The 57,671-nt window shown below is 41.2% G+C and carries 57 protein-coding genes, 1 pseudogene and 1 riboswitch (1 of these 59 running past the window's edge); of the genes and pseudogenes, 41 read left to right on the top strand and 17 right to left on the bottom strand.

The features are described 5' to 3' along the window. Window positions 1-144 precede the first annotated feature (144 nt). Entirely contained in the window at window positions 145-1,611 is a 1,467-nt protein-coding gene (gene mltF, locus L1264_RS13890; RefSeq protein WP_199526337.1) for a membrane-bound lytic murein transglycosylase MltF, read from the bottom strand. 311 nt (window positions 1,612-1,922) lie between these two features. Here mltF and purL point away from each other — a divergent pair, with 311 nt between their 5' ends. From purL to L1264_RS13910, 4 genes are all read left to right on the top strand, one after another. Beyond that, a complete protein-coding gene (gene purL / locus L1264_RS13895; protein ID WP_199526336.1) occupies window positions 1,923-5,807 on the top strand; it encodes a phosphoribosylformylglycinamidine synthase in 3,885 nt (1,294 codons plus the stop codon). 134 nt (window positions 5,808-5,941) lie between these two features. Further along, the gene (locus tag L1264_RS13900; RefSeq protein ID WP_199526335.1) at window positions 5,942-8,413 is read left to right on the top strand and encodes an intermembrane phospholipid transport protein YdbH family protein; all 2,472 of its coding nucleotides are present in this window, start codon (window positions 5,942-5,944) and stop codon (window positions 8,411-8,413) included. After that, the gene (locus L1264_RS13905) at window positions 8,406-8,588 is read left to right on the top strand and encodes a YnbE family lipoprotein (protein ID WP_054551055.1); all 183 of its coding nucleotides are present in this window, start codon (window positions 8,406-8,408) and stop codon (window positions 8,586-8,588) included. The genes L1264_RS13900 and L1264_RS13905 overlap by 8 nt, the downstream gene beginning before the upstream one ends. A gap of 9 nt (window positions 8,589-8,597) precedes the next feature. Further along, window positions 8,598-8,933, top strand: coding sequence for a YdbL family protein (locus L1264_RS13910; protein WP_135926091.1), 336 nt, complete (start codon window positions 8,598-8,600; stop codon window positions 8,931-8,933). Between the two features lie 64 nt (window positions 8,934-8,997). Here the strand turns inward: L1264_RS13910 and L1264_RS13915 are convergent, their stop codons facing one another. Both L1264_RS13915 and waaA read right to left on the bottom strand, forming a co-directional pair. Further along, entirely contained in the window at window positions 8,998-9,540 is a 543-nt protein-coding gene (locus L1264_RS13915) for a DUF1415 domain-containing protein (protein ID WP_135926315.1), read from the bottom strand. A 45-nt stretch (window positions 9,541-9,585) separates the two neighbouring features. Further along, entirely contained in the window at window positions 9,586-10,845 is a 1,260-nt protein-coding gene (waaA, locus tag L1264_RS13920; protein WP_199526334.1) for a lipid IV(A) 3-deoxy-D-manno-octulosonic acid transferase, read from the bottom strand. A gap of 153 nt (window positions 10,846-10,998) precedes the next feature. Between waaA and L1264_RS13925 the strand changes: the two genes are divergently transcribed. From L1264_RS13925 to hldE, 3 genes are read left to right on the top strand one after another with little or no spacing between them, the layout of a single operon-like run. Further along, window positions 10,999-12,486, top strand: a complete 1,488-nt coding sequence (locus L1264_RS13925; RefSeq protein WP_138557232.1) for a capsule assembly Wzi family protein — start codon at window positions 10,999-11,001, stop codon at window positions 12,484-12,486. 31 nt (window positions 12,487-12,517) lie between these two features. After that, entirely contained in the window at window positions 12,518-13,108 is a 591-nt protein-coding gene (locus L1264_RS13930; RefSeq protein WP_135926088.1) for a D-sedoheptulose-7-phosphate isomerase, read from the top strand. Beyond that, a complete protein-coding gene (gene hldE / locus L1264_RS13935) occupies window positions 13,108-14,547 on the top strand; it encodes a bifunctional D-glycero-beta-D-manno-heptose-7-phosphate kinase/D-glycero-beta-D-manno-heptose 1-phosphate adenylyltransferase HldE (RefSeq protein WP_199526333.1) in 1,440 nt (479 codons plus the stop codon). Before L1264_RS13930 ends, hldE begins: the two co-directional genes overlap by 1 nt. On the opposite strand, the gene L1264_RS13940 is transcribed toward hldE, so the two are convergent. Further along, the gene (locus L1264_RS13940) at window positions 14,537-15,259 is read right to left on the bottom strand and encodes a 3-deoxy-D-manno-octulosonic acid kinase (RefSeq protein WP_199526332.1); all 723 of its coding nucleotides are present in this window, start codon (window positions 15,257-15,259) and stop codon (window positions 14,537-14,539) included. The two genes, hldE and L1264_RS13940, sit on opposite strands and share 11 nt — an antisense overlap. 124 nt (window positions 15,260-15,383) lie before the next feature. On the opposite strand from L1264_RS13940, the gene L1264_RS13945 reads away from it, so the two are divergent. The 6 genes from L1264_RS13945 to glpG all read left to right on the top strand — a co-directional run bounded on the left by L1264_RS13945 (window position 15,384) and on the right by glpG (window position 20,614). Continuing rightward, the gene (locus tag L1264_RS13945; RefSeq protein WP_199526331.1) at window positions 15,384-16,445 is read left to right on the top strand and encodes a glycosyltransferase family 9 protein; all 1,062 of its coding nucleotides are present in this window, start codon (window positions 15,384-15,386) and stop codon (window positions 16,443-16,445) included. Continuing rightward, a complete protein-coding gene (gene gmhB / locus L1264_RS13950) occupies window positions 16,442-16,993 on the top strand; it encodes a D-glycero-beta-D-manno-heptose 1,7-bisphosphate 7-phosphatase (RefSeq protein ID WP_138557234.1) in 552 nt (183 codons plus the stop codon). The genes L1264_RS13945 and gmhB overlap by 4 nt, the downstream gene beginning before the upstream one ends. 149 nt (window positions 16,994-17,142) lie before the next feature. Beyond that, window positions 17,143-18,339, top strand: a complete 1,197-nt coding sequence (locus L1264_RS13955) for a glycine C-acetyltransferase (protein ID WP_135926083.1) — start codon at window positions 17,143-17,145, stop codon at window positions 18,337-18,339. 55 nt (window positions 18,340-18,394) lie between these two features. Next, on the top strand, window positions 18,395-19,420 hold the full coding sequence (gene tdh, locus L1264_RS13960) for an L-threonine 3-dehydrogenase (RefSeq protein ID WP_135926082.1): 1,026 nt from the start codon (window positions 18,395-18,397) through the stop codon (window positions 19,418-19,420). Between the two features lie 64 nt (window positions 19,421-19,484). Next, entirely contained in the window at window positions 19,485-19,802 is a 318-nt protein-coding gene (gene glpE, locus L1264_RS13965) for a thiosulfate sulfurtransferase GlpE (RefSeq protein WP_199526330.1), read from the top strand. Beyond that, the gene (glpG, locus tag L1264_RS13970; RefSeq protein ID WP_199526329.1) at window positions 19,799-20,614 is read left to right on the top strand and encodes a rhomboid family intramembrane serine protease GlpG; all 816 of its coding nucleotides are present in this window, start codon (window positions 19,799-19,801) and stop codon (window positions 20,612-20,614) included. Before glpE ends, glpG begins: the two co-directional genes overlap by 4 nt. A gap of 38 nt (window positions 20,615-20,652) precedes the next feature. Here glpG and L1264_RS13975 read toward each other — a convergent pair whose 3' ends face one another. After that, window positions 20,653-21,024, bottom strand: coding sequence for a flagellar basal body-associated protein FliL (locus tag L1264_RS13975; protein ID WP_235383316.1), 372 nt, complete (start codon window positions 21,022-21,024; stop codon window positions 20,653-20,655). Between the two features lie 200 nt (window positions 21,025-21,224). Here L1264_RS13975 and L1264_RS13980 point away from each other — a divergent pair, with 200 nt between their 5' ends. Next, window positions 21,225-21,770: a chorismate--pyruvate lyase family protein gene (locus L1264_RS13980; RefSeq protein WP_135926078.1), complete on the top strand. Its 546-nt coding sequence runs from the start codon at window positions 21,225-21,227 to the stop codon at window positions 21,768-21,770. Next, window positions 21,767-22,645, top strand: a complete 879-nt coding sequence (gene ubiA, locus L1264_RS13985; protein WP_135926077.1) for a 4-hydroxybenzoate octaprenyltransferase — start codon at window positions 21,767-21,769, stop codon at window positions 22,643-22,645. The genes L1264_RS13980 and ubiA overlap by 4 nt, the downstream gene beginning before the upstream one ends. Here the strand turns inward: ubiA and L1264_RS13990 are convergent, their stop codons facing one another. The 4 genes from L1264_RS13990 to L1264_RS14005 form a co-directional block, all read right to left on the bottom strand. Continuing rightward, on the bottom strand, window positions 22,646-23,266 hold the full coding sequence (locus L1264_RS13990) for a 2OG-Fe(II) oxygenase (RefSeq protein ID WP_135926076.1): 621 nt from the start codon (window positions 23,264-23,266) through the stop codon (window positions 22,646-22,648). A gap of 140 nt (window positions 23,267-23,406) precedes the next feature. Then, the gene (locus L1264_RS13995; RefSeq protein ID WP_199526328.1) at window positions 23,407-24,294 is read right to left on the bottom strand and encodes a LysR family transcriptional regulator; all 888 of its coding nucleotides are present in this window, start codon (window positions 24,292-24,294) and stop codon (window positions 23,407-23,409) included. Window positions 24,295-24,412: 118 nt separating this feature from the next. Continuing rightward, window positions 24,413-25,939 carry a DUF3369 domain-containing protein gene (locus L1264_RS14000; protein WP_135926074.1) on the bottom strand — a complete coding sequence of 509 codons (1,527 nt, stop codon included), beginning with the start codon at window positions 25,937-25,939 and terminating at the stop codon, window positions 24,413-24,415. 52 nt (window positions 25,940-25,991) lie between these two features. Then, on the bottom strand, window positions 25,992-26,399 hold the full coding sequence (locus L1264_RS14005; protein ID WP_135926073.1) for a DUF2721 domain-containing protein: 408 nt from the start codon (window positions 26,397-26,399) through the stop codon (window positions 25,992-25,994). Window positions 26,400-26,478: 79 nt separating this feature from the next. Between L1264_RS14005 and L1264_RS14010 the strand changes: the two genes are divergently transcribed. The 3 genes from L1264_RS14010 to tsaD all read left to right on the top strand — a co-directional run bounded on the left by L1264_RS14010 (window position 26,479) and on the right by tsaD (window position 28,493). Next, on the top strand, window positions 26,479-26,844 hold the full coding sequence (locus L1264_RS14010) for a putative signal transducing protein (protein WP_135926072.1): 366 nt from the start codon (window positions 26,479-26,481) through the stop codon (window positions 26,842-26,844). Continuing rightward, the gene (locus L1264_RS14015) at window positions 26,828-27,418 is read left to right on the top strand and encodes a YjaG family protein (RefSeq protein WP_135926071.1); all 591 of its coding nucleotides are present in this window, start codon (window positions 26,828-26,830) and stop codon (window positions 27,416-27,418) included. Before L1264_RS14010 ends, L1264_RS14015 begins: the two co-directional genes overlap by 17 nt. 61 nt (window positions 27,419-27,479) lie before the next feature. Further along, window positions 27,480-28,493, top strand: coding sequence for a tRNA (adenosine(37)-N6)-threonylcarbamoyltransferase complex transferase subunit TsaD (tsaD, locus tag L1264_RS14020; protein ID WP_135926070.1), 1,014 nt, complete (start codon window positions 27,480-27,482; stop codon window positions 28,491-28,493). Window positions 28,494-28,495: 2 nt separating this feature from the next. Here tsaD and plsY read toward each other — a convergent pair whose 3' ends face one another. Then, a complete protein-coding gene (gene plsY, locus L1264_RS14025) occupies window positions 28,496-29,104 on the bottom strand; it encodes a glycerol-3-phosphate 1-O-acyltransferase PlsY (protein WP_199526327.1) in 609 nt (202 codons plus the stop codon). 227 nt (window positions 29,105-29,331) lie between these two features. Between plsY and folB the strand changes: the two genes are divergently transcribed. From folB to trmB, 8 genes are all read left to right on the top strand, one after another. Further along, window positions 29,332-29,688, top strand: a complete 357-nt coding sequence (gene folB, locus L1264_RS14030; protein ID WP_199526326.1) for a dihydroneopterin aldolase — start codon at window positions 29,332-29,334, stop codon at window positions 29,686-29,688. 1 nt (window position 29,689) lies between these two features. Continuing rightward, window positions 29,690-30,178: a 2-amino-4-hydroxy-6-hydroxymethyldihydropteridine diphosphokinase gene (gene folK, locus L1264_RS14035; RefSeq protein ID WP_135926067.1), complete on the top strand. Its 489-nt coding sequence runs from the start codon at window positions 29,690-29,692 to the stop codon at window positions 30,176-30,178. Next, the gene (locus tag L1264_RS14040; protein WP_063703109.1) at window positions 30,175-30,978 is read left to right on the top strand and encodes an undecaprenyl-diphosphate phosphatase; all 804 of its coding nucleotides are present in this window, start codon (window positions 30,175-30,177) and stop codon (window positions 30,976-30,978) included. Before folK ends, L1264_RS14040 begins: the two co-directional genes overlap by 4 nt. 161 nt (window positions 30,979-31,139) lie before the next feature. Beyond that, a complete protein-coding gene (mpl, locus tag L1264_RS14045; protein WP_138557238.1) occupies window positions 31,140-32,483 on the top strand; it encodes a UDP-N-acetylmuramate:L-alanyl-gamma-D-glutamyl-meso-diaminopimelate ligase in 1,344 nt (447 codons plus the stop codon). 22 nt (window positions 32,484-32,505) lie between these two features. Continuing rightward, window positions 32,506-33,129, top strand: a complete 624-nt coding sequence (locus L1264_RS14050; protein WP_199526325.1) for a flavin prenyltransferase UbiX — start codon at window positions 32,506-32,508, stop codon at window positions 33,127-33,129. Further along, the gene (locus L1264_RS14055) at window positions 33,126-34,055 is read left to right on the top strand and encodes an ABC transporter ATP-binding protein (protein WP_055021568.1); all 930 of its coding nucleotides are present in this window, start codon (window positions 33,126-33,128) and stop codon (window positions 34,053-34,055) included. Before L1264_RS14050 ends, L1264_RS14055 begins: the two co-directional genes overlap by 4 nt. Continuing rightward, complete coding sequence (locus tag L1264_RS14060) at window positions 34,055-34,822, top strand: ABC transporter permease (RefSeq protein ID WP_199526324.1); 768 nt, start codon at window positions 34,055-34,057, stop codon at window positions 34,820-34,822. The genes L1264_RS14055 and L1264_RS14060 overlap by 1 nt, the downstream gene beginning before the upstream one ends. Continuing rightward, complete coding sequence (gene trmB / locus L1264_RS14065) at window positions 34,822-35,487, top strand: tRNA (guanine(46)-N(7))-methyltransferase TrmB (RefSeq protein ID WP_138557239.1); 666 nt, start codon at window positions 34,822-34,824, stop codon at window positions 35,485-35,487. The genes L1264_RS14060 and trmB overlap by 1 nt, the downstream gene beginning before the upstream one ends. On the opposite strand, the gene L1264_RS14070 is transcribed toward trmB, so the two are convergent. Next, a complete protein-coding gene (locus L1264_RS14070) occupies window positions 35,484-37,334 on the bottom strand; it encodes a bifunctional diguanylate cyclase/phosphodiesterase (RefSeq protein ID WP_199526323.1) in 1,851 nt (616 codons plus the stop codon). The two genes, trmB and L1264_RS14070, sit on opposite strands and share 4 nt — an antisense overlap. 248 nt (window positions 37,335-37,582) lie before the next feature. Between L1264_RS14070 and panP the strand changes: the two genes are divergently transcribed. Then, entirely contained in the window at window positions 37,583-39,211 is a 1,629-nt protein-coding gene (gene panP, locus L1264_RS14075) for a pyridoxal-dependent aspartate 1-decarboxylase PanP (protein WP_135926061.1), read from the top strand. 19 nt (window positions 39,212-39,230) lie between these two features. Here the strand turns inward: panP and argE are convergent, their stop codons facing one another. After that, on the bottom strand, window positions 39,231-40,382 hold the full coding sequence (argE, locus tag L1264_RS14080; RefSeq protein WP_199526322.1) for an acetylornithine deacetylase: 1,152 nt from the start codon (window positions 40,380-40,382) through the stop codon (window positions 39,231-39,233). A gap of 220 nt (window positions 40,383-40,602) precedes the next feature. Here argE and argC point away from each other — a divergent pair, with 220 nt between their 5' ends. The 9 genes and pseudogenes from argC (at window position 40,603) to L1264_RS14125 (ending at window position 48,535) form a co-directional block, all read left to right on the top strand. Next, window positions 40,603-41,613, top strand: coding sequence for an N-acetyl-gamma-glutamyl-phosphate reductase (gene argC / locus L1264_RS14085; protein ID WP_199526321.1), 1,011 nt, complete (start codon window positions 40,603-40,605; stop codon window positions 41,611-41,613). Beyond that, the gene (gene argB / locus L1264_RS14090) at window positions 41,613-42,374 is read left to right on the top strand and encodes an acetylglutamate kinase (protein WP_135926314.1); all 762 of its coding nucleotides are present in this window, start codon (window positions 41,613-41,615) and stop codon (window positions 42,372-42,374) included. The genes argC and argB overlap by 1 nt, the downstream gene beginning before the upstream one ends. A 7-nt stretch (window positions 42,375-42,381) precedes the next feature. Beyond that, complete coding sequence (locus tag L1264_RS14095) at window positions 42,382-43,302, top strand: ornithine carbamoyltransferase (RefSeq protein WP_135926058.1); 921 nt, start codon at window positions 42,382-42,384, stop codon at window positions 43,300-43,302. Between the two features lie 9 nt (window positions 43,303-43,311). Beyond that, window positions 43,312-44,514, top strand: coding sequence for an argininosuccinate synthase (locus L1264_RS14100; protein WP_135926057.1), 1,203 nt, complete (start codon window positions 43,312-43,314; stop codon window positions 44,512-44,514). 52 nt (window positions 44,515-44,566) lie between these two features. After that, a pseudogene (argH, locus tag L1264_RS14105) lies at window positions 44,567-46,431 on the top strand (argininosuccinate lyase). A gap of 241 nt (window positions 46,432-46,672) precedes the next feature. Continuing rightward, window positions 46,673-46,879: a hypothetical protein gene (locus tag L1264_RS14110; protein ID WP_135926055.1), complete on the top strand. Its 207-nt coding sequence runs from the start codon at window positions 46,673-46,675 to the stop codon at window positions 46,877-46,879. Between the two features lie 7 nt (window positions 46,880-46,886). Further along, window positions 46,887-47,414, top strand: a complete 528-nt coding sequence (locus L1264_RS14115; protein WP_135926054.1) for a hypothetical protein — start codon at window positions 46,887-46,889, stop codon at window positions 47,412-47,414. A 71-nt stretch (window positions 47,415-47,485) separates the two neighbouring features. After that, window positions 47,486-47,959, top strand: coding sequence for a hypothetical protein (locus L1264_RS14120; protein ID WP_235404141.1), 474 nt, complete (start codon window positions 47,486-47,488; stop codon window positions 47,957-47,959). A 108-nt stretch (window positions 47,960-48,067) separates the two neighbouring features. Continuing rightward, on the top strand, window positions 48,068-48,535 hold the full coding sequence (locus L1264_RS14125) for a hypothetical protein (protein WP_135926052.1): 468 nt from the start codon (window positions 48,068-48,070) through the stop codon (window positions 48,533-48,535). 10 nt (window positions 48,536-48,545) lie between these two features. On the opposite strand, the gene L1264_RS14130 is transcribed toward L1264_RS14125, so the two are convergent. Both L1264_RS14130 and coaD read right to left on the bottom strand, forming a co-directional pair. After that, window positions 48,546-49,868: a capsule assembly Wzi family protein gene (locus L1264_RS14130; protein ID WP_235404143.1), complete on the bottom strand. Its 1,323-nt coding sequence runs from the start codon at window positions 49,866-49,868 to the stop codon at window positions 48,546-48,548. A gap of 35 nt (window positions 49,869-49,903) precedes the next feature. Further along, window positions 49,904-50,386: a pantetheine-phosphate adenylyltransferase gene (gene coaD / locus L1264_RS14135; RefSeq protein WP_135926050.1), complete on the bottom strand. Its 483-nt coding sequence runs from the start codon at window positions 50,384-50,386 to the stop codon at window positions 49,904-49,906. A gap of 226 nt (window positions 50,387-50,612) precedes the next feature. Between coaD and L1264_RS14140 the strand changes: the two genes are divergently transcribed. Both L1264_RS14140 and thiI read left to right on the top strand, forming a co-directional pair. Further along, window positions 50,613-51,266, top strand: a complete 654-nt coding sequence (locus tag L1264_RS14140; protein WP_135926049.1) for a TetR/AcrR family transcriptional regulator — start codon at window positions 50,613-50,615, stop codon at window positions 51,264-51,266. A 109-nt stretch (window positions 51,267-51,375) separates the two neighbouring features. Continuing rightward, window positions 51,376-52,833 carry a tRNA uracil 4-sulfurtransferase ThiI gene (thiI, locus tag L1264_RS14145; RefSeq protein ID WP_135926048.1) on the top strand — a complete coding sequence of 486 codons (1,458 nt, stop codon included), beginning with the start codon at window positions 51,376-51,378 and terminating at the stop codon, window positions 52,831-52,833. A gap of 90 nt (window positions 52,834-52,923) precedes the next feature. Here the strand turns inward: thiI and L1264_RS14150 are convergent, their stop codons facing one another. Continuing rightward, on the bottom strand, window positions 52,924-53,817 hold the full coding sequence (locus L1264_RS14150) for a ketopantoate reductase family protein (RefSeq protein ID WP_199526318.1): 894 nt from the start codon (window positions 53,815-53,817) through the stop codon (window positions 52,924-52,926). After that, a complete protein-coding gene (locus L1264_RS14155) occupies window positions 53,810-54,160 on the bottom strand; it encodes a VanZ family protein (RefSeq protein WP_138557245.1) in 351 nt (116 codons plus the stop codon). The genes L1264_RS14150 and L1264_RS14155 overlap by 8 nt, the downstream gene beginning before the upstream one ends. 157 nt (window positions 54,161-54,317) lie before the next feature. Between L1264_RS14155 and L1264_RS14160 the strand changes: the two genes are divergently transcribed. The 3 genes from L1264_RS14160 to L1264_RS14170 all read left to right on the top strand — a co-directional run bounded on the left by L1264_RS14160 (window position 54,318) and on the right by L1264_RS14170 (window position 57,370). Beyond that, complete coding sequence (locus L1264_RS14160; RefSeq protein ID WP_063703177.1) at window positions 54,318-54,800, top strand: YajQ family cyclic di-GMP-binding protein; 483 nt, start codon at window positions 54,318-54,320, stop codon at window positions 54,798-54,800. A 122-nt stretch (window positions 54,801-54,922) separates the two neighbouring features. After that, window positions 54,923-55,162 carry a hypothetical protein gene (locus tag L1264_RS14165; protein ID WP_135926045.1) on the top strand — a complete coding sequence of 80 codons (240 nt, stop codon included), beginning with the start codon at window positions 54,923-54,925 and terminating at the stop codon, window positions 55,160-55,162. 164 nt (window positions 55,163-55,326) lie between these two features. After that, window positions 55,327-55,482, top strand: a riboswitch (cobalamin riboswitch). 34 nt (window positions 55,483-55,516) lie between these two features. Further along, window positions 55,517-57,370 (top strand): TonB-dependent receptor domain-containing protein, encoded by a 1,854-nt coding sequence (locus L1264_RS14170; protein WP_235404145.1) that lies wholly within the window; start codon window positions 55,517-55,519, stop codon window positions 57,368-57,370. Window positions 57,371-57,430: 60 nt separating this feature from the next. Here L1264_RS14170 and msrA read toward each other — a convergent pair whose 3' ends face one another. Next, window positions 57,431-57,671 carry the final stretch of a peptide-methionine (S)-S-oxide reductase MsrA gene (msrA, locus tag L1264_RS14175; RefSeq protein ID WP_135926043.1) on the bottom strand. Its footprint extends 293 nt past the window's final position, so only the last 241 of its 534 coding nucleotides appear in the window; its start codon lies off the right edge, out of view; the stop codon is at window positions 57,431-57,433.

The following is a 57,671-nucleotide window of genomic DNA, read 5'->3' on the forward strand; positions in this document are numbered from 1 at the left end:
TGGCCATTCTTGCAAAGTAACGCCTTGATATTAAGCACCTGTGAAGCGCTGAATTCTGCATCTTGAGGTGGCTTGGGTATATTGATCTCTACAGGAAGATAATGATCATTTGATGACAAGTAAACAGATTTCTGGTGCTTTAGGTCAGTTGTTTTCTAACGTCTGCTGCTCTTGGGAGTCTGGTTGTGTTGTGTCGTTTGGCTTTTCGCTCATTTCTGTGGAAGTGTTAACCTCTTCAATGGTTTGCTCTTCTTCACTTGGGTCAGCAATTGCATCATTTTCATCAAGCCAAACCAACGCATCGTAATAACGACGAATATTGTCAACATACTGCACGGCAACATCGCCACGTGCATAACCATATTTGGTTTTACGATAATAACGCTTTTTAATTAAAAGCGGTAAGCGTTTTTTTACATCCGCCCACTTATCGGGGCTTGCCCCTTCTTGCTCGGTAATAATTCGCGCGTCATTTACGTGGCCCCAGCCAACATTATAAGAGGCTAAGGCAAACCAAGTTCTGTCGGGTTGTGGAATACGTTCAGGGATCCACGAAATAACCTTCGCTAAATATTCGGCACCGCCTTTGATATTTTGCTCAGGCTCTAAACGGTTAGTAACGCCAACTTGTTTTGCTGTAGTTTGCGTAAGCATCATGATCCCGCGAACACCTGTCGGTGACTTGGCTTTAGGGTTCCACATTGACTCTTGATAGCTCAAGGCGGCCAGTAAGCGCCAATCAATATTCCCTGAATATTGCTCAAACCAAGGTTGATATTTGGGTAGTGTTTCTTTGATAGCTTCGATATAGGCTAGGGTATTAACATAATTAAACTGACGAACGTGGCCAAAATACTTTTCTTCTAATACATAAAGTTGGTTATTTTGTTTTACATCACCAAAAAAGGGCACCATCAAGGCATATAAAGAATCGTCACCATCCTTTCTTAGTAGCCAAGCGATAGGGTCGTTACGAGTCACTGAAAAGCCGATACTTAAATTAGGGTGGTAGCGGCGAAATAATGACAAGGTGTGAGAGTCAGCGAGAGTGTAATCAATTTCACCATCAATGACAGCTTGCAGAAGTTCTTCTTCATCCATATCTTCTGTTTCATGCCATGTTAAGTCTGGATGAAGCTGTTTAAGTTGCTGTAATGCAAGTGAGTGACTACTTTTCGCAAGAACCGTTAGGTTCCCCGTTAAATCGGCAAATTCTCGAGGGCGAGTGCGGCCTTGCTTGTATACAAGCTTTTGGCTAATGGTGCGGTAAGTCGGCCCAAAACGATAATGTTCAGCCCGAATGGTATTGTAAGTAAGTCCAGAGGCAATAATGTCTAAATCACCACTTTCGAGGCGAGAGAACATATCTGTAAGATTAAAAAAAGGCACCATCTCGAGCTCTACGCCAACATAATCGGCAAACTCTTGTGCTAATTCGTACTCAAAACCCTGCACGCCTTGCGGTGCTTGATAGTAATTACTCGCGCCGGCTAAGGTGCCGACTCTTATCTTATTCTGTGCTTTGATATGAGCAAGTTGTGATGGTTGTTGTTGCATATCGCATGCACACAACATGAGCACAAGCGTAAATATAGCGAGTATTTTTTGCATAAATTAGAAATGCCCCTTAAACCATTACGTAACCGTTATAGCAAAACTTCACTGCCACGTCACTTCGCATATAGTTTTATATCTCTATTTAAAAATTAGTAACTGTAACAGTGGCGGTAAAAGATAAGTCATACAGAACAACAGCCTGCGGGAAAATAAAGAGTACTAAGATAGTTAATTGTTGCAACCATAATCGCGGTTATGAAGATTATTTAAATAAAAGCGCAATTTTGAGTTAAATCTAGACGTTATTTGCACTATAATACGCGCCTAAAATATCGTTCAATCCCTAACCCCGGATGAAAATACCTATGTTGATCCTTCGTGGTGCACCAGCACTTTCCGATTTTAGAGTTCAGAAAATTTTAGCGCGTTGCCAACAGGCACAACTTCCAGTCACTAACGTTTATGCTGAGTTCATGCATTTTGCTGATCTTACTGCTGAGCTTTCAGCTGATGAGCAAACAAAGCTTGAAAAGCTGCTTACTTATGGTCCAACGATTGCAGAGCACAGCCCTGCAGGCACGTTAATTCTTGTAACGCCGCGTCCTGGCACTATCTCGCCTTGGGCATCAAAAGCAACCGACATCGCACACAACTGTGGCTTAAGCCAAGTTCACCGTGTTGAACGTGGTATTGCATACTACGTTGAAGGTAATCTATCAGCTGAGCAAACAGCTGAAGTAGCAGCGTTATTACACGACCGTATGACTGAAGCAACGCATACGGATATGGCTGATGCAGCTAAATTATTCCGCCACGATGAACCGCGTCCAATGTCATCAGTTGACATTTTAGGTGGTGGCCGTGAAGCACTTGCTAAAGCCAATGTTGAGCAAGGTTTTGCGCTTGCAGATGACGAAATCGATTACTTGGTAGAAAATTTCCAAAAGTTAGGGCGTAACCCGAACGACATCGAATTATTTATGTTTGCACAAGCAAACTCTGAGCATTGTCGTCATAAAATCTTTAATGCTGATTGGACAATTGATGGCATCGAACAGCCAAAATCATTGTTCAAAATGATCAAAAACACTTACGAGCAACACCCTGAAAATGTGTTATCTGCATACAAAGATAACGCAGCGGTAATGAAGGGCTCAGTAGCGGGTCGTTTCTTCCCGAACAGTGAAGGCGAGTACGCATACCATCAAGAAAACATCGAAATCTTGATGAAAGTTGAAACTCATAACCACCCAACAGCGATTGCACCATTTTCGGGTGCATCAACAGGTTCTGGTGGTGAAATTCGTGACGAAGGTGCTACAGGTCGTGGTTCTAAACCAAAAGCTGGTTTAGTGGGCTTCACAGTATCTAACCTTCGTATTCCAGGTTACGAGCAACCATGGGAAACCGACTTTGGTAAGCCAGGTCGTATCGTTAATGCACTAGATATCATGACTGAAGGTCCATTAGGTGGCGCGGCATTCAATAACGAATTTGGTCGTCCTAACTTACTTGGTTACTTCCGTACCTACGAAGAAAAAGTATCAAGCCACAACGGTGAAGAAGTACGTGGTTACCACAAGCCAATTATGCTTGCAGGTGGTTTAGGTAATATTCGTTCTGAACATGTTCAAAAAGGTGAAATCCCAGTTGGTGCAAAACTTATCGCACTAGGTGGTCCGGCAATGAACATTGGCCTTGGTGGTGGTGCTGCGTCTAGTATGACATCAGGTCAATCGAACGAAGACTTAGACTTTGCATCGGTACAACGTGAAAACCCAGAAATGGAACGTCGTTGTCAGGAAGTTATCGACAAATGTTGGCAGTTAGGTGATGCAAACCCAATCGCTTTCATTCACGATGTGGGTGCTGGTGGTCTTTCAAACGCATTCCCTGAGCTTGTAGACGACGGTGGTCGTGGTGGTAAATTCCAACTTCGTGATATTCCAAACGATGAGCCGGGTATGGCACCACACGAAATTTGGTGTAACGAATCTCAAGAGCGTTACGTATTAGCAGTTGCAGCTGAAGACTTCGCGCGCTTTGAAGCAATCTGTAAACGTGAACGTGCACAATACGCGGTTATCGGTGAAGCAACAGAAGAGCGCCACTTAACGGTTGAAGATAGCCACTTTGGTAACAACCCTGTTGACCTACCGCTTGATGTTTTACTTGGTAAAGCACCAAAAATGCACCGCGAAGTTGAGTCTAAAAAAGCACAATCGCAACCATTAGACGTTGCAAACATTGATGCTGCAGATGCTGCACAACGTTTATTACGCTTACCAACGATTGCTGAAAAAACATTCTTAATCACCATTGGTGACCGTACCGTAACGGGTTTAGTTGCGCGTGACCAAATGGTAGGTCCTTGGCAGGTGCCAGTAGCAAACTGTGCGGTAACAGCCGCTGCGTTTGATACTTATCACGGTGAAGCAATGTCACTAGGTGAGCGTACACCAGCTGCACTGTTAAACTATGGAGCTTCTGCTCGTTTAGCTGTGGCTGAGTCATTAACGAACATCGCGTGTGCTAACATCGGTGGCCTTGAAAATATCAAGCTATCTGCAAACTGGATGGCCGCAGCTGGTCACCCTGGCGAAGATGCAGGTCTTTACGAAGCTGTTAAAGCGGTAGGTGAAGAGCTTTGTCCAGCACTTGGTTTAACAATCCCTGTGGGTAAAGACTCAATGTCGATGAAAACTCAATGGGATGAAAACGGTGAGCAAAAATCGGTTACTGCGCCATTATCACTAATCATCACTGCCTTTGGTCGTGTTGAAGACGTGCGTAAAACAGTAACGCCACAGCTACGCACTGATAAAGGTGAGTCATCACTATTATTAGTTGATTTAGGTGCGGGTCAAAACCGTATGGGGGCATCAAGCCTTGCACAGGTTTATAAGCAATTAGGTGATGTAACACCTGATGTTGATAGCCCTGAGTTATTAAAAGGTTTCTATGAAGCAATGCAAGCGCTTGTTGCTGATAACAAGTTACTTGCCTACCATGACCGTTCAGACGGTGGTTTATTCACAACTATCGCTGAAATGGCATTTGCGGGCCACACAGGTGTAACTGTAGACCTTGCAGGCCTTACAGGTTCAGACATCGAAGCACTTTATAATGAAGAGCTAGGTGCGGTTATCCAAGTGGCTAATGCTGATTTAGATGCAGTGAAAGCCGTTCTTGCTGCTCACGGCTTAGCAGCTATCAGCCATGAAATTGGTACATTAAACGCTGATGACCGTGTGGTATTCACTCGTGGTGATGATGTGGTGCTTAACCACACGCGTACTGAGCTTCGCACTATTTGGGCAGAAACAACTTACCAAATGCAAGCACGTCGCGATAACCCTGAGTGTGCTAAGCAAGAATTTGACGCTAAGTTTGACGCAAAAGACCCAGGTCTTAACGTAAAACTAAGCTTTGACTTAAACGAAGACGTTGCTGCGCCTTACATTGCAACTGGTGCGAAGCCGAAAATGGCGATTCTACGTGAGCAAGGTGTTAACTCTCATTTAGAAATGGCTGCGGCATTTAACCGTGCTGGCTTTGCAGCGGTTGACGTACACATGAGCGACATCCTTGAAGGTCGTTTAACACTTGAGCAATTTAAAGGCTTAGTGGCATGTGGTGGTTTCTCTTACGGTGACGTATTAGGCGCAGGTGAAGGCTGGGCTAAGTCAATCTTATTTAATGAGATGGCGCGTGAGCAGTTCCAAAGCTTCTTCCACCGCGAAGATACATTCAGCCTAGGTGTGTGTAATGGCTGTCAAATGCTTTCAACATTGAAAGAATTGATCCCAGGCACTGAGCACTGGCCACGTTTTGTTACCAACAAGTCAGAGCGCTTTGAAGCTCGCTTTAGCCTTGTAGAAGTGCAAGAAAACCCATCAGTATTCTTTAACGGTATGGCTGGTTCTCGTATGCCTATCGCTGTTTCTCATGGTGAAGGTCATGCTGAATTCGCTAACAGCGATGCAGTTAAAGCTGCGCTTGAGTCAGGCACTGTGGCAGTGAAGTTTGTTGATAACTACGGTAACCCAACAACGCAATACCCAGCTAACCCGAACGGCTCGCCTGAAGGTATCACAGGTATTACCTCTACTGATGGTCGTGCCACGGTTATGATGCCGCACCCAGAGCGTGTTTTCCGTACTGTTGCTAACTCATGGCACCCAGATGAGTGGCGTGAAGATAGCCCATGGATGCGTATGTTCCGCAACGCACGTAAAAACGTTGGCTAAAACTTAGCTATATACCTAGCTATACAAGCTAGGTTCATACAAGCCGTTTAAACTAAAAAGGCTGCACTATTAAGTGCAGCCTTTTTGTTTATAATGGTGCTAGTAAGTGTAAGTTCAAAGGCAAGGAGAGTTTTTTGAGTTTTAAGCGGGTAAGCGTAGGGTTGCTAGGTATCGTGCTAAGCATGCTGCTGTTGGCGTATCTGTTCAGGCTACCACTGACATCGTGGTACTTAACGCCTATGCTTAGTAAAAATGGCGCTGAGCTTCACTGCATTGATTGGTCATTGACCAGCCAGCTTGATTTAAATATCGAGAAATTATGCTTAACTTATCAAGGGCAGCAAATAGAGTTAGCTGGCATCCTTGCTAACAAGCAACAGGTTAGGGTTTCTCGCGCTAATCTCATCGTTAGCGACCTTGCAAATAAACAACAACCAGAATCAGCACAGACTGAATTTAAAAAGCTCGCTTTAGTATTACCAGAGCAAAGGCCGCTAATAAGCATTGAGCAGCTTGATGTAGTCTCACCGTTTACCGATAGCCCTGTTAGGTTGGCAATACAAGAAAAACGCTTAAACCATTTTACGATTTCACGTGATCTTAATGCAGATGTTGAAATATCTAATTATGAAATAAAAGCCGATCTCACCCTTGATGAGCAAGTAGCTAGGCGGTTCATAACATTGCCACAAAGCAGCCATTTTGGCACTCAATCGCAGGTTAAGTTTGATGGTATTACGATTGCAATTGAAAGCACCGTCAATGCAAGTTATCAGCATGCTCTAGCGCAATGCGACCTAGGTTTTACCACTGAAGGGCAACTGAGTGCGAAGTATCAATTAAACCAACAGCATTTATATGCGGATTTATCAGCTTTACAAAATCAGCTTAGCGCAAACCGAGATTGCTTGAACACCATAGCAGATCAACAGCATCAATCATTTATTGAAGCGCAGTTACCGCTTACTTGGCAGTTACACATTGAAAAACCAGTCAGTGTAGAAGCCGAGCAGCTATCAGTCCCAATCGTAAAATTGCTAGCAGCTGAAGGGCAAAGTGAAGTGACAGTCAGTAATACGACCCTTTCTTTACAGGATCCGCTCGCATCACTTAATAGCCAAGTTAGTATTGATTTTAACAGTAAAGATATTGATGAGCTTAAGCTCAATGCGCATTTGCATGAAAGTGACGTTAGCGCTGATTTTCAACTGTCACTTGATTCACTCCCTGCATTTTTAGATTTTCAGGCTGACGGTGTTCTGGTTGAGGGTATTGGGGCTAAAGGAAAGCTAAAAATTGATGAGTTATTTTCTAGCCCGATAGCTGCTAGATTGAACGCAAATGTCAATGTTAAAAACGCACTTATATCAGGTGCTCAGATAGCTGACTTTACCAGCACGATTGAGGCTGATCATAATGCCGAGCAACACTTAATTGTTAAAGCCAACAGTAAGGTTAAATCATTAAATTATAATGATATTAACGCAGCAAAAATCAGTAATGAGCTAACCCTTAGTACAGATCTCAGTGTGGGGGAATTATTTGCTGATATTGATGCCAAAACCACGGCTGCTAAATTATCAACACCTGAACTTACCTTAAATAAGTTGTCTGTCGTTACAAATGCCCTACAAAGCCGCGCCTTGCAGGCAACGCATCATGTGTTTGCAGATGGCTTTGAAGCGCTTGTTAGCCATCATATGTCTAAGGTTGCGCACCCATTTGAATTGGTGATACCTGAGCAGGCAGTAGCCAAGCTTAATCCGATAATTGCTCAGTTTGAGCCCCTTGCAACCATCACTGATGGGCTGGTTTCAGGGATTATTAAAGGTGATGTAAATCTTCAGCAAGCAGAAGGTAGTGTTCACATTAATAAACTCAGTGCGCTTTATAATGACTACCTAGCAAATGATTTTGCCGTGGATTTAGATGGGACGTTTAATTCAGGGCAGCTTAATATTGCAACGACTAAATTTACACTCAATGAACTGCGCGCAGGTGCTGTGGTCAAAAATATGCAGGGTCAGTTGCAGGTAACGGCTAATCAGCCTTGCGCAGCTGATCTAACTGGTCAGGTTATGGGTGGCAAATTTGTGGTGAATAAATACTGCCCACTGAGTGACAACCAAACCGCGACCGTTAAGTTTGAAAATATTGATGCTAGCAAATTGGTCACCCTTGATGCCGAGTCTGGAATTAGTTTAAGCGGGCGCTTAGCGGGCACCTTACCTGTTGTTATAAGCAAACAAGGAATAGAGGTAAAGCAAGGGCAGCTAGTTAATCAAGGTGATGGTAAATTACTGATCACCAATAATGCGGGTTTTGAAGCTGTAAAAGCGCAGCAACAGGAGCTGAGTACAACGCTGAGTTTACTCGAGAATTTAGATATTAAAAAACTACGCAGCAGTGTTAACCTCAAACCAGATGGTTGGTTACATTTAGGTGTTAATTTAGAAGGTTATAATGAAGCGCAGCAGCAAGCAGTGAACTTTAATTATAACCATGAAGAGAATGTATTTACTTTACTTAGAGCGCTGCGTTTAAGTGATGAAATTACTCAAAAAGTTGAGAAAGAGTATGCAAAAAAAGGAAGCAATGATGGCTAAGTGGTTAGTAATGCTGACGGCAGTAGGCATGCTGAGTGCATGTACTCACCGTGTTGAGGTGGCAGCAAAAGAGCCGATTACAATCAACTTAAATGTAAAAGTTGACCATGAGATCCGCGTAAAAGTGGATAAAGAACTTGATACCTTATTCAGTGATGACAGCGAATTATTCTAAGGAGCACACATGCGTAAATTACAACTTAAAAAACTAAATGTGATCACCTTGATCAGTGCTGTTTGTTTCTCTTTTTCTGCGTGGGCTATTAGCCTTGATGACGCAAAGAGCCAAGGATTAGTGGGTGAAGATAGCTCAGGCTATTTAGGTTTAGTGGTTAATAATAGTGAAGCAAAAGCAGTCGTTGATGAAATTAATGCAAAGCGCAAAGAGCAGTACTTAAAGCTAGCGAAAAAGAACAACCTTTCGTTAGCGCAGGTAGAAGCACTTGCAGCTGCTAAAACTATCGAGAAAACTAAGCCGGGTCACTACATTGAAGTGAACGGTGAGTGGGTAAAAAAATAACTCACTAAGTTAAATTAGAAAAGCCAGCATTGCTGGCTTTTTATCTTTATAACGCCGACAGGCGTTAGCGTTTATCGATGCAGCTTTGTAATAGCTGCTGCCAAAAGTCGATGCCTTTACGTCTTGCAAGTTTAATGTTGTGCTCTGGGATAGACTCAGGTTCATTGTAGTTATCTAACGCTTCGCTCATACTGGCTTCACGGATCAAATGTAGTGTTGGATAAGGTGCGCGGTTAGTATAGTTTGCAGCATCGCTGTCATCGCTATCGGCAAACACATAGTCAGGATGAAAGTTAGCTATTTGATACTTACCCTCATAACCTTGTGCAGCTAAAAGCGCATTGGCTAAATCGACTAAATCTAAGAACTCTTCAAAATCCTTAAAGCCTTGCTCAAACATCAACAGGGTTGTTTCACGCTGTGCTTGTTGGTCTAACTCGCTACACTGCTCAAGCATATCCATTACCGCATCATCAAGTGTAATAGACTGGCTGATTTGATAATGAATGCAATTGCTTTCAACTTCTTTGCGGGCAAACGGGCAGAAATTGTATTTCACGATTACACTTGATACCCATTCACGCATTTGTTTTTCTGGGCGATTCATCACTTGCTTTGAAGTCACGTTATTTCTCTATTCTATGTCTCTATTTTACTTTTCTAAGTAAAGCTCAATTAAATTAACCGTTTTACTGATAGCACCTTGATTATTAGCCACGCATTTTGCAGCTTGTTGACCAAGCTTTATGGTCTGTTCTGCATCATTACTCAAAGCGATAAGCGTGTCAGCAAGTTGGTTTTCATCAGTGACAATTTTAGCTCCTTGAGCACTAATAAGCTCAGGGTATATATGGTCAAAGTTATAGGTATGAGGGCCTGCTAATACGCCAACCGAAAACGCTGCTGACTCTAACGGATTATGGCCGCCTCGCTCTATTAAACTACCGCCAATATAGCTGATGTTTGCCACTCCATATAAGCATTGTAGCTCGCCTAACGTATCCGCTAGCACAACTTGCTGGTTGTTATAGTTATCTTCACTGCGACGACTAAAGCTCAAATTTGAGTTTTTTAATATCTCCGCAACTTTATCAAATTGCTCGGGGTGACGCGGAGCAATAATCAAAAGAGCGTTGGGCAAGGCTTTTAACAGCTTTTTATGAGCACTTAAAATAAGCTCATGTTCAACAGGGTGAGTGGAGCCTGCAACCCAGATAAAGCGCTCGTTGTTATACTGATTTTTAAGTGCTGCGACTTTATTTAATTGCTCATCTGTCGGCGTGATATCAAATTTAATTGAGCCAAACACGCGAGCCTTTTCAGGTTTTAAACCTAGTTCAATAAAACGTTTGGCATCATCTTGATTATGACTAGCAAGGTCGCTAATTGATTGCATGATCAGCTTAGTTAATGGCATCACCTTTTGATAGCCTTGCTGTGATTTAGCTGAAAGCCGGGCATTTAAAACAAGTACTTTTGTGTCGTAGTTGTTGCTTTGAGCCATAAGGTTAGGCCACAGCTCTGTTTCTAAAATACACAGTACCTTTGGCTTGATACGCTTTAAAAAACGCTGTGTAGCGAAGAAAAAATCAATCGGTAAATAACTACAGCTAACCGCATCTTTAAAGTTATTTTTTACTTGCTCGCGACCCGTTGGGGTATTGCAGGTTACTAAAATAGTAAGTGCAGGGTTTTCTGATTGAACAGCCTTAATAAGCGGGGTTGCCGCTAGCACTTCACCTACAGAGGCACAATGAAAAACAATATCGTGGCGCGATAAATCTGCATAGCCAAAGCGTTCAGCAAAATGCATTCGGTAGCCTTGGTTTTTCTTACCTCGCAAAACATATAAGTAAAAAACAATTAGCGGACTCAAAATGTATAGGAGTAAAGAATATATAATACGCGCCATTGGTTAGCCTATATGAATAAAACCCTATGATAGCGTGGAACATACGCTATCTAAATATAAAATGTTAAAAAGGGTTATCTATGAGAGTTTTAAGTGTTTAGTTTCAGGTAATTTGGTAGTATTTCGATTACTTATTAAATAAACGAAGCAGTTATGAAATTTAAAATGATAAAAGCCTCGGTAGTAGGTGCTCTCTTAAGTTGCGCTATGCCTTTATATGCAACACCCACCGCTTATTTACCTGTTGGCATGGACGCACAGCTTGATCATCAATTAGATACTTTGTTTGCACTAACAATTGGCACTCCTATGGCTAAACCATATCGTTTAGCAGAAGTCGAGAAAGCACTTCTTGTACTTGAAAAGGAAGAGCCTGGGTTAGCTGCTGCTATTCGTTCAAAAATAAAGCCATATCAAAGTGATGATGCAGTGACTCGTGTCGGTGTAAAACTACAAGTAGATACGGATAATGCAAAGAAAATAGCGAATCAAAGAGGCCTAAGCTCGGATGAATGGGGGCAAGGTTTTTTTGAAGGTATTTGGCGTGCTAATGATTATACCTTGGTACAAGTGGGTGTAGATTACCGAGCCAAAGCTAATAAATTTGTAAATTATAATTCGTTTATAAGTTTTGCTGGCGAAGATTTACAGTTAAATCTTGGTTATAAAGAACACTGGTTCTCGCCGTTTAAACATTCTGCGCAGATTATTTCTACCAATGCTAAAACAGCACCTTCGATTTCATTGGGTATGGTAAAACCAGCCCACAATTGGTGGAATTTTGATTTTGAGCTTTATTATTCTGAGCTTGAGCATGTCGATAATGGTATTCTTTATCAAAATGAGCTCCATAGCGGCACACCAAAGCTCGCTGGGACGCATTTTAGTATTGAGCCGCTTGATGGTTGGAAGCTGGGCCTTAATCGTATGATGCAGTTTGGTGGGGGCCCCCGCAAAGTCGATGTTGGTGATGTGGTCGATGCATTTTTTGATCCTGCGGGTAATGACAACTCAGGGCTCACTGGTAGTAAAGATAATGAGTTAGGTGACCAATACGTAACAATTACCAGTACGGTGAATTTTAATTGGGGAATGCCAGTTGAACTTTACTTTGAATATGGTGGTGAAGACACAAAAGACCACAAAAACTACCAATTTGGTAATACTGTTAGCAATTTTGGCTTCTTCTTGCCAAAACTGAGTAATACAATGTCGCTTAGGTATGAATATACCAACATGCACAGCCTGTGGTACGTCAATGAGATTTATCCAGTATATGGTAATACAGTGGGTGGTTTTGTAACGGGTCATTATGCGGCTGATCAACGTTATACTGAGTTACATGCCAATGGTGTTGCGAGGGTTTATGCAGATGCGCCACCGACGCAAGTGCACAGCATGGAGTTAACTTATAGTGAAAACTACCGTTCACTTTGGCGCAGTAAGCTCACACTGATAGAAAACGAAAGTAATTACCTAAATGAGTGGGGTCAAACGACCGGAGACTATGAGCGTGCCGTTGAACTGCAATTAAGCAATACACGCCAATTAAACGAGCATACATTAGAGACAACTCTTACCTATGGCGAAGATGTATTTGGCGATAACTATACGTGGTTATCTGTTGCCTATTTTTGGTAAGTAAGCCGTTAATACTTTTTAAGGAATTTATATGTCTAATCTTGATTCTGTAGCGGCAAGCTACCTCGAAAGTTTAAATCGCCATCAGATGTTGTTTGAAACGATGGAGACCTACCACCCAGAAGTGATGCAATTACTTGAAGCATGTCACAGTGCTTTGCAAGCGGGTGGCAAAGTCATTTGGTTTGGTAACGGCGGAAGTGCGGCAGATGCACAGCACTTAGCTGCTGAGTTTGTGGTGCGTTATAAATTAGAGCGCGGTCCACTTGCTTCAATCGCACTGACTACTGATACCTCAATTTTAACAGCGCACAGCAATGACTATCACTTTGATACTGTATTCGAGCGCCAAGTTCAGGCCCTGTGTAAGCCAGATGATTTGGTTATTGGCTTAACCACCTCGGGTACTAGCCCTAATATTAATTTAGCGCTTGCTGCTGCTAATGAAATCGGCGCTTTTACCGTAGCATTAACAGGCCGAGATGGTGGCAAAGTAAAAGACATCGCTAAGTTACCTATTATTATTAAAAATGATGAAACCGCACGTATTCAAGAAGCCCACATGTTTATCGGGCATTGGCTATGTGAAGCCATCGATATGGTTGTAGCGGAGCAAAAGTAATGGATTTAGCGTTACTAAAAAACCTTTCAAAGGCACGTATTTTAGTTGTTGGTGATGTCATGCTAGATAGATACTGGCATGGCGACTCTGGGCGAATTTCACCTGAAGCACCGGTCCCGGTAGTGAAAGTGAGTAAATTTGAAGACAAAGCCGGTGGTGCAGCAAACGTCGCAAAAAATATTGCTCGTTTAGACGGTAAAGTTGGCCTATTAGGTTTAGTCGGTGAAGATGAAAGCGGGCAAATTCTTGAAACTATCTTAAGTTCAGAAAAAATTGATTCGCAACTTGTAAGTGTGTGTGACTTACCGACAATTTCTAAAATGCGTGTTATTAGTCGTCATCAGCAAGTTGTTCGTTTAGACCTTGAAGAAACCTTCACTGAGCAGCACAGTCAACTATTACTTAATCGCCTAGAGCTAGTATTGGATGATTATGACTTTGTGTTGTTCTCTGATTACAACAAAGGCTCACTGAGCTTAATTCAACAAATGGTTCAGGTTGCAAAGAAAGCAGGCAAAACAGTGCTTATTGACCCTAAATCATCAGACTTAAGCTTATACCGTGGTGCTGACTATATTACGCCTAACCTAAATGAGTTTAAGCTTGCTGGTGGTTTGACGGACTCTGAGCAAAACTTGACTGACAGTGCTCGTAAATTAATTAGTGAAGCGGGCATAGCTGCGATGCTATTAACGCGCTCAGAGCATGGTATGTCGTTAATTAGTCAGACAGAAAAACATGATTTTGCAGCCCAACAGCTTGAAGTTAGCGATGTAACCGGTGCCGGCGATACTGTAATTGCGACATTAGCAGTGATGTTAGGCGCTGGTATGGCAGCAAAAGATGCGGTTGAAATTGCCAACCTTGCAGCAGGTATTGCTGTAAGCAAGCTTGGAGCTGCCACTGTTTCGCCTGAAGAACTCAGCCGTAAGCTTGGTCAATATTTACAGCAAACTGGCGAGCATTATCAAACACCGTTTGAAGATGTACTTCAGCATATTGAGTTTGCCAAACAAAATGGTGAAAAAATTGTTTTCACTAATGGCTGTTTTGATATTCTTCATGCAGGTCACGTGCGCTACCTTGCACAGGCAAAAGCTCGTGGTGACAGGCTTGTTGTTGGCTTAAATAATGACGAGTCTATCACTCGCTTAAAAGGCCCACAAAGACCAATTAATCCACTCGATGAACGTGCCATGGTTTTAAGTGCGCTGGCGTCTGTTGACTGGGTTATTCCATTTGGTAGCGTTGAAGAGAATGACACACCAGCTAAGCTCATTGAGCAAATTAGCCCCGATGTACTAGTAAAAGGCGGCGATTACACTGTTGACCAAATTGCCGGAGCTGATCATGTATTACGCCATGGCGGTAAAGTCGAAGTGCTTGAGTTTCTTAATGGTTGCTCAACATCTAACGTAATTAGCAAGATTAAGTCTTAAGCAAAGCTTGGTAGTCACATATTAGTGACTGCCAATCACTTTGTCGCCAATGCATTTCTTCGTTACGGCCTTGCTCTTTTGCAAATGAACGAGCAAGGCGTTTAATATTCTCTGTTTGCCAGCTAGGGTGCGGCTTTTTGATTTCACCGCGGTCAAAGTCGATGATAAACACCTTGCCTGTATCATCGAACAAGATGTTATTGATGTTTAAATCTGCGTGGTATACCCCGTGATTGTGAAAATCGCTGAGGGTGGCTGCAATCGCTTTGAGTTCAGACTGGCTTAGTGGGCGCGTGATTAAAATATCTAATACACTTTTTGCGCCTGTCACTGCCTCGGTGATGATATCGCCCCGATAGATAAAGCCGCTGGTTTTAATTTTGGCCCCAATCGGTGTGGGCACATTCAGGCCAAGCTCACGCAAACGCATCATTAGTGTAAATTCTTTATAAACTCGGGTTTGTTTTAAGCCAAAGTATAGGTACTGATCGCTGAGTAACTTACCAACGAGTCCTCCTCGCCAATAGTGGCGCAGAACACCTGTGAGCTGTTGATGTTTAAAAAACCACGCTGTTGCTCGGCCTTTTTTTGCGCCAACTATTTTTTCTTGTTGTTGCCAGTAGCTGGCATCAAACCACTGTTGCGTGAGCTCATCTTTGTAGTCAGGGTGACACAAAAGGGTGGTGTTTTGTAGATGCTGAGTTTCGAACATAACAACTTCAAGATTAAATAGAATTAGTGCTATCTTACCGTATTTTTAGCTTTTCGCATAAGTGCTTGCATTAGCATCAAGTTAATTTAAGATCGCATATTATTTGCTGTAGCTAAGGGCGCACGTGACTCAATCAACCTCCTATTCAGATATTTGTATTTTAAGGCTTTCGGCTATTGGTGATGTATGTCACGCCGTATCCGCAGTGCAAGCAATTCAAAAGGCACATCCGAAGGCAAAAATTACCTGGGTGATAGGTAAAGTTGAGGCTATGTTGTTGGCTGATTTACCTGGCGTTGAATTTGTTGTATTTGATAAAAAACAGGGTAAACAGGCCTATCAGCAACTAAAAGATACTTTCAAAGGTCGTAAATTTGATGTGCTCTTACACATGCAAGTAGCACTAAGAGCAAATTTAGCAGCTCGTTGTATTCCGGCAAAAGTCAAAGTAGGGTTTGATTGGGCTCGTTCAAAAGAGTTACATAGTTTATTCATTAATAAGCGTATTGCCCCGCAATCTGAGGCACATGTCCTTGAGGGCTTTAAGGGCTTTGCTCAAGCGATTGGTGTACCTGACTATGCGCCTCACTGGCAAATGCCAATCACAGATGAACATCAACAAGCTGCTGATGCCTTATTGGGTGAAGAACGTATAGCTGGGCGTATTTTTGTTATCTCACCTGCGGCAAGTAAAAAAGAGCGTAATTGGTTGCCCGAGCGTTATGCGGCACTTGCAGAGCATGCGTATCAGCAAGGTTTTTCGGTGGTTATCACAGGAGGACCAACACCTTTAGAAATAGAGTTGTCTGAACAAATAATTTCGCAAACGAATGCGCCTGTGCTTAACTTAGTAGGTAAAACTAAGCTTAAAGAGTTGTTGTGTGTATTAAAGCGCGCTTCTTTAGTTTTAGCTCCTGATACGGGACCTGCACACATGGCTGTAACTGTTGGTACACCTGTAATAGGTTTGTATGCCCATTCAAACCCGAAACGTACAGGTCCATACTTGTATCTAGATTACGTGGTTGAGGTGTACCACCAAAACTTACGTGAACAAACAGGCAAAACAGCTCAAGAGCTACCTTGGGGAACACGCGTTAAAGGAGCTGATTTAATGACGCAAATAAGCATTGATGAGGTTATAGCTATGTTTAACCGTGTTGTAGATAAAGAGCAATTGTCATGAGTAAAGTACTGTTTTTAGACCGCGATGGTGTGGTTAATGCTGATCACGGTTATGTATATAAACCGGATGAGTTTGAGTTTTTACCCGGTGTGTTTGATGCGTGCAAAAAGTTTATTGATGCAGGTTATGAAATTGTCATTGTGACTAATCAGTCAGGTATTGGGCGTGGCTACTATTCAGAACAAGACTTTTTAAACCTTACAGACTGGATGAAAGCTGAGTTTATGCGTCATGACGTGCCAATTCTTGATGTGTACTTTTGCCCGCATCATCCGACTAAAGCAGAGCCTGCCTATTTACAGGATTGTCATTGTCGTAAGCCTGCTCCAGGCATGCTGTTACAAGCCATTGAAGAGCATAGTATTACTCCCTCACAAAGTATTATGGTCGGCGATAAGCTGGGCGACTTAATTGCAGCAGAAAGAGCGCAAATCGCGACCCGTGTGCTGGTTCGTTCAGGGCAAAGTTATGCTGAATCAACAGAACAACATGCTGATTACGTATGTGAGTCTTTAGCTGATTTACCTGCTTTAATTTTACAGTCTTAGCAGGTAAGACCAGTTTTATTTCCTTAGCCTCAAGGTTTGCGACGAACTGCAAACAGTGCAATTGTTCGTCTAAGCTTTTACAATAGGCGCAAATTTTACAGTCATGCTAATCATTTCTGGTTAGATACAAGAATATTTGGAGATTACAGATGAGAGCATCTGCGTTTTTTAATCAGCTGCAACAGCAAATCGACGAAGTAAAAGCTGAAGGTTTATACAAAAGTGAACGTGTTATTACATCGCAGCAGCAAGCTCAAATTGAAGTTGCCTCAGGTGATAAGGTAATCAATTTTTGTGCGAACAACTATTTAGGTTTAGCCAATAGCCCTGAGCTGATCAAAGCCGCGCAACAAGGTTTAGATGACCATGGTTTTGGTGTTGCATCGGTGCGTTTTATTTGTGGTACTCAAGATATTCATAAAACATTAGAGCAAAAGATTTCTGAGTTTTTAGAAACCGAAGATACGATTCTTTACTCATCTTGTTTTGATGCAAACGCTGGTTTATTCGAAACAATTCTCGGCCCAGATGATGCAATTATCTCTGATGCGCTAAACCACGCCTCAATTATTGATGGTGTTCGCCTTTGTAAAGCAAAACGCTTCCGTTACGCTAATAACGACATGAGCGACCTTGAAAAGCAACTTATTGCTGCTGATGAAGCGGGTGCTAAAACAAAACTAATCGCAACTGACGGCGTTTTCTCAATGGACGGTGTGATTTGTAACCTTAAAGCGGTTTGTGACCTTGCTGACAAGTACGATGCCTTAGTTATGGTTGATGACTCTCACGCTGTTGGTTTTGTCGGTGAAAATGGTAAAGGTACGCCGGAGTACTGTGGTGTTCTAGACCGTGTTGATATCATCACAGGTACACTTGGTAAAGCACTTGGTGGCGCATCAGGCGGTTACACATCTGGTAAAAAAGAAATTGTAGAGTGGTTACGTCAGCGTTCTCGTCCTTATCTTTTCTCAAACTCACTTGCGCCATCAATTGTTACTGCATCGATTAAAGTACTTGAAATGCTGAGCAATGGCGGCGAATTACGCGCTAAGCTTTGGGATAACGCAAAATATTTCCGTGAACAAATGGAAGCGGCAGGATTTACCTGTGCAGGTAAAGACCATGCAATTATCCCAGTTATGTTAGGCGATGCAAAAGTCGCTTCTATGATGGCAGACAAATTACTTGCCGAAGGTATTTATGTAACAGGTTTCTCATTCCCTGTTGTACCTAAAGGCCAAGCACGTATCCGTACGCAGATCTCTGCGGCGCATACAAAAGAGCAATTAGATACCGCTATTGCTGCTTTTACCCGTATTGGTAAAGAAATGGGTGTTATCTAATTTTATTTCCTAAACCGAAGCTTTTGCTTCGGTTTTGTTTAATTGAGTGTAAATCATGAAAGCATTATCTAAATTAAAAGCAGAACCAGGGATCTGGATGACTGATGCGCCAAAGCCTGAAGTTGGCCATAACGATCTGCTTATTAAAATCCGCAAAACAGCAATTTGTGGAACAGATGTCCATATTTATAAATGGGATGAGTGGGCACAAAATACAATTCCAACTCCTATGGTTGTTGGCCACGAGTATGTTGGTGAAGTAATTGATATGGGTCAGGAAGTACGTGGTTTCCAAGTAGGTGACCGTGTCTCTGGCGAAGGCCATATTACTTGTGGTCATTGCCGCAACTGCCGTGCTGGTCGTGTGCATTTATGTCGCAATACAACTGGTGTTGGTGTTAATCGTGAAGGCGCATTTGCAGAATACCTTGTGATCCCTGCTTTTAATGCATTTAAAATTCCAGATAATATCTCAGATGAATTAGCCTCAATTTTTGACCCATTTGGTAATGCAGTTCACACCGCATTGTCGTTTGATTTAGTGGGTGAAGATGTATTAATTACAGGTGCAGGCCCAATTGGTATCATGGCAGCTGCGGTTGCTAAACATGTTGGTGCGCGTCATGTAGTTATCACAGACGTAAACGAATACCGCCTAGATTTAGCACGTAAAATGGGTGCGACTCGTGCAGTAAATGTAGCAAATGAAAAGCTTGAAGATGTAATGAAAGAGCTTGGCATGACAGAAGGCTTTGATATTGGTCTTGAAATGTCAGGCGTACCCGTTGCATTTAATAGCATGCTAAATAACATGAACCACGGCGGAAAAATCGCTATGCTAGGTATTCCGCCTTCAGATATGGCGGTGGATTGGAACCAAGTTATTTTTAAAGGCCTTATCATTAAAGGTATTTATGGTCGCGAAATGTTTGAAACTTGGTATAAGATGGCGAGTCTAATTCAGTCTGGTCTTGATCTTAACCCAATTATCACACATCAATTCTCGGTAGATGACTTCCAAAAAGGCTTTGATACAATGATTTCAGGCCAGTCTGGTAAAGTTATCCTGAATTGGGATTAAATGAAGGTCTAAAAGCCTCAAAATTAAGGCGGCTTTAGGCCGCCTTTTTAGTTTAGAGAGTATTATGTCGTATAAACATATTTCAGTTAGCGAAACCTTTTCGCTGTTAGATAAAGACGATGTCGTGATTGCCGATATTCGCGATCCGAATTCATTTCAAAGCGGGCATATTCCAGGCGCTGAGCATTTATCAAATGCAAATATCAGCGAGTTTATGATGAACAAAGAGTTTGATCAGCCAATCATCATCGTTTGTTATCATGGCGTTAGTTCTCAAGGTGCTGCGAGCTATTTAGTTGAACAAGGCTTTGAAGATGTTTACAGCATGGATGGTGGCTTTACTGCGTGGCAAACGCAACTTCCGGAGCATATAGAACGATGATTGAACTGGGCAGCATAAATAATCCGCGGGCCGCACAAGGCTTTATTGACTACATTAAAAGTAAAGGATTACAGGGTGAGCTGCGCTCGCAAGATGGACAAACTGTGATTATTTGTGTTGCTCCAGAGCATTTTCATCAAGCTCAACCTTTATGGCAAGAGTTTGCTGAAAATCCCAACGATGAAAAATACTTACAAGCTTCATGGCAGGTAGGAAGTACACAATCGCCGTTGTCATATCAAGGCCAATCACTTGATTTAAAAGCGCGATTTAAGGCTTTAAGTTGGCTTAATCGTACCGTAACCTTAGTATCTATAGTCATCTTTGTTGCTTTTCTGATGGGCGGCTTTGAAACTATTTATGGCATGCTCCAATTTAACCCTGCCAAGCCACTTACTTGGCTTACTCCTGCCATTGTGCATTTTAGCTCTATCCATCTTATTTTTAATTTGATCTGGTGGATGACGCTGGGTAACGATATTGAAAAGCGCAGCGGTAAATTAACCTTAGTAGGGTTATTTTTAGTTACGGCGTTTATTAGTAATTGGGCGCAGTTTTTACTTGTCGGGCCTAACTTTGGTGGCTTAAGCGGCGTTGTGTATGGTTTGCTTGGGTTTTGCTGGATTTATAGTGCAATGCGCCCTAACGAACCACCTTTAGTCAGCAATAGTATTGTTGGTTTTATGTTGGTTTGGCTTATTCTAGGCTTTGTAGATATGTTGCCAGTGAGTATGGCGAATTGGGCTCACTTAGCAGGTTTGCTGGCTGGTATGGCATATGCGGTGTCTGATAAGCTGCTTACACGTAAATAAAAAAGGCGGTTAAACCGCCTTTTTTATTAAACAAACTATTAATGGTACAAATACTTAGTAAATAACACTTCTCTGACAATTTCTTGGCCAGTTTCTTGTTTAAGTAGTGACTTTAATTTTGCAGTACAGCGTTTTCTGATTTCTTCTCGACCAGTAAGCGATTTAATGTTTTCTTCAGGCTCTTTTGAGAGTATTTCAACAATCGCATCACGCAGTAGAGGGGTGTGATGTTCAACAACGCTGATATCGGCTGTATCATTTAGCATAAGGTCAACGGTAATGCGCACGTAGCCTAGCTTCTTATTACCTTGGCCTATGTAGTTGGTGATGATATCAGGCTCAAAACCAAAGTAGCCAACTTTTGACTCAGCCTGTGCAGACAGACTGGTCATTGCGCCAATTAGTAGCATACTGACTAAGTAAATTGATAACACTGATGTTTTCATAATTAAAAATATTCCACCCTTTCAATGGTTTTAGTCTATACCCAAATTCGCTTGAGATACAGGCTGTTCTGTGATTTTTAACCGTGCTTGAGATTAAATCATGACTTTTGCCAAACGTGCAGCAGTGATATCATTTGCACGGTTTTTAAAAATAATGAGTCGTTGTGATCACATTCCCAGTTTCATTAGCTGCAAATTGGCAGCCTGCTTCAGCATTTCCAGATTTGACGCAACAACAGCAAGGTTGGCTGCTTGAAGCCGGTTCATTAACAGCTAAGCTCAAAAGTCACTGTCAGGCTTTTTCAGTTGAGGTACTAAACGAAGCGCCTTTTGATTTAACTGCCGAGCAACAAGCGCTACTAAATACCTCTTTAAGTCAGGCATTAAACCGCGAGGTGCTATTATTGTGCGATGGTAAACCTATGGTTTATGCACAAAGCTGGTTACCAGCAGACGATACTTTAAAGAAACAGCAGTTGTTAAATATGGGGACGAGGCCGCTTGGCGATGTTATTTTTCAAGACCCCAGCTTGCAGCGAACAGAAATCGAGGTGGCTGAATTTTCTCAGCAGCATGCTATTCAAGCGTTAACAGCTCACCTTGGCTTACCGTCAAATTCATTGTGGGGCCGACGCAGCGTGTTCGCATTATCAAATGCTCACTTTCTTGTGGCTGAAGTGTTCTTACCTGAGGCATATATCTACTTATGAAATTAGCTGCATTACATCGCGCAAACATTCCTTATTACAAACAACTGATGCGAACGGATAAGCCAATCGGTACTTTGTTGCTGTTGTGGCCAACATATTGGGCTTTATGGCTTGCTAATCAAGGCACGCCTAGTTTGTTAAATTTTGTAGTGTTTAGCTTAGGTGTCTTTGTGATGCGAAGTGCAGGTTGTGTGATCAATGACTTTGCCGATCGTAAAATCGATGGTTCAGTAAAGCGAACTGCTCAGCGCCCTCTGGCTGCAGGACTGGTTTCTAGTGCAGAGGCAATGAGTTTGTTTGTGTTACTTATTGCAGTGGCGTTCGGATTGGTTATGTTACTTAGCTGGTCAACTATTTTGCTTTCATTTGGTGCTTTAGCACTGGCGTTTTGTTACCCATTTATGAAGCGTTATACCCAATTACCGCAAGTAGTGCTTGGTGCTGCATTTAGTTGGGCAATTCCGATGGCCTATATGGCATCAATTGGTTCAGTACCATTAGAAGCCTGGCTACTATTTACCGCTAATCTTGTTTGGACTGTGGCTTATGACACCATGTATGCCATGGTTGATAGAGATGACGATTTAAAAATAGGGGTTAAGTCAACGGCAATCTTGTTTGCCAGCTATGACAGACACATCATCTTTTTACTCAATGCCTTATTTATCGCGATTCTTGTTTTCATCGGCATGAGTAACCATCTTGGTTTGCCTTATTGGTTGGGGTTAGTGGCAGCGGTTGGGTTTTTACTTTATCAACAAATGCTTATTCATAAACGAGAGCGAGATCCTTGCTTCAAAGCATTTTTGAATAATCACTATGTGGGGTTAGTGATTTTTATCGGTTTAGCAGCATCCTTGCCACTGCCATTTTAATTATCTAGGAGGGTCGATAATACCGCTTATCGAGGCATTTTTTCTGAACCAACCCGCAATAGAGTAGCGAACATCATTTGCGGGTAATACCTCATGCATAAAGCGTTCGCTTTCAAACATTACCAGCATGCCAGCTTGAGGTTTTACGACAATCTCGATATCTTTACTTTTCGGCTTGTAAATCACCAACTCACCGCCAGATTCTGGCGTATTTAAGTAACAAACTGTTGTGAAAATACGGTTCGAACGGCCTTTGAAGGCATCATAGTGCTTTTTATAAAAGTCACCTTGTTGATACTTTGCATAATGGCATTCGTAGTCAAATAACCCTAAATAAAAACTACGATTTAACTGCGTTTTTATTGCTTCCATGGTTGCCAGATAAGTAATTTGTGCTTGGCTTGAACTATCAAACCAAAAGGTCTTATCTTTACGGACATTTTTATCAATTTGTTGGTCGTTTAAACGACCAATACCCGCTGTGTGAAAATGCGGATTTATACGATAGCAGTCGGCGATTAAATCATTGATTAATGTTTCATCAATCGCATTTTCAACAATAGCATAACCAGCTTGTTCAATTGCATCTAAATAAGTGTCAGAAATCAGCTGAGCGTTCATTTATATACACAATAAAAAAAAGGTGCGTAAGTGTATCTGAAAAATAATGCGATGCACGCTTTTTATGCAATAAATAAGTGATTAGTAAAAGACGGGAGAAGCTAGCCTGTTTAATTCAGGCTAGCAGATATAAGAGACGACTAATGTTGGCTTGCTAAGGCCATTTTTTCAATAAGATCAAGTAAGTGACTTACATGAGAGTTGTCGTTAATTTTTTGGTTTGTTTGTATAACAAGCTGCTCTTGAGCAACACCTTTGTTGGTTTTTAAAAGCTGCAAGGCCGGATCAGAAGCAACATTGTTCGCGTGTTCAATGCTAGCTATTGCAATATGGTTCGATCGTTTTAGTCCTTCCATAACTTGTTCAATACTACCTACTTTAACACTGGCTGACTTATCGAATGAATCAATGGCGTCGTTTAGCATCTGTTGTATTTGTTTCGATTGTGAAAAGCAGCTGTACATAGGGTAGTCGGCAAAATCGCGTTTGCTGATATCACTCTTATTCGCTAATGGATGATCTTTAGCAACAAATAAAATCAGTTGGTCAGGTAAATGGATATCGCTTCCTATACTATTCATTGCTTGCGAACAAACACTAATATCAATTTCACCAAGCTGTAGCTTACGCATTAGCTCGCTTTGCTCTTGTAGTTGCATCTCGATTTTTACATGTGGATACTGCGCTAAAAATTGCCCGCAAGATACAGGAACGACAGCACTGGCTTTATTAGTGTAACCAATAACAAGCTTTTCGCTTGCGCAGCCATTTAGTGATTCGAAAAGATGTTGTTTTGTTTCTTCTAGATTGTCGAGGGTTTGTTGCGCATATTCTAAGAAAATTTCACCTTCTTTGGTTAACTTAACGGAGCGGGTTGAGCGAGTTACCAGCTCATAACCAATTTCGTCTTCAAGAGTTTGAATACTCCGGGTTAACGCTGAAGTGCTTATTTGTGTTTTTTCAGCAGCTTGGCGAAAATGCCTTAATACGCCTAATGCTACAAACTGTTCAAGTTGTTCAAATCTCACTTTATATAGTCCCTTGTTATAAGTAAGCCCTACATCCAGGCAATATAATTATAATCTACAGTGGCATAGTAAATTATAGTACCTGTTTTGGGAAGTTCGTTTTACAGAAAAGTTACATCTAGTCAGGGTAACGATCTTTAATCTCAAGGAAAAGTGGTAAATTTTCAAGTAACAAGTCAACAAGATTTGGATCAAAATGTTTCGAACGTTGCTCTTTTATCAATGACAGTGCTTCATCTAAGGGCCAAGCAAGCTTGTAGCAACGGTCGCTACATAGCGCATCAAACACATCGGCAAGGGCGGTTATGCGACCAACAATGTTGATTTCATTGCCAATTAAACCTTGCGGATAACCTGAACCATCCCATTTTTCGTGATGCTGATATGAAATCAAAGCGCCGCAAGTCAGAATTTCGTTACTTGAATTTTTTAAAATTTCGTAACCCACTTCTGCATGAGTTTGCATTATTTTCCATTCTTCATCAGTTAATTTACCTGGCTTATTTAAGATGCTATCAGGAATACTAATTTTACCAATGTCATGTAGTGGTGAAGCGAGCTTGATAATTTCACATTGAAATGGACTGAGTTGTGATAGTTTTGCAAGTAATTCACTATATAAAGCAACGCGCTTAACATGCGAGCCTGTTTCTTTAGAGCGTTTTTCAACGGCTTCACCTAAAATGTAAGACAACTCTTTTTGTGATTCTTTAACCATTTCTCTAAGCTTAAGGTTGTCGTAGGCTAGGGCAATATTGTTCGCGTAAAACTCTAATAGTTGATGATCGGTTGTTTGCAGTTTACTTCCTTTATGAACATATAACATGGTCTCAAGGCCTGCTTTTGTCGGAAAGTAACCAATATAGTCGGTGCTCGTTTTTAATGATGATTTACGCTCATGGGCGTCAATAAATAAACTTTTCACCTCATCTGGAATAGTATTTTGATTCGGCGTTGGTCCAACTCCCGACGCGGCTAATAGTTGAAAATCTTTCGCCGGCGAGGACTGAAAATTAACTGCTGCAGCGCAATAGATTTGTGCGTCATTAATCCCCATTACATTCGTGACGTGACTCAAAATAGTGGATGCAAATTCGTTAACACTATCGCATTTTAAGAAATTCGCAGACGCATTAATAATTTGCTCTAGGCCACTTTTATGGCGATCAATAATTTGTATATCTCGATGCCCTCTGAGTGCAGAATAAAGAAGCGTCTTAATTTTTATAGCCGTTAGTTCGGTTTTATTCTTGTAATCGTTTATATCATAATCACGGATAATCGACTCTTCAGGTGCCTCTCCAGGCTGACCTGTACGCAGAATTAAGCGAATATCATGGTTTTCTATTTCATCGCGAATGTATTGGATAAGCTCAAGTCCTGCATGGTTTGTTTCCATGACAACATCGACAAGCGCGACTGAAAAAGGAATATTTTGCTTTAATAACTCTTTTGCTTCGGCTGCTGAATAGGCGTCATAAAAGCGCAGACCTTTATTTTCGAAAGTGAAGCCAGCTAGCACTAATTTCGTAACTTGGTGAATATCTTCTTCATCGTCAACAACAAGAATATGCCAACATTCTGATTCATCAATAGGAACGTTATTTTCTTCTAGCTGCTCATCAGAAAATAAAAAATCTTCCACAAACACACCACTTATTGTTGCATCTCGTAACAATAAGTATAGAGGCAGAAATTTACTCTGCCTTATCAGCTACTGGTTTTTTTTCGATATTTTTTAATTCGATTTCGATGGCATCGCATGAAATGTGGATCTCATACAAAGAGGTTAAAAGTGACATCGCTAAGCAAGCTAGGCTAATCCCAAATAAGATGATGCCTGTGGTATTAAATTCTATAAATAAAGCGAACATTGATAAGGTGCACATTAAAAATGAGGCAACGCCGTATACTTGCATCACTCTTATTAACTTAATGCGCTTTCTTAAGTTGGTAATTTGTGCGACAACAAGAGGGCGAATACTTTCCCCTTCGCGCGCATTCAGTTCACGAATAAGTTGGGCGAGCACCAAAAAACGATTGGTGTAAGCGAGTAAAAGTAAAGAAATCGCAGGAAATAGTAGTCCTGGTGTCGTTAATGTCATGTAGTTACCTTGAAATAAGCATTGCGGCAAAGCTTTTGTAGTTTAGGTTTTATATTTAGAAAAGTAAAAGAGAAGTAATTTGCAAAATAAGAAATTAAATCAAACCGCTAGCTCAGAACCGTTCAAATGGGTACGAGTATTTCAGGCTGAAAACAGTCTTGAAGCGAATATTATTAAAGGGCTGTTAAACAGTAAAGGTATTGAGTGTCAGTTACAAGGTGAGCTCTTACAAGGGGCATTGGGAGAGATACCCTTTGAACAGACGGGAGTTGATATGCTTGTTTACGCATTAAAAGAGCGCCAGGCGCAAGAAATATTGTTAAACTATCAGCAAGTAAAACAATCGGCTCCTGATTGGGTGTGCCCAAAGTGTCAAGAGCTTAACGGATCAACATTTGAACTTTGTTGGTCTTGCGGGACTGTTAAAAATGACGAAAGCGAATAATTTTCAACGCATTAGAGAATTAAACTATTTACAAAAAGCAGTATTAGGTGGTGCTTTGTTAGAACGCATGCTGCCTAATTACAGTTTATTCTGTGAAGCCACAGGGTTTGGTGATGCTGCGGTTTTTCGTAGTGCTTTGAATGTTTGTTGGGAGAAGATTTTACTGCCAAAAAGTAAAATTAGCCTCGAAAAACAAATCGAAAAAATAGAGCCTAATGTGCCTGAACTAACTGATTTTGATATGTTTGGCACTTACCCTGCTATTGATACAGCAACAGCTTTACTGGGCATGTTACACGGCTTAATGGCAAAAGATGACCAAGAGTTTTTGAACATTAGTAAAATTTCACAGGCATCGGTGGCACGTTACATTGAATATCAACTTACCGTTGATGGTGAAGTAGCTGACAATAAAGCAGTTCGTGAACACCCATTAATGCAATATGAAATTGAAGTACTGGCTGAGTTAATTGATTTTGTAGAGCAAATGGGCCGAATTAGCTCTGAAAACGTAAAAGAACTCAAACAGCTTGCGGTATCAGACGGTCAAACCAACATTGGTATTGCAATTTAATATTCAGTAATGCGTATTTTCACTGTAAAATACGCGTTTATTTTTCTTGGCGGAGTAATTGATGCGAATTTTAGGTATTGAATCATCATGTGATGAAACAGGTATTGCCATTTACGATGATGAACAAGGCTTATTAGCACATCAACTGTATAGCCAAGTAAAAGTGCATGCTGACTACGGCGGTGTCGTACCTGAACTTGCGTCACGTGACCACGTGCGTAAAACCTTACCTTTAATTGATGCCGCCTTTGCACAAGCGGGCTGTGGCCCAGAAGATTTAGATGGCATTGCTTATACTGCGGGCCCTGGATTGGTTGGCGCACTCCTTGTGGGTACTTCTATTGGTCGTTCTTTAGCCTATGGTTGGAATATACCAGCGGTAGCGGTTCATCATATGGAAGGTCATTTACTTGCGCCAATGCTTGAAGAAGACAAACCTGAATTTCCGTTTATCGCGTTATTAGTATCTGGCGGCCACACCATGATGGTTAAAGTATCTGGTATTGGTGAATACGAAGTATTAGGTGAGTCAGTTGATGACGCCGCAGGTGAGGCATTCGATAAAACGGCGAAATTACTTGGGCTTGATTACCCAGGAGGCCCGCGTTTGGCAAAACTTGCTGAGCAAGGTACACCTGAGCGCTTTGTATTCCCGCGTCCGATGACTGACAAACCCGGCTTAGATTTTAGTTTCAGTGGTTTAAAAACAGCTGCGTCACTCGCTATTCGTGATAGCGATGATGATGAACAAACTAAAGCGGATATTGCTCATGCATTCCAAACAGCGGTTATTGATACCTTAATTATCAAGTGTAAACGTGCATTAAAGCAAACCGGTATCAAGCGCTTAGTGATTGCTGGGGGCGTGAGTGCAAACGTGCAATTGCGTGCGCAACTTGAGCGAGTAATGCAAGGTATGAAAGGGCGTGTGTACTACCCGCGCACGGAGTTTTGTACAGATAACGGTGCGATGATCGCTTACGCTGGTATGCAGCGCTTAAAAGCAGGGCAGTTTGCTAGCCTTGATATGAAAACAAAGCCGCGCTGGCCAATAGACTCGTTAGAGGCTATTTAACATCAACCTTCTTCATGTTCAGGGGCTTTTTTCTTAGCCCCTACTTTTGGCTCTTCACCGGCGAGTAAACGAGTGATATTTGCTCTATGACGGAAAATTATCAACACGGTTAAAAAGGTTACAGGCAACGTATACAAAGGTTTTATCCACCAAGTATAAAGAGGTGCTAACGAAACCGTGACTAGTGCTGCAAGAGATGAGTAGCGCGTGATAGCAATAATTAAGATCCAAGTTGCAATTAACATCCCACCTAACGATAAACCAATGGGTAATAACGTGCCAAAAGCGGTCGCGACAGCCTTACCACCTTTAAAACTGAAAAACAGCGGGTACATATGGCCTAAACAGGCTGCTACACCAATCAAGCCGAGCATAAGTGGCTCTATTTTTAAGAAGTAAGCACCCCAAACCGGAATGGTTCCTTTTAAAATATCAAAGACAAGAACAAGTACAGCAGGGACTTTTCCACCTAAGCGGTAGACATTCGTTGCACCTGGGTTGTTCGATCCGTGACTGCGTGGGTCCGGTAGTTTAAACAGCCGAGAGACAAGGATTGCGGATGAGACCGATCCCAGTAAATAGGCTAAAACTAACATTAGGGCTGTTAACACGCGCTTCCTTATTTTTAAATCTGCACTTTTGGGCTATCATTGGCGGCAAAACCATCTGCCACTATTTTTGAGTAGAACATGTGAGCAATAATGCATCGCATCTACCCGTTATTGTAGGGGTAATTTTTATATATTAAAACAGTATGACAACTTATAGCGCGGATTATTCAAATCAATAAGCGTTTAGTATGAGAGGTGTTTTAATATTTATGTCACTTGGAGTATCAATGGACAAGGTATATATATCACAATTGCATGTAGACACCATTATCGGTGTGTATGATTTTGAAAAAGAAAGTAAACAAAGCCTGTATTTTGATATTGAAATGCTATGTGATATTTCTGCGGCAGCTGCAACTGATGATATTAACCTTGCACTTGATTATGCAAAAGTCAGCGAGCGGGTTATCGCTCATACAACAGCAAAACCAGTAGAGCTGCTTGAAACCTTAGTTGAACAAATAGCGGCCATTATCTTAACTGAGTTTGCAACTGAGCAAGTGACTATTCGCGTGAGTAAACCTGCAGCAGTGCCACAAGCCAAAACGGTGGGAGTCGAAATCACCCGTCGCAAGGCATATTAACATGGCGCAAATTTTTATTAGTTTAGGCTCTAACGTTAATAAAGAGCATTATATTCGCCAGGCGCTTGATGCTCTAAAAGTACATTTTCCTGATTTTATTCACTCATCAGTTTTTGAGAGTGAGGCGGTCGGTTTTGCAGGCAGTAACTTTTATAACTCAGTATTAGGGGCGCAAACCGATATGCCACTACCTGAACTGTGTAAGTTATTGAAAGAAATTGAGCTTGAAAATGGCCGTACCCGTGATGACAAAAAGTTTAGTCCACGAACGCTTGACCTAGATCTTTTATTTTATGATGACGTAATTTGTGATTCGCCTGCACAGCTACCTCGCGATGAAATTACCAAAAATGCATTTGTTCTTCAGCCTTTAGCTGAAATAGCCCCTGATTTTTTTCACCCTGTAGCAAAATGCACGCTAGCAGAGCTATGGGATAATTATAATAATCCGCAACAAAAACTATGGAAGGTGGAGTTTTCTTACCCATGAGTATTATTGAGATAATTGTTTTAGCCTTAATTCAAGGATTGACTGAGTTTTTACCTATTTCGAGCTCAGCACATTTAATTTTACCTTCGCAAGTTTTAGGTTGGCACGATCAAGGTTTAGCATTTGATGTGGCCGTTCATGTCGGTACTTTAGGTGCCGTGGTATTGTATTTCCGTAAAGAAGTGGTAGACATTCTAGGCGCGTGGTTTAAATCGTTTGGCTCTCAAGGTGCCACCGATGACAGCCGCTTAGGCTGGTGGATTATTGTCGCAACCATTCCTGCATTATTAATTGGTTATTTGTTTAAAGATTTCGTTGAAAGTTACTCGCGAAATGCGTGGGTTATTGCCACCTCTACCATCGTGTTTGGTTTGTTACTTTGGTATGCCGATGTAAAAGCAAAGCAAGTTAAGAACATTTACCAAATCAATTTTTTCAGTGCGCTATTGTTAGGCTTTTCACAAGTGCTGGCTATGGTATTCCCTGGGACATCGCGTTCAGGTATTACCATCACCGTAGGTTTAATGCTGGGCCTTAACAAGCAAAGTGCTGCGCGTTTTTCATTTTTAATGTCAATTCCGGTCATTGCAGCAGCGGGTTCCTATTATGTGTATCAGCTTGCAACAGCGGGCGAGGCGATTGATTGGCATGCGATTTTACTCGGCGCAGGCTTATCATTTGTATCAGCTTATGCGTGTATTTTCTTTTTCTTAAAAGTTATTGAGCGCATGGGTATGATGCCATTTGTTATCTACCGCTTGTTACTTGGTGTTGGTTTGTTTGCATTCTTAATGCTGTAAATAACCATTCAACTTAATTCGAAAAACACCTCAAATTTGAGGTGTTTTTTATGATGGCTATTTGGCAATACTCTATTGACCGCTAGTCATGGTAAGTAAAGCTTATATTTGGCATTATAACGCCTTAGTTTATCTCTCATTCATTTTGCTCAGGACAGTAGATGCATATTCATATTCTTGGAATTTGTGGCACCTTTATGGGTGGTATTGCCGCAATCGCTAAATCGTTAGGTCATACAGTGACAGGCTCTGATCAAAATGTGTACCCACCGATGAGCACGCAATTAGAAGAGCTAGGTATTACGCTCACCCAAGGTTATGACGTTGCTCAACTAGAGCCTGCGCCAGATATGGTAGTAATTGGTAACGCTATGAGCCGGGGCAACCCTTGTGTTGAATATGTGCTTGATAAAGGCTTACCTTATACTTCAGGTCCTGAATGGTTAAAGCATAATCTGTTGCAAAATTCGTGGGTGTTAGCTGTCGCAGGAACACACGGCAAAACAACAACAGCGAGCATGCTGGCATGGTTATTAGAGTATGCAGGAATGAAGCCTGGCTTTTTAATTGGTGGCATTGTGCAAAATTTTGGCGTGTCAGCACGGGTTGGTGAAACGCCATTTTTTGTTATCGAAGCCGATGAGTACGACACGGCATTTTTTGATAAACGCAGTAAATTTGTTCATTACTTACCACGTACCTTAATTCTTAATAACCTTGAATTTGATCACGCTGATATTTTTGAAGATTTAAACGCAATAAAGAAACAATTTCATCACTTGATGCGTACATTACCCTGTAGCGGTAAGGTTATTTGGCCAAGCCAAGATGAAGCCTTACAAGATGTGATTGAGCGTGGTCTTTGGAGTGAAAGCGAAACGCTGGCAGGTGATTGGGATTACCGTTTATTGAAAGCGGATGGTAGCGAATTTGAAGTGCTACTTGAGGGAGAAGTTCAAGGCGTTGTTAGTTGGCAAGCGATGGGCGAGCATAATGTGAAAAATGCTATCATGGCTATTGCAGCAGCGCGCCATGTAGGGATTGCCGTACCAGTCAGTATTGCGGGCTTGGCTGAGTTCATTTCTCCTAAGCGCCGTATGGAGCTTAAAGCCGATATTAACTCGATTAAGGTGTATGACGATTTTGCCCATCACCCAACGGCAATTAAAACAACTTTGGCAGGGCTTCGTGCAAAAGTGGGCGATGAGAAGATTATTGCCATTTTAGAGCCTCGTTCAAATACCATGAAAATGGGCGTGCATCAGCAAACCTTGATTGACTCACTTGAAGCTGCCGATGAAGTGTATTTATTTGAACCAGACAATTTAAGCTGGTCACTCAAAGAATACGCCGCTGCGGCAGGTATGCATTGTAGCTCTAGCACTGAAGAAATTATTAAACACGTGGTTGCAGGTAAAGCGCCTAAGCAGCATGTTTTAATTATGAGTAATGGTGGCTTTGAGGGGATTCATCAGCGCTTAATTACCGCTCTTGAACACAACTAATCGGTATATGGAGCGTCAAAATATGCAATTTAAAGATAAAATAACCTTAGCTTTTAGCGGTGCCTCTGGTGCGCCATACGGTTTACGGTTATTAGAAGTGTTACTTCAGCAGCAGTTTCAGGTGTATGTACTCGTCTCAAGTGCTGCTCGAGTGGTTTTTGATACAGAATCAAATATCAAGCTATCGGGTAACGAAGATAAAGCGACAGAACAGTTAAGCACGCTTTTTAATGCTGCGCCTGAACAACTAAAGGTGTTTGGTAAAGACAACTGGTTTAGTCCTGTTGCGTCGGGCTCTGCTGCACCGAAAAAAATGGTGGTTTGTCCGTGTAGTGCAGGTTCAGTGTCTGCAATTGCGGTAGGTGCGTCAGATAACTTACTTGAACGCGCCGCTGACGTGGTTATAAAAGAACGAGGGCAGTTGATTTTAGTCCCGCGTGAAACGCCATTTAGCGAAATTCATCTTGAAAACATGCTGAAACTAGCAAGGCTAGGCGTAACGATTATGCCTGCGGCACCGGGTTTTTATCATCAGCCAGAGCAGATTTCAGACTTGGTTGATTTTATGGTGGCGCGAATTTTAGATCATTTAAACATTGAACATACTCTGACCAAGCGTTGGGGTTATGGAGAGGGCAAACAGTGAGCGAAAAAACGATCGCATTAAATATTGAAGGCCTAAAAAAGGTTTATAAAAATGGTGTTGAAGCCGTAAAGGGCATCGACTTACAAGTTCAACAGGGCGATTTCTTTGCTTTACTTGGTCCGAACGGTGCCGGTAAATCAACTACCATTGGGGTTATCTCATCGTTAGTGAACAAAAGCGCTGGCCGTGTCCAGGTGTTTGGGCATGACATTGATACAGATTTGGAAGCCGCTAAGTCTGAACTAGGTTTAGTGCCGCAAGAGTTTAATTTTAGCCAATTTGAAACACTGAACCAAATTTTGGTTAACCAAGCGGGCTATTATGGTGTACCAAGAAAGCTGGCGCATGAGCGTGCTGAAAAGTATCTAAAGCAACTGGGTTTATTTGAGAAAAAAGATAAGCAAGCGCGTACGCTGTCAGGTGGTATGAAACGCCGTTTAATGATTGCTCGTGCACTGATGCATGAACCTAAATTACTTATTTTAGATGAGCCAACAGCCGGTGTTGATATTGAGCTACGCCGCTCGATGTGGGATTTTCTTCGCGAGATAAATAAGCAAGGTGTGACCATCATCTTGACTACTCATTACCTAGAAGAAGCTGAGCTGTTATGTAAAAACATCGCGATTATCGACAGTGGCGTGATTGTTGAAAACACCACTATCAAAGCGCTACTAGCCAAGCTCGATAAAGAGACCTTTGTACTTGATTTAAAGCAGCCAGTGCAGCCAATTAGCATTGAAGGTTACCAATATACACTAACTGATGACCACACTTTAGAAGTTGAAGTGGCGAAGTCTCAGGGCTTAAACCAAGTATTTAGCGCGTTGACCGAACAAGGTAACACCGTGCTGAGTATGCGAAATAAAGCAAATCGTTTAGAAGAACTTTTTGTAGGCTTATTAGAACAAGGGCGAGGCGAATAATGTTTAAATATGGAGTAGCGCTAAAAAGTATTTGGATCAAAGAGTGTATTCGCTTTTTACGTATTTGGGTGCAAACCTTAGTTCCGCCAGCAATCACGATGAGCCTTTATTTTGTTATTTTTGGTAACCTGATTGGTTCGCGTATCGGTGATATGGGTGGCTTTACTTACATGGAGTTTATTGTACCGGGTCTGATTATGATGTCGGTGATCACTAACTCTTACTCGAATGTAGCTTCAAGCTTTTATTCGACCAAGTTCCAAAAGAGTATTGAAGAGCTATTAGTTGCACCAGTGCCAAATTACATTATCGTACTTGGCTACATGGGCGGTGGTATGACCCGCGGTATGCTAGTTGGCTTAATCGTTACCTGTGTATCATTGCTGTTTGTTGATATCCAAATTCATAATATTTTTGTGATCATGGCGACGGTTATTTTAACGTCGGCTGTGTTTGCGTTAGGCGGACTTATCAATGCAATTTATGCTAATAGCTTTGATGATATTAGTATTATCCCGACCTTCATTCTTACTCCACTGACTTATCTAGGCGGAGTGTTTTACTCAATCAGCTTGTTACCTGAGTTTTGGCAAGGTGTATCGCAAGTGAATCCAATCATCTATATGGTCAATGCATTTAGATATGGTTTCTTAGGCGTGTCTGATGTCGATTTATCGGTAGCTTTTGGGGTACTTGGTTTATTTATTGTGGGTTTATTTACTTTAGCGTTAACGCTTATTAAACGTGGTGTGGGGCTTAGACACTAATGACTGATGCAAATTCGAGAAGTATTGTATCGAATCAGCCTGGCTTACATGAAAAGTTAGACGAAATAGTTTTAAAGCACTTAAGTGCGGATTTTAAAAAGCCGATTGCACAGCACACGCAAGCGGCTTTTGATGAGGTAAATGAAAAGGTTCAAGCGTTTAACGGGCCTATAATCCTTGATTCGTGTTGTGGTGTAGGTGAAAGTACGGCTAACTTAGCTAAGCGTCACCCTGATGCGTTGGTGATTGGTATAGATAAGTCATCTCATCGCTTAGAGAAGCATGAGATAGAGTACAAGCAAACCGATGCGGGCCAGTATATTTTAGTGCAAGCAGACTTAAACGACTTTTGGCGTTTAGCGGTAGCTGCTAATTGGCAACCGACGCATCATTATTTGCTATACCCAAATCCATGGCCGAAAGCAAAGCACTTGCAAAGGCGCTGGCATGGCGCTGCTATTTTTCCGTTTATCATTAAATTAGGCGGTCGTTTAGAGCTCAGAAGCAATTGGGATATTTACGTGAAGGAATTTGCCCGCTCGCTCGAGCTTGCAGGACATCCTTGTGATGTTCAATTATATGAGAGCGATATAGCAATCACGCCATTTGAACGTAAATACTGGGCTAGCGGTCAGCAAAGCCACCGTTTAGTGATCAACCTTTAATGAATGTAGGGAGCTGGCGATGAAAAGTGGCTCCCCTGCATTAAATTAATCCCCGCACGAGACAGCGCGTCAGCAATTTGTTCGTTATCGACTTGCTCAGCGATAACTTGCAGGTTTAGCTGATTAGCGTACTTTACTAAATTCTCAATAAACAAAAAGTTATCATTATTACTATGAATTTGATTCACAAGGTTTTTATCGAGTTTTAAACCATCGATCTCTAATTTTAGAATATGCGGTAAGTTTGAAAAGCCTGAGCCAAACTCATTAATAAACACCTGCGCTCCCTTATTTTTTAAAAGGCTAATAAAGGTTTTTACCTCACTAAAATAAGCAATAGCATCGCTTTCATGAAATTGAAAAATAATGTTATGAGGCTGTGGGTAGCGTCTTAGTTGCTGTTCGAAAAACTCACTTAAGCTTGGATCAAGAATATCTTGCGCGGTTATGTTAATGCTCCAGCTTAGGTTGGTTTTTCTAAAATGCTCAACACAACGGGTAAACATAGTACGTCTTAACAGCCCATCCATACGTGAGCGTTTGAGCACCGTCATAAAGTAGTCAGGACTATGAATACGGCCTTGGGCACTGGCTAATCTCGCTAGACATTGGTAGTGCTCAATCTGCTCAGTGTTGGTATCATAAATAGCTTGAAAGTAAGGCACAATGCGATTGTTATCAAATGCTTCTTTCACCTCTTTGGCAAGCGTTACATTATTTCTAAAGCGCTCTTCGACTTGTTTAAAAACATTTTCATAGCGAACAACTCGCTGATTATTAAACTTTGCTTGCTGTAAGGCTATGTGGGCATTTTCGATAAGCATAAGCTTGTTGCCAGATGCAATGCCTGCATACAAGCTAACGTAAATGAACGGTTCTTTTAACACCGGGATCGCATTGTTGAAGGTGTTAATTATTTCTTCTAATTCTTTGTCAGAGCTGCGCGTTTGCAACAAAGCTATCTTATTCGTGGCAAGGCGATAGGCAAAGCAGTCATTCGGCAAACGTGCTTGGAAGTAGCCAAGTAAACTTGCCATAACTTTATCGCTGACTTCGGTACCGTAAAAACTACTGATATCGTCTAATTCATTAATGACGATAACCGCGAGCTCCATGCGATACTTGGTTGTCTTTTTTAAGTAATACTCTAGCGCTACATGGTTGGCAAAGCCTGTGCGAGCATCTGTTGATAGTGAACGTTTGAGTTGTAAAAAATAGAGGCCTGCAATTAATACTGCTATAAAGAAAAAGAAACAGGCTGTAATTGCTGCGCGAGTAACACTGTATTGCAATTGCTGATTAAAATCGCTAAGTGTTATGTCTGCACCGGTGATGTAGGTCTGGCCGTTGTTATCGACAAAGGTTACGAAAATGCTTTTAAAGTAGCCCCATTGATCTTGTGAAATTTCATAAACAGGTTCTGTTGAATTAAAGGCTTCTTTATTTAATTCTGTTGCTTCAGAGTAGATGTCAAAAAACTCGGTAACTTTGCCTGTATTTTGATCTTTTTGAGTATAGCTTGAAGCACTGAAGTAGACGGTATCATCACGCTTAACCATGGCATAGACATAGGCAAGTTGCATTTGTTTTGCATACTCAGAGAGTGCGCGACTTTTTTCTTTGTATACAGCAGGAGAGATAGCTAAACCAGCATTAACTCGATCATGGTAATCATCACCTAAGATATGTTTTACACTCACAGCAGCATTAAATAATTTGTTATCAACATGCGTGATTATTTCATTGCGAGTGGTTTCATAGGTATAGTAAATGTAACCAAATAAGCTAACAAAAAAAGCGGCAAAGCCATAAAGTAGCCAGCTGGTTTTTTGCATTCCTTTGGGCATAAGTGCTCCCTTAGCTGTTATTACTTGATTATACTGAAAAAAGACTTAATCGATAGTATAAAATTACCGCAAATGTCATTTTTAGATCACTTTTTTGTCATCGAAGACGTGGCTTTTTTGCTTTAGACGAGACATTTTCGTGATATTCCAGTAAAGTTAGCCAATTTCGTAGCAACAGTGCCGCAAAAGTGAAAACGGTGATGTTTCAACATCTAATTCATTTTTAGCTGCTTAGAATGGGTATTAGGATGGATCAAAAGCGTTGTGCCGTCGCCTCTAAAGAAAGCTTGATTCGTATATTTACGGTGCCAGAAGCACCTGACTCAACCTTGAGTAAAATCGAATCAGAAATTTCAAGCAATCTTGCTGGGTTCTTAAATGAGAACATAGCGGCGATTGAGAAGCCCTTGCACGAGATTGAAAAAGATTTTCAGTCGGCCACTATCCCTGAAGAGCCAACTTTCGTCTCTGACTATGCACAAGACATTATGGAGCAGTTAGTTGCGCATTCTGTTCATACTGCTGCACCAAGCTTCATTGGTCATATGACCTCGGCATTGCCGCACTTCGTTTTGCCATTATCAAAACTGATGGTGGGCTTGAACCAGAACCTAGTTAAAATTGAAACATCAAAAGCGTTTACACCTCTTGAAAGACAAGTGTTAGGCATGATGCACCATCTAGCCTATAGTGAAGACGATGCTTTTTACAGCAAGTGGATGCATAGCGCTAAAACCTCTCTTGGGGCGTTTTGTTCAGGTGGCACAGTAGCCAATATCACCGCATTATGGATTGCCCGCAATCGGCTATTAAAAGCCGATGGTGATTACAAGGGAATTGCAGCACAAGGTTTAATCGCCGGTATGTTGCACTACGGCTATAAAGGGTTGGCTGTGCTTGTTTCTGAGCGGGGTCATTACTCTTTGGGGAAAACGGTCGACTTATTAGGTATTGGTCGCGATAACATTATTGCCATCGAAACTGATAAGAATAATAAAGTTGACGTTAATGCCATGCGTAAGAAGGCTTATGAACTCGAAGCGTCAGGCATTAAAGTGATGGCATTAGTAGGGGTTGCTGGCACTACAGAAACCGGCAGTATAGACCCACTCAATGAAATGGCTGATTTAAGTGCTGAACTAGGCTGTCATTTTCATGTCGATGCTGCATGGGGTGGAGCCACATTACTATCAACGAATTATCGCCACCTACTAAGCGGTATAGAGCGTGCTGATTCGATCACTATCGATGCGCATAAGCAAATGTATGTGCCTATGGGGGCGGGCTTAGTGTTATTTAAAGACCCTGCTGCTACAGATGCGATTGAACATCATGCCGAGTATATTCTTCGTAAAGGCTCGAAAGATTTAGGTAGTCATACACTTGAGGGAAGTCGCCCAGGTATGGCGATGTTAGTGCATGCTTGCTTACGTGTTATTGGCCGTAAAGGCTATGAAATGTTGATTGACCGCGGCATAGTAAAGGCGCGTACCTTTGCGCAGATGATTAAAGAGGATGAAGACTTTGAGCTTATTTCTGAGCCTGAGCTTTGTTTATTAACGTACCGCTATGTGCCTAAAGAAATTCAGGCCAAAATAAAAGACGCCGACGAAGAGACCAAGCTCGACATCTATGCGTCATTAAATCGCTTTACTGCAAGTATGCAAAAGCGTCAGCGTGAAGCCGGTCGTTCTTTTGTATCGCGTACTCGTTTGACACCTGCAAAATATGACCATCAACCAACAGTGGTATTTCGAGTTGTATTAGCAAATCCGCTCACTTCTAAAGCCATCCTTAAAGATATTTTGGCGGAGCAAAAAGAGCTGGCGAAAACCGATCCGGTATTTAAAAAGTACTTAAGTAAGTACATGGATTAAAAAAGGGAGCGTGATGCTCCTATTCGCTAAAGCAGCTTGCTTTAATCATGTCACTGATAATCGCTTGCGAAGGTTTTATTTTTTCCATCGCCAAAAACTCATCTGGCTGGTGGGCTTGGTTAATTGAGCCAGGTCCCATGACGATGGTTTCACAGCCAAGCTGTTGAATGAAAGGAGCTTCTGTACAATAGTTTACAGCAACAGCAGGTTGTCCTGAGATTTTTTCAGCTAGTTTTACAAGCGCAGTATCTGTGCTGCCACTAAATGCAGGGATAGGTTCATGCATGTCGATAACACTCACTGCATTTGGGTATTGGGTATTTATTTCTTCAGCAGCACTTAGCAAAATCGCCTGCAGTTCTTGCACGCTCAAACCGGGCAGTGGTCGCATATCGATGTGCATTTCACAGCAGCCACAAATACGGTTGGCGTTATCGCCACCATGAATATGACCAAGGTTCAAAGTAGGGTACGGAATTTCAAAGTGGTCAACTGAATATTTATTCTTTAATTCTTCTTTAATGATTAACAATTTTGTAATCATTTTATGCATCACTTCGATGGCGTTTAAACCACGTTCAGGATCAGAGCTATGGCCTGAGCGACCAATTACCCGAATGGCTGTACTCATATGTCCTTTATGAGTGAAAACAGGAGTCATATCGGTTGGTTCACCAATAATACAGCGCGCTGGTTTCAAGTTAGGGTGGCGGCAAATTTGTTGCGCACCCGCCATTGTGGTTTCTTCATCGGCGGTTGCTAAGATTAATAAAGGCTCTGTTTGCTTTGTTGTATCAAGCTCACTAATCGCTTGTAAAACAAAGGCAAAAAAGCCTTTCATATCAATACTACCTAAGCCATATAATTTATTGTTATGCTCGCTGAGTTTGAAGGGATCATAATTCCAGCGGCTATCATCAAATGGCACTGTATCGGTATGACCTGCCAACATTAATCCACCGTCACCTTCACCGCGTTTTGCCAATAAATTATAACGGCCTTTACCTTGCTCCAGTTCTGTTATTTCGCAAGTAAAACCGAGGCTTTCACACCAAGAGGCAAGCAAGGAGATCACCTCTTTATTGCTCATACATAGTGAATCTTCAATTGCACTGATTGAAGGCGCTGCAATCAATTGCTGGTACATAGATAAAAAAGACGGTAAAGACATAAAAAATCCAAAAATAATTATTCAATCTAATTGCATAACAATATAAAAGTATTTATGATGAATATCAATTCACTTTTTAAGCATAAATATTAGTGTAACTGTACTATGAACACAAAACGACGATAACCTGATTTCATTACTTTAGACAGTGTTTTTATTCGCTTTTCAGCGAGAAGTTTTAGGCGTATCGATAAATAGATTTAATAGGTAAAAGTAAGCAATGAATGTAGTGATTATTGGCGCAAGTGGTTACAGCGGCGCAGAGCTAGCAAGTTTAGTTGCTAAGCACCCTAAATTAACCCTACAAGCATGTTATGTCTCAGAGGGCAGTTTAGATAAAGGTAAATTATTAAGTGATTTATATCCTGAGCATTTAGGGCTGTTAGAGTATCCTTTACAAGCACTAACAACAGCTGCTTACAAAGATATTGAAAATAATGCTGATTATGTGTGCTTGTGTACTGATCACAAAGTAAGTGTTGACCTTGCGCCACAATTTTTAGCTATGGGTAAAAAAGTATTCGACCTTTCAGGTGGCTTCCGTTTAGCTGGGAATGAGGATTACCAAACTTATTACGGTTTCGCACATGAACACCCTGAGCTTTTAGCACAAGCTGCATATGGTTTAGCTGAATGGAATAGTGATGCGATCAGTAAAGCAAACCTTGTTGCTGTAGCGGGTTGTTATCCGACAGCAGCGCTTAACGCATTAAAGCCCCTTAAACAAGCAAACTTACTGGCTGAGCAGCCTGTTATTGTTAATGCTGTGTCAGGTGTGACAGGCGCTGGTAGAAAAGCCAGTGTTAATACGCATTTTTGCGAAGTATCACTTGCCCCTTATGGTTTATTTAATCACAGACACACGCCGGAGATTGAGCAGCATCTTGGACATCCCGTGTTATTCACCCCGCATTTAGGTAATTTTCCACGCGGCATCCTAGAAACCATTTATGTGCAGCTAAAGCCAGATGTCACCCCTGAAAAGGTTAAAGAGGCATATCAAGTTTTAGCCGATGAGCCATTGATCCGCTTATTAGGTAATAAGATCCCGAGTATAAAAGGTGTTGCAAAACAACCTTATGTAGATATTGCATGGCAACAAAAAGGTCAGCAATTAATTGTAATGTCTGCGATTGATAACCTATTAAAAGGTGCTGCAGGCCAAGCGTTGCAATGTATTAATTTAGCGATGGGTGAACCTCATCATACAGGCCTTAGCGGAGCACTATGATGAAAACATGGGTTATTAAAATTGGTGGTGCAGTATTAAACACTGCCGATGCAGCAAAAGCATTGTTCGATGTTCTAGCATCGCAAGAACACGCTAATTTTGTGATTGTGCATGGCGGTGGAGCGCTTGTAGATGCATGGTTAAAAGAAGCGGGTTTTGTAACAGCAAAGCACCAAGGATTACGCATCAGTCCTAATGAACAAATGCCTTATATTGTCGGGGCGCTTGCAGGTTGTGCCAATAAACAATTGATGAGTCAAGCTATCGGTGCGGGCCATAAGCCTGTTGGTTTGAGCCTTTATGAAGCGGGCGTTGTAGTTTCAGAAAAACTCAAAGTATTAGGCCAAGTAGGTCAATGTAGTGGAAGCTGTCATAGCGTGTTACCGAGCTTATTAGAACAAGGTCGCTTACCTCTTGTTAGTTCAATAGGCTTTGGAGAGGACGGTCAGTGGTATAACGTAAATGCCGATGAAGCAGCCGCAGCCATAGCGAAAGAGCTCAATGCAGAGCTTATTTTTATGACTGATGTAGAAGCTGTACTTGACGCAAATAAGCAGCCATTACATCAATTAAATACGCAGCAAATCGATACACTTATCCTTGAAGGAGTTATTCAGGGCGGGATGGAGGTCAAAGTAAAGACCAGCCTTCTTGCTGCCCAACATTTACGACGTGGTGTGTATATCTCAAGCTGGCTAAAGCCAGAAAACTTAGTCGCTTTATTACAAGGCGAGCACGTAGGAACGAAAATTACACCATAGGTATTTCATGTTAAATCATTTTTTATCGGGTCTAGAGTTAGACCAAAAAGGCGCACTTAAACTTCTTAACTTAGCGCAAAAAATTAAAGCAAATCCTGCAGATTTTAGCCAAGCGCTTGCAGGTAAATCAGTGGTTACTTTATTTGAAAAACCTAGTTTACGTACCCGTTTATCATTTGATATTGGTATTAATAAGCTAGGTGGTCATGCGGTCTATCTTGATTCACAAAATGGTGCCATGGGCGCACGTGAATCAGTTAAAGACTTTGCACTTAATATCTCAACGTGGGCAGATGGTATTGTTGCTCGTGTATTCGAACACAAAACACTTACCACTTTGGGTGAGTTTTCAAGCGTACCTGTTGTTAATAGCTTGTGCGACTTATATCACCCATGCCAAGCTTTGGCTGATTTCTTGACTCTTCAAGAAGTACATGGCGATGTTAGTAAACTTAAGCTAGCTTACTTAGGTGAGGGGAATAATGTAACTCACTCACTGATGCTATTAGCAGCCACTTTAGGCACTGATTTTGTGGCAGTTTGCCCTAAAGGTAGCTCACCTGATTCGCAAATTCTTAAGCAAGCTGAGCAAATTGCAGCGATGAATGGCGCCTCTGTAATGGTCAGTGACCGAATTGAAGCGGCAGTTGGTGCAAATGCAGTCTATGCTGATACGTGGGTTTCGATGGGTGATAAAACACCGCTTGAGCAAGTTAAAGCTAAGTATATGCCGTATCAGCTAAATCAGGCATTGCTTGAGAAGACTGGCGCACAAACTGTGCTGCACTGTCAGCCGGCTCATCGAGAGTTTGAAATTACCTCTGAGGTAATGGATGGCCCGGCATCAAAAATTATTCAACAAGCAGAGAACCGTATGCATGCGCAGAACGCTCTTCTTGTGACATTACTAAATCCAAATTTTGTTTAAGGAACACCAATGAGTTCAATTAAAAAAGTCGTATTAGCCTATTCTGGTGGTCTAGATACATCGGCAATCGTGCCTTGGTTAAAAGAAAACTATGGCTGTGAAGTAATTGCCTTTGTTGCTGATGTAGGTCAAGGCGCTGAAGAACTAGAAGGCGTTGAAGCAAAAGCGATTGCTTCAGGTGCGTCTGAGTGTCATATAGTTGATTTAAAAGATGAAATGGTAAGTGATTATATTTACCCAACATTAAAAACTGGCGCTATTTACGAAGGTACGTACTTACTAGGTACGTCTATGGCTCGTCCGATTATTGCTAAAGCACAAGTTGAAATTGCTCGTAAAGTAGGTGCCGATGCGCTTTCGCATGGTTGTACGGGTAAAGGTAACGACCAAGTGCGTTTTGAATCATGTTTCGCAGCCCTTGCACCAGACCTAAAGGTGATTGCACCGTGGCGTGAGTGGGACTTATCAAGCCGTGAATCATTACTTGATTACCTTGCAGAGCGTAATATTCCGTGCTCTGCCTCTGCGACCAAAATTTATAGCCGTGATGCAAACGCATGGCATATTTCACACGAAGGTGGTGAGCTTGAAGATCCATGGTGCCAACCAAGTGATCAAGTATGGACTTGGACTAACTCTCCTGAACAAGCTCCTAATGAAGCTGAATATGTGACATTAAATGTTGTTGAAGGCGAAGTGGTTGCTGTGAATGGTGAATCACTAAAACCATATGATTGCTTAGTTAAATTAAATAACATTGCTGCGCCACATGGTGTTGGTCGTGTTGATATCGTAGAAAACCGTTTAGTAGGCATGAAGTCGCGTGGTTGTTATGAAACGCCAGGAGGCACTGTGATCATGGCTGCATTACAAGCTGTCGACGAACTAGTGCTAGATAAATCAAGCCGCAAATGGAAAGAAGTACTAGGCGGTGAGTTTTCACACTTAGTGTATGACGGTCGTTGGTTTACACCGTTAAAAGACTCAATTTTAGCGGGGGCGGAGTCTCTGGCTAAATTGGCAACAGGTGAAGTAGTACTGAAGCTTTATAAAGGCCAAGTAACTGCGGTACAGAAGAAATCTCCAAACAGCCTTTACAGCGAAGATTTTGCAACCTTTGGTGAAGATGATGTTTATGATCAATCACATGCAGAAGGCTTCATTCGTTTATTCTCGCTTTCTAGCAGAATCTCAGCACTAACGAAAAAGTAATTTTATTATCGCCCCGCTTTGCGGGGCGATAGCCCAATTTGGAGACAGTTCAATGGCATTATGGGGCGGACGTTTTTCTTCGGGTCCAGATGAAGCGTTTAAACAATTTAACGACTCACTTCCTTTCGATTATCAGCTTGCAGAGCAAGATATTATTGGCTCAGTTGCATGGGCAGGTGCTTTAAAGCAAGTTGATGTTTTAAATCAGCAAGAGTATGACGATCTTGTTGCAGCACTGAATACTTTGTTAGAAGAAGTTAAAGCTAATCCACAAGCTGTTGCAGTTGCAGGTCATGAAGATATTCATTCATATGTTGAGTCAGCACTGATTGACAAAGTAGGTGATTTAGCAAAGAAACTGCACACCGGTCGTAGTCGTAACGACCAAGTTGCTACAGACTTCCGCTTATGGTGTCGTGACACCGCAGAGCACATCTTAACAGCAATTAGTGACTTAAAAGCGGAGTTTGTTGCCTTAGCTGAGCGTGAACTCGGTACGATTTTACCGGGCTACACACACTTGCAGCGTGCTCAACCTGTGTTATTTAGCCATTGGTGTATGGCTTATGTTGAAATGCTTGAGCGTGATGAAAGCCGGTTAAATGATGCCAAAAACCGTATGAATTATTGCCCATTAGGTAGTGGTGCATTAGCAGGCACTGCGTACCCAATTGACAGGCAGGTTCTTGCCGAGGGGCTAGGTTTTACCGGGGCAACACGCAATAGTCTTGACGCTGTATCTGACCGTGACTTTGTGGTTGAGCTATTAAGCTGTGCATCAATTTCGATGATCCACTTATCGCGTATGGCTGAAGATCTGATTTTTTATAATTCAGGTGAAGCGGGCTTTATAGAGCTTTCAGATGGCGTAACCTCTGGCTCATCATTAATGCCACAGAAAAAGAACCCTGATGCATTAGAATTGATCCGTGGTAAAACAGGCCGTGTTTTTGGTGCATTTAGCGCCATGATGATGACATTAAAAGCGTTGCCACTAGCCTACAACAAAGACATGCAAGAAGATAAAGAAGGCTTGTTTGATGCAATGCCAACTTGGCTTGCTTGTATTCATATGGCGCAAGCATGTATTAAAGGTATCAAAGTAAAAGCTGATAAAACGCTTGCAGCAGCTAAAGGTGGACACTCAAATGCGACCGAGCTTGCAGACTATTTAGTTGCTAAGGGAATTCCATTTAGAGAGGGTCACCACATTGTAGGAACCTTAGTGCAAATGGCTATTGCCCAAGGGAATAACTTAGAAGATTTAAGTTTAGAAGAATTTAAGTCTGTGCATAGTATTTTTGAGTCAGATGTTTATCCTGTACTAGAGATAGATGCTTGTATTAAAGCCCGCCGAGCTCTTGGTGGCACTTCATTAGAGCAAGTGTCGAGTGCAATTAAGCAGGCAAAAAAAAACAGCAAATAACGGTTCGTGATGCAAACTTAGGTGATGTTGAATCGATAGCAAAGCTTATCCAATATTGGGCTGCGGTAGGTGAAAACCTTCCGCGAGCTAAAAGTGATATGGTTCATTCAATCAACGAGTTTGCTGTTACACAATGTAATAACAAAATTACTGGCTGCGCATCACTATATATCTATGATACCGGTCTTGCCGAGATCCGCTCGTTAGGCGTTGATCCACAAGCAAAGGTGTCGGGACAAGGTAAGCTACTTGTTGAGCACTTACTTGTAAAAGCCAAAAAATTGGCGCTTAGCAGGATCATTGTACTTACGCGTGTGCCAGAATTTTTTGCAAAGCAAGGGTTTAGCCACTGTAGTAAAGACAGCTTGCCCGAAAAAGTTATAAAAGACTGTGAGCTTTGCTTACGAAAAGATAATTGCGATGAAGTTGCAATGGAATTCATTTTAAAGCCAAGTACTAAAGCGGTGATCCCGTGTAAAAGCGTGGCTTAAATTCCCTGGATAGAAAAAACGCACGGTTACCCCTGTGCGTTTTTTTATGTCTAATAATAAGCTGAAGATCAAAAAGATCATATGTTAACGAAAAGTTGGATCGCTAATTGCTTTTAGATTAGTGTGGTGGCAACATCACATTAATGCACAAAAAAGCGTCAAAAAAAATGAGAACGCTTAACAAGTTACATATTTCATGTAAACCTTGGTGCAACAACAATTAACTTAAAGGAATTATCTTATGCAAATTTCAAATAATAGCCAATTGCAAATGCAAGCATACAGCCAAATGCAACAAACTAAGCCAGCTTTGGAACAAACTACTAGTAATAAAACCCTGCAATCTGATACAGTAACTTTATCAAGTGAAGCACTGTCTTTATCAGGTGGTGCAGAGATTCAACGTGGCGGTGGTGCAATGCTTCCACCTAGCAAGAAAGAGTACTAGGAACTGAATGTCTTTTATAGAGCAACTAGGTTTTTTTTCCCTGTCTGCAATGAGTGCATGGGGATTTTTAATGGCGTTCTTTTTTAATATTTTTGTCTATTGCATAGACGAAAATAAAAGAAAAACCACGTTGCTCTTTAGTTCTTTTATTATGATGCTCTCTTATTTAGGGGGAGATTACTTTTTTAATTGGATAACTTACACTGCAACAACATTTCTAGATTGGGCTCTTTACGATCTGGCTACGCTAATATTCTTAGCTATTTCTTTCTTTGTTATTAAACGAACGACTCCTTCATTCATTTATCTTATTGTAGGCTTGATAATAAACACTATTTTATTCCTTGCAGTTTACTTGGACGTTGAAGTTTATAAAAATACAACTCATTGGATACTCTGGGATATTTATTCGCTTGGAGTTAACATTGTCGATTTTACGATGATTATTGCTTTAATAGTTGATCGTGACTTTCTCTTGTTAAACAAGTTAAAAAACGCAGTTTTTTCTGCTTCAAATACCCAAAGCTTAGCTTAAATATTTTCAATATGTACATAAGTGATGTTGTTGGAAGCTTGATAGGCTCCTTTATTGAGTGGGGGTTTTTGATGGCTTTTCTTTGCAATCTAGTGACTCACATAAATAAACCAGATAAACGCCTTGTTATCTTGGCATTTATCATGATGGTTTCGTACTTTTTAAGCGGTATTTTTAATTTTTCAGTTTATAGCTATATGAACTGGTTTTATTTTGACCTACTTACAATAACAGTCATATTTTCTTGGGGTTACTTTGCAAAGATCAGCTCTTTTTGCGCTCTTTATTACGCAATATTGGGATTATTTTTGAATTCCCTTTTGATGCTCTCAATTTATGTAGATATTGTACTTCTCGAAAACCGGACTCCATGGGGACTTTGGAGTATTTACTCTTTTGGTGTCAACATTATAGACATTACAATGATAATTGCATTGATAACAAACCGTGACTTTTTGTTTATTTTTAAGTTAGGTAAAGCTATAGAGAGTAAAGTTATTTTCTTTTCTAAAGAGTTTTCAAAAAGTGGTGCTAACGTTTCATAATGCCTTTTGTAAATTGAAGTCAAAAAGTTTGACGTTTGTATAATGCTTAAATTAATCCAAGAAAACTTTGGGGTCTATCTCGCCGCATTTATTATGTGGGGGTTTCTGATGTCTTTTTTATATAACATGGTGAAGAAGTCGTCTACGCCAAATGGTGACAAAACACTAATGTGGATGTCGCTGGCACTGTTTATCTCTTATATGATGAGTGATCCATTACTAAATATAGCGCTAGGCTATAATATTCTAGACTCGAGCTTTGCTTATATGATCTGGGCTGTTTCGGATCTACTAATACTTTTAATTATTAGCTTAATTGCTCGTGGCAGAAAGGTAACTTTGGTGCCAGCAAAGCTCTATATTTTTACTGGGCTTTTGATCAACACATCGCTTTTTCTAGGTATGTATTATGACATCAATTATGCCTATACGGGTGATTGGTGGTTCTGGAGCTTTTATACAGTTACAGTCAATGTCATGGACATCATGATGCTCATTGCACTTTTCTCTAATAAAGACTTTTTGGGGCTGGTGCGGCTCTATAAGGGCTTAACAGGTCAAGCTAGGCTAGCTTGACCTCAATTAGTTAAAAGCGGTATTCCCAGCTGGTTCTGAGGGCCGTGTTGGTTTCGTTGTTATCGTTTAATTCATCTCTTGAAATTAATCCAGTTACTTTCCAAAGACCGCTGAGTAATGCTTGTTGATAGCCTACTTCTAACTGCAATTGGCTACTCTTAATGATATTTTCACTATCAATCCAGCGTAGTTTAGCATGTCCGCCATAGCCGTTGAGGGTGTGATAATAAGCCCCAAGCACTGCTGATTTACTTTGCTCTGGTGTTGAGCTGCCAATTAAACGCGAGCGCTGGGTATAGCTGCCTGAGCCATACACACAGTCACTGGCAATATTACATTGTTGCTGAGTATTCGAGTATTCGAGATACGTTTTTAGCAAGCTATCAGTTGTACCAAAGTAGCTTTCAAAGCCAACGGTGTAAAACGGCTCACTTGGTGCCAAACCGCTTTCGTTGCGGCCCATTAATTCACCATATATGGCAATAGGAACCGACATTAAAGTGGTTGAGTATTTAACATCAATCCCCGTTAAACGATGCGTTTGCTCGTTATTCTCAAGATTAATAGGAGCTAATTCTGGAGTTGTTAAATAGTCAGACCCAGCTGTATTAACAGCCACTTCTAAACCATTTAAAGGGGTACTAGCAAACCTCAACGCCCAATAATCACCTTTGTCGCTTGTATTCAAATATGGCTTTTGTTTGGCATAAATACCAGTCAGTTGCCAATTACCAATAAATGATAACCAACTTGGGCCTACATATTGAGTATTCGCTCTTGTGAAACGCAAACCTTTCATGGGGGCTGCATTATTTGATAGTAGTAACGCGTTATCGTTACTTGGTCCCCACCAATGACTGACTTGCTCGGCACTGAGTGACCAATTACCAACCAACACCGCTAAATAGCTATCTTGGTAGTTTACATGCTGTTCGTCGAGTGCATCATCTGCGTAATTAACACTCACTTTTGCACTTACACGTTTACCCGTTATTGAACCGTAGCTATTAACACCGCTTTGCTGTTGATGGCGTTTACCAAACCCTTGTTGAGTATCAGTGCTGCCATTGTAGTTTAGTCGAACACCTGAATCTGTTTTTTGCTTGGCAATATTTAACGCGTGTTTCACATGTTGATAAGCAAATTGAGACTGTTCATCAAGTTGATTGCTATCTACAAGGCTAAGATCGCGAGCAATACCTTGCCACATCAAAGGGTAGCTATTTATAGGCTGTTTAATCACACCTTGGTTAAATAACATCTCGATTGAGGCGCGTAATAATGGATCGTCACTTTCAACCCAAGGGCCTGCTATAGTCGGTGTCGAGACCATAAAAAAGGCCCCTAGGGTAAGTATTTTTTTTAGCTTCATCCGCGAATTTTTTCCTGTAAAGCTTTAGCAACAATAGGATCAACAAACTCGCTAACATCACCATTGTGTCTTGCTACTTCTTTTACTAAGGTTGATGAGATAAACGAATTTTTTTCGGCGGGTGTTAAAAATACACTTTCTAAATCAGGGTTAAGTCGACGGTTCATATTGGCTAATTGAAACTCGTAATCAAAGTCAGAAACAGCTCGAATACCGCGAATGAGCACTTCAGCTTTATGGTCCCGAGCTAAATCTGCTAATAGTCCAGAAAAACCAATTACACTCACATTATCTAGGTGTGCCAAGATGTTATTAGCAAGTTCAACGCGCTCATCAAGCGTAAAACACGGCTGTTTACTTGGGTTGTGCGCAATAGCAACGATGACATGGTCGAACATTTTCGCTGCTCGGTGAATTAAGTCAGTATGGCCATTTGTAAGTGGGTCAAATGTACCCGGGTATATTGCAGTAACGTTCATAACTATCAGCGATTTAGAAATTTGCCTGCTATATTAACAGTGTTTTAGCCTGTCTGCAGCTTAGAAAATACGCGTATCTTATTAGATTGTAAAACCCATCTAAGGTACTGCACCGATTGAGGTTATTATTTTTCAAGGTAGTATTTAATTGTCACGCATTTGTTTATACTGCTTGGCTTAGTAGGGCAATAGAATGCAATAACCACAACAACAGAGTAAACAGCATATGAGTACAAAGGATAAAATCATACACACCAGCATCGAGTTATTTAATCGCCACGGTGAGCGTGCTATTACAACCAACCATATTGCTGCACATATGGGCATTAGCCCTGGTAACTTGTATTACCATTTTAAAAATAAAGAAGACATTATCCGTCATATATTTGCTTTATATAGTGAACATTTACATACGCATTTTAAACCCTTGTCTCCTGATGATGATGCACTTGAAAACCTAGCAGGTTACCTTGATTCGCTGTTTGAACTGATGTGGCGTTATCAATTTTTTTATGACAATTTGGGTGATATTTTATCTCGCGATGAAGTATTAAAAAAAGATTACATTGATTTTCAAGCGGCGTTGCTAGAGCAAGTGAAAGAAGTTTTATTAGCACTTCGTGCTGGCGGTATCATCTGTATTGAAGATGATGATGTCACAGAGCTTGCACACATGTTAAAAATGACGGTTAGCTTTTGGACCCCGTATATAAAGGCGCGTCGCTTAAGTGGTGAGTTAGCAAGGGAAGATATCTACAATGGTATTTTAAAAGTGCTATTGCTGTTAAAAGCGCATTGCACAGAGCAGCATTTACCACAGGTAAATCAGCTAAGGGCAAAATATTTAGCGCTCAGCGAAGCCTCAGATCCTGAACAATAACCCCAGCCAAGCAGTTTATTTCCTAGACGCTATAATTTTTGTTATAATCGCGCGCCCTTGAGGTTGGTATGCCTCGGGGCGTGTGAATCCCACAGTCTAAGAGTGAACTATGCTTAAATTTATCGTCAAATTACACCCTGAAATCGCTATCAAGAGTAAATCTGTTCGTAAGCGTTTTACCAAGTTATTAGAAAATAACATTAAGATCGTCTTACGTCGTGTTGACGAAAAAGTACAAGTTAGAAACAACTGGGATAATATTTCGGTTGTGAGCCTTTTAGATTCTGAGCAAGTTCGCCTAGATATCATCGATGGCTTAAAACGCATTCCGGGTATTGTGCAATTTATCGAAGTTACAGAAACAGACTTTGATTCGTTAGACGATATTTATCAAAAAGCCCTTGAGCTAATTGGCCACACTATCGAAGGTAAAACATTCTGTGTGCGCTGTAAGCGTTCGGGTAAACACGATTTCACTTCTAGCGATGTAGAGCGTTATGTCGGTGGTGGCTTAAACCAGCATGTTGCAGGTGCAAGCGTAAAACTATCCCATCCTGAAGTAACCATTCGTTTAGAAGTGCGAGATGATAAAGCGTATATCGTTACTGAAACTCACTTAGGTATGGCAGGCTTCCCGTTACCAACACAAGAAGATGTACTGTCACTTATGTCGGGTGGCTTTGACTCAGGTGTAGCAAGCTACCAGATGATCCGCAAAGGCGCGCGAACTCACTTCTTATTCTTTAACCTAGGTGGGGCAGCTCACGAAATCGGTGTTAAACAAGCCAGTTATTATATCTGGAAACAGTTTAGCTCTACCCATAAGGTAAAGTTTGTCACTGTAGATTTTGAACCTGTTGTAGCTGAAATCTTAGAAAATGTAGAAAACAGTCAAATGGGTGTGGTGCTTAAGCGTATGATGATGCGTGCAGGTAGCCAAGTTGCAGAAAAGTTAGGTGTGCAAGCATTAGTAACAGGTGAAAGTATTGGCCAAGTATCAAGCCAAACACTGGCTAATCTAAGCGTGATTGACCGTGTAACTGAAACTTTAATCATTCGCCCGTTAATCCAACACGACAAGCAAGATATTATTAATATTGCTCGTAAAATTGGTACCGCAGAAATGGCAGAAAGCATGCCAGAATACTGTGGTGTGATTTCTAAAAAGCCAACGGTTAAAGCCAAAATTAAAACGATTCTTGCCGAAGAAGCTAAATTTGATTTTGACGTGTTAAATACGGTTGTTGAAAATGCCCGTGTGATGGATATCCGTGATATCGACACCGAAGCTAAGCAAGAAGTAAAAGAAGCCGAGTCTGTATCTGATTTACCAAAGGGAGCGGTTGTTGTTGATATTCGCTCACCTGAAGAAGAAGACGCAAATCCACTTGAGCTTGAAGGTATTGAAGTTGTGCATTTACCTTTCTTCCGCTTAGCGACAAAATTTGGTGACTTACCAAAAGATAAAGAATATTACTTATACTGTGCTAAAGGTGTGATGAGTCAGCTTCAAGCGCTGATCTTACACGAAGAAGGCTTCAGCAACGTAAAAGTGTATCGCCCGTAAGGGATGGTGATAAAAGCGCGACATGTTCGCGCTTTTTTAATGCCTGAAATAATTGTCAGAAGCTAGTAACTTTACTCTTTCCTCTAGTAGCTAGCTTTTTATTTTTATCATACTCAGCATGGCTTGGTTATACGGTGTTTTTACACCTAGCTTAGCGCCTTGTTCACACACATAACCACAAATTGCATCTATTTCTGATTGTCGGTTATGGCTTATATCTTGCTGCATAGAAGAAAAGTTTTCTGCAGTTGCAGTCATCACCGAGTAGGCTTGATCAAGTGCCTCGCAAAGCTTTACATCAACACCTTGTTTATTGGCTACCAGACACGCTTCACTCAGTAAATTAATGATGCGAGTGCTAAATTGCGGTGCACGGAGTTGGCCATTTTTAACGTTATGGATTGCTGTTAATGGGTTAATGGCAATATTGACTAACAGTTTTTGCCAGCGCAATGAGTGAATATCATCACTCACTGAAAAGTGTGGCAGGCTGCTAAAGATATGTTCAAGTTCATTGAGCTTTTCAGTTGCTGCTGCATTACATGCGCCAAGCACACTTTCGCCATTTCCTGTGTGGTTTACACTATAGGGCGTTGCTTTAAAGCCAGCTAAACGAGTTGTTAGAAACGATAACCCTTGAGTGTCTAATAGTTGGGCATTAAGTTCATCGACATTACCCATACCATTGTGAGAAATAACAAGTTGGCAGTTTTTAGTAAGGTAAGGTTTTATTTGCTTAAAAGCTGCTTGCACCTGAAATGCTTTAACAGTAATTAATACCAAGTCAAAGGGGGGCGATTGATTTAATTCTGCATAATTAATAAGGCGCGCTTTAATAGGATGTGATTTGCCATTACTTGCTTGATAAAAACGCGTGGTCAGGGTTGGCTTACGAGTCAGTAATGTGATGTCATGTTGTGCAGATAAAAAATGGCTAAATAGCAGGCCTATTGCGCCATCACCCACTACTAATAAATTAGCCATTACGTTGCTTACTACCTAAATGAAAGCCAAGCTTTATAGCAAAATAGCTTACAGCACCAATAAAGTCAGCGATAAAGTCACCAACTGAGGCTTGGCGATAAGGCAGCATATCTTGCATAAATTCAATGGCGGCTCCGTAGCCTGCTAACAGTAAAATTTGTACCATTAGAGGTAACTTAAATGCCTTGTCCATCACCAAAGCGAGTATGAAGAAGATACCAAAGTGCGCTACTTTATCGACGTGAGGAAACAGGTTGCCAACCCCTTTAATTTCTTTGGCAAATAAAATCGTAAAGCCAATAATGCTGGCTAAAAAGATAACTTGGTAAACACGCCTTGTCACAATAAACCCTAAAAATGCCGAAATTGAATGGCCAGTATATCAAACAATTTTTGCATCGCACCTGAACAAATCGGATAAAAATAGAAAGAATCGACAAATAAGCGTTATAATTGCCAACCATAAATGAATTTAAAAAAGACTATGTTAGGAGAACCCCATGCCTTCATTTGATATTGTTTCTGAAGTAGAAATGAACGAAGCGCAGAATGCAGTAGATAATGCAAAGCGTGAACTAGAGACGCGTTTTGATTTTCGTGGTGTTGATGCATCAATCGAACTAAGTGACAAAGTAATTAAGTTAAAAGCTGAAGCACCACAGCAAGTGATGCAACTTTTTGACATTCTTGCAGCAAAAATTTCAAAGCGTGGTTTGGATGTATCTAGCCTTGAATTAAGAGACGAGTCGCGTAGCGGCAAATACGTAATGCGTGACGTTGCACTTAAGCAAGGTATCGAAAAAGACGTAGCGAAGAAAATCGTTAAGTTAATTAAAGACTCAAAAATCAAAGTGCAAGCCGCGATTCAAGGTGAAGAATTACGTGTAACTGGTAAAAAACGTGATGATTTACAAGAAGCAATGCAAGTTGTTCGTACTGCTGATTTAGGTCAACCATTCCAGTTCAAAAACTTCCGCGATTAAAACTTATAGCTTTAAGCTGTAAGCCAGTAAGTTTCTGAGCTTTACAAGGAGCGTATCATGAGACGAATATTAGGTTACAGAGAAAAAGATATCTTCTAGCTATTTTCAGCTAGAGGATATTTATGTCAGTAAAAAACAAAACAATTGACCGTAATAAATACGGTAAAATAAACAGAAAATACACAGGTCCACACAGTACTTATTTTTATCAACAAACACCAAGTTGGTGGGTAAAAATGACGATGACTAAGCCAAGAAGACGCTTAAATAAAGCACTTTGCAAGCGTGTGATGAATGGTGCTGACCCAGAAGGAATTGTTTTTCCGTTAGGAAACTCAAAACCCCATGAGTATTTCTGGTAATTATTTGTTTGATAAAAGCCAATCACCATGTGATTGGCTTTTTTACTTTCGGCTTACGGCTTACAGCTTAAAATTTGTCTTTAGCGGTATAGCCGTCCATTGACATTCTTTCCTAAAATCATCACAATAGCAGCCTATTTTCAAGGTGCTTGCTGTATCTACAAAGATACGTGTTATTTCAAAGGGTGAAATAGTTGCAAGATAATCGGGAAGTTGGTGCGTTTTCAGGGAGAAAACAATGCCAACACTGCCCCCGCAACGGTAATGTGTATGCCATGCATACGCAGAGTCCGGAGACCGGCCTTGAAGTAACTTACTATTTGCGTGTGCGGTGGGCACAGGCTAGGGGATATCATGCTAAATAAATCTGCGTTAGGCGTAGCGATTGCTGCTGCGTTGTCTTTTTCTGTATCTGCTGACGAGCAATCAATCGAGCACATCACAGTTACTGCCAATAAATTCGAACAATCAATTAATGATGTATTAGCTAGTGTTACAGTTATTGACCGTGCTGATATTGAGGCAAGTTATGTTCGTGACTTACCAAGCTTACTGGCAACTCAAGCTGGCTTTCAAATTAATGCCAATGGTGGTTTTGGGCAAAGCTCAGGTGTTTCATTACGTGGTGCAAGCTCTCGCCATACGCTTATTTTAATTGATGGTGTACGTACAGGATCAGCAACACTTGGCTATAAAAGCATTAGCAATATTCCTTTAAACAGTATTGAACGTGTTGAAGTAGTAAAAGGCTCACGTGCTGCTGTATATGGTTCTGATGCGCTAGCGGGTGTGATCAATATCATTACGCGTAAAGCACAAAATACGACTTTAGATGTCACTTTTGGCTCAGATGCTTATCAAGAGTATCAAGTGGCGACAGGCGGTCAGTTTGCGGGCGTTGATGTTGCTGTTAATGCCGGCTATGAAGAAACAGATGGCTTTGATGTGCTGCAAGGTTTAGCGCCAGATGAAGACGGCTACGAGAACAAAAACCTTGGCTTTAATCTAGGTTATCAAAATGAGCAACTAGGTGAGTTTTTAGCGCAAGCACAATACTCAGAAGGCGAAGCACAATACGATAGTGCCTATAGCCCAGCAGACAGCACGGTAGAAAAAGGTGAGTTCGAAAATTACCAAGCATCATTAGGCTGGAAAAAAGCTTTCGACAAACACAGCCATGCCATCGATATTGCCATATCAACTGATAGTTCAGATGATTCACGCATTGATTACACTGGCGCGACAGTAGTCGATAAGTTTGAAACTGAGCGTGAGCAAATTGATTACAATGGTCAATACTTTTTCAATCAAGCATTAACACTAAGCGGCGGTTTAAATTGGTATAAAGATGAAGTAAACACTAACTCAGGTACTTACTTAAAAGACAGCCGTGAAGTATTCGCTGCGTTCATTGGCGCTTATTATGATGATGAACAAGTACTTGCAAACCTAACTGTTCGCCAAGATGATGACCAGCAGTTTGGTGATGAAACCACTTACACAGCCGCTTTTGGCTATCACTTAAATGACATCGCTACATTCCGTGTAAGTCAAAGTACTGGTTTTAAATCTCCAACATTTAATGACCTATATTATCCAGGCTCGGGTAATCCAGAGTTAAACCCTGAAACATCAGATAACCAAGAGCTTGGTTTATCACTCAATGTGAATGATATTAGCCTTGATATTGCGATTTTCCGCAGCGAAATCGACAACAAAATCGCTTGGGCACCAAATGCAGCAGGGCAGTGGATCCCAACTAATATAAACGAAGCTCGCCACGAAGGTGTTGAGTTTAGCTTTAAAAACCAAGTGTTTGGCTTTGAACACAGCTTTAACTTTACCTACCTTTCAGCGGAAGATACTGAGACAGGTCAGTCACTAACCTATGTGTCAAATCACAGTGTGAATTGGTCATTAAACAAAGCATGGGGTGATTTTGATGCCGGTATCGATATGCAATACCGTGGTGATCGTGATGGCAAGTTAACGCACTTACCTTCGTATACGTTATGGAATTTAGTAGGTCACTACCAAGCAACTGACAACTTAACTGTGTCACTACGTGTAGAAAACCTATTCGATAAAGAGTACAACGCCGTTGATGCCTATGGTACAGACCTAGATGGTGATTACATCAACGACGAATTTTATTACTACAACACGGCCGAGCGTCGCTTGTTTGTAGGTGCCCGTTATCAGTTCTAATAATAAGGAAAATTATTAGTTCTGCGACTAAAAGCTCGCTACCTACTTAGCGAGCTTTTTTCATTTTAGTTTATCAGCGAAGTATTGACCGAATTTCTCAAGTTTAGGCGCGATAAGGATACTGCAATAACCTTGATTCGGGTTTTCATTGTAATAGTCTTGGTGATATTGCTCTGCTGGGTAAAAGTTCGATATTGGGCTAAGTTCAGTGACAATTGGCTCACGAATTTGCTTCTGTAAAGCTGCTATCATCGTTTGCGCTTCAGCTTTTTGCTGCTCAGTATGATAATAAATAACACTA

The sequence above is a fragment of the Pseudoalteromonas sp. APAL1 genome (assembly GCF_021532475.1).
Taxonomy (GTDB): Bacteria; Pseudomonadota; Gammaproteobacteria; order Enterobacterales; family Alteromonadaceae; genus Pseudoalteromonas; species Pseudoalteromonas lipolytica_C.

Bases quoted from the DNA above. Each gene is read 5' to 3' on its own strand.
- ubiA (WP_135926077.1), top strand. From the start codon at position 21,767: ATGAAATTAGCTGCATTACATCGCGCAAACATTCCTTATTACAAACAA.
- glpE (WP_199526330.1), top strand. From the start codon at position 19,485: ATGTCGTATAAACATATTTCAGTTAGCGAAACCTTTTCGCTGTTAGAT.
- folB (WP_199526326.1), top strand. From the start codon at position 29,332: ATGGACAAGGTATATATATCACAATTGCATGTAGACACCATTATCGGT.
- argB (WP_135926314.1), top strand. From the start codon at position 41,613: ATGAAAACATGGGTTATTAAAATTGGTGGTGCAGTATTAAACACTGCC.
- L1264_RS14060 (WP_199526324.1), top strand. From the start codon at position 34,055: ATGTTTAAATATGGAGTAGCGCTAAAAAGTATTTGGATCAAAGAGTGT.
- mpl (WP_138557238.1), top strand. From the start codon at position 31,140: ATGCATATTCATATTCTTGGAATTTGTGGCACCTTTATGGGTGGTATT.
- tsaD (WP_135926070.1), top strand. From the start codon at position 27,480: ATGCGAATTTTAGGTATTGAATCATCATGTGATGAAACAGGTATTGCC.
- L1264_RS13925 (WP_138557232.1), top strand. From the start codon at position 10,999: ATGAAATTTAAAATGATAAAAGCCTCGGTAGTAGGTGCTCTCTTAAGT.
- L1264_RS14040 (WP_063703109.1), top strand. From the start codon at position 30,175: ATGAGTATTATTGAGATAATTGTTTTAGCCTTAATTCAAGGATTGACT.
- glpG (WP_199526329.1), top strand. From the start codon at position 19,799: ATGATTGAACTGGGCAGCATAAATAATCCGCGGGCCGCACAAGGCTTT.
- L1264_RS13910 (WP_135926091.1), top strand. From the start codon at position 8,598: ATGCGTAAATTACAACTTAAAAAACTAAATGTGATCACCTTGATCAGT.
- gmhB (WP_138557234.1), top strand. From the start codon at position 16,442: ATGAGTAAAGTACTGTTTTTAGACCGCGATGGTGTGGTTAATGCTGAT.
- L1264_RS14140 (WP_135926049.1), top strand. From the start codon at position 50,613: ATGAGTACAAAGGATAAAATCATACACACCAGCATCGAGTTATTTAAT.
- L1264_RS13940 (WP_199526332.1), bottom strand. From the start codon at position 15,259: ATGTTCGAAACTCAGCATCTACAAAACACCACCCTTTTGTGTCACCCT.
- L1264_RS14120 (WP_235404141.1), top strand. From the start codon at position 47,486: ATGGCTTTTCTTTGCAATCTAGTGACTCACATAAATAAACCAGATAAA.
- L1264_RS13930 (WP_135926088.1), top strand. From the start codon at position 12,518: ATGTCTAATCTTGATTCTGTAGCGGCAAGCTACCTCGAAAGTTTAAAT.
- L1264_RS14130 (WP_235404143.1), bottom strand. From the start codon at position 49,868: ATGGTCTCGACACCGACTATAGCAGGCCCTTGGGTTGAAAGTGACGAT.
- waaA (WP_199526334.1), bottom strand. From the start codon at position 10,845: ATGGCGCGTATTATATATTCTTTACTCCTATACATTTTGAGTCCGCTA.
- coaD (WP_135926050.1), bottom strand. From the start codon at position 50,386: ATGAACGTTACTGCAATATACCCGGGTACATTTGACCCACTTACAAAT.
- L1264_RS14050 (WP_199526325.1), top strand. From the start codon at position 32,506: ATGCAATTTAAAGATAAAATAACCTTAGCTTTTAGCGGTGCCTCTGGT.
- L1264_RS14150 (WP_199526318.1), bottom strand. From the start codon at position 53,817: ATGGCTAATTTATTAGTAGTGGGTGATGGCGCAATAGGCCTGCTATTT.
- tdh (WP_135926082.1), top strand. From the start codon at position 18,395: ATGAAAGCATTATCTAAATTAAAAGCAGAACCAGGGATCTGGATGACT.
- argE (WP_199526322.1), bottom strand. From the start codon at position 40,382: ATGTCTTTACCGTCTTTTTTATCTATGTACCAGCAATTGATTGCAGCG.
- L1264_RS14125 (WP_135926052.1), top strand. From the start codon at position 48,068: ATGTCTTTTTTATATAACATGGTGAAGAAGTCGTCTACGCCAAATGGT.
- L1264_RS13990 (WP_135926076.1), bottom strand. From the start codon at position 23,266: ATGAACGCTCAGCTGATTTCTGACACTTATTTAGATGCAATTGAACAA.
- L1264_RS13915 (WP_135926315.1), bottom strand. From the start codon at position 9,540: ATGAATCGCCCAGAAAAACAAATGCGTGAATGGGTATCAAGTGTAATC.
- L1264_RS13975 (WP_235383316.1), bottom strand. From the start codon at position 21,024: ATGCTACTAATTGGCGCAATGACCAGTCTGTCTGCACAGGCTGAGTCA.
- trmB (WP_138557239.1), top strand. From the start codon at position 34,822: ATGACTGATGCAAATTCGAGAAGTATTGTATCGAATCAGCCTGGCTTA.
- argC (WP_199526321.1), top strand. From the start codon at position 40,603: ATGAATGTAGTGATTATTGGCGCAAGTGGTTACAGCGGCGCAGAGCTA.
- L1264_RS14115 (WP_135926054.1), top strand. From the start codon at position 46,887: ATGTCTTTTATAGAGCAACTAGGTTTTTTTTCCCTGTCTGCAATGAGT.
- L1264_RS14015 (WP_135926071.1), top strand. From the start codon at position 26,828: ATGACGAAAGCGAATAATTTTCAACGCATTAGAGAATTAAACTATTTA.
- L1264_RS14170 (WP_235404145.1), top strand. From the start codon at position 55,517: ATGCTAAATAAATCTGCGTTAGGCGTAGCGATTGCTGCTGCGTTGTCT.
- mltF (WP_199526337.1), bottom strand. From the start codon at position 1,611: ATGCAAAAAATACTCGCTATATTTACGCTTGTGCTCATGTTGTGTGCA.
- L1264_RS13955 (WP_135926083.1), top strand. From the start codon at position 17,143: ATGAGAGCATCTGCGTTTTTTAATCAGCTGCAACAGCAAATCGACGAA.
- L1264_RS14100 (WP_135926057.1), top strand. From the start codon at position 43,312: ATGAGTTCAATTAAAAAAGTCGTATTAGCCTATTCTGGTGGTCTAGAT.
- L1264_RS14005 (WP_135926073.1), bottom strand. From the start codon at position 26,399: ATGACATTAACGACACCAGGACTACTATTTCCTGCGATTTCTTTACTT.
- purL (WP_199526336.1), top strand. From the start codon at position 1,923: ATGTTGATCCTTCGTGGTGCACCAGCACTTTCCGATTTTAGAGTTCAG.
- thiI (WP_135926048.1), top strand. From the start codon at position 51,376: ATGCTTAAATTTATCGTCAAATTACACCCTGAAATCGCTATCAAGAGT.
- L1264_RS14160 (WP_063703177.1), top strand. From the start codon at position 54,318: ATGCCTTCATTTGATATTGTTTCTGAAGTAGAAATGAACGAAGCGCAG.
- L1264_RS14095 (WP_135926058.1), top strand. From the start codon at position 42,382: ATGTTAAATCATTTTTTATCGGGTCTAGAGTTAGACCAAAAAGGCGCA.
- hldE (WP_199526333.1), top strand. From the start codon at position 13,108: ATGGATTTAGCGTTACTAAAAAACCTTTCAAAGGCACGTATTTTAGTT.
- panP (WP_135926061.1), top strand. From the start codon at position 37,583: ATGGATCAAAAGCGTTGTGCCGTCGCCTCTAAAGAAAGCTTGATTCGT.
- L1264_RS14110 (WP_135926055.1), top strand. From the start codon at position 46,673: ATGCAAATTTCAAATAATAGCCAATTGCAAATGCAAGCATACAGCCAA.
- L1264_RS13905 (WP_054551055.1), top strand. From the start codon at position 8,406: ATGGCTAAGTGGTTAGTAATGCTGACGGCAGTAGGCATGCTGAGTGCA.
- L1264_RS14165 (WP_135926045.1), top strand. From the start codon at position 54,923: ATGTCAGTAAAAAACAAAACAATTGACCGTAATAAATACGGTAAAATA.
- folK (WP_135926067.1), top strand. From the start codon at position 29,690: ATGGCGCAAATTTTTATTAGTTTAGGCTCTAACGTTAATAAAGAGCAT.
- L1264_RS14070 (WP_199526323.1), bottom strand. From the start codon at position 37,334: ATGCCCAAAGGAATGCAAAAAACCAGCTGGCTACTTTATGGCTTTGCC.